At 47.5% G+C, this 42,451-nt stretch carries 31 protein-coding genes, 2 tRNA genes and 1 pseudogene; 16 read left to right on the forward strand and 18 right to left on the reverse strand.

What is annotated here, in order from left to right:
* Nucleotides 1-1,170: 1,170 nt before the first annotated feature.
* From GF401_03965 to GF401_04000, 8 genes are all read right to left on the reverse strand, one after another.
* The gene (locus tag GF401_03965; protein ID MBD3344202.1) at nt 1,171-2,970 is read right to left on the reverse strand and encodes a PAS domain S-box protein; all 1,800 of its coding nucleotides are present in this window, start codon (nt 2,968-2,970) and stop codon (nt 1,171-1,173) included.
* Nucleotides 2,963-4,636: a phosphoenolpyruvate--protein phosphotransferase gene (gene ptsP, locus GF401_03970; protein MBD3344203.1), complete on the reverse strand. Its 1,674-nt coding sequence runs from the start codon at nt 4,634-4,636 to the stop codon at nt 2,963-2,965. The genes GF401_03965 and ptsP overlap by 8 nt, the downstream gene beginning before the upstream one ends.
* Nucleotides 4,633-5,451 (reverse strand): TIGR02757 family protein, encoded by an 819-nt coding sequence (locus GF401_03975; GenBank protein MBD3344204.1) that lies wholly within the window; start codon nt 5,449-5,451, stop codon nt 4,633-4,635. The genes ptsP and GF401_03975 overlap by 4 nt, the downstream gene beginning before the upstream one ends.
* A gap of 32 nt (nt 5,452-5,483) precedes the next feature.
* Nucleotides 5,484-6,806 (reverse strand): glucose-6-phosphate dehydrogenase, encoded by a 1,323-nt coding sequence (locus tag GF401_03980; protein ID MBD3344205.1) that lies wholly within the window; start codon nt 6,804-6,806, stop codon nt 5,484-5,486.
* 229 nt (nt 6,807-7,035) lie between these two features.
* The gene (locus GF401_03985) at nt 7,036-7,197 is read right to left on the reverse strand and encodes a rubredoxin (GenBank protein ID MBD3344206.1); all 162 of its coding nucleotides are present in this window, start codon (nt 7,195-7,197) and stop codon (nt 7,036-7,038) included.
* A 46-nt stretch (nt 7,198-7,243) separates the two neighbouring features.
* Nucleotides 7,244-7,819 (reverse strand): rubrerythrin family protein, encoded by a 576-nt coding sequence (locus GF401_03990; protein MBD3344207.1) that lies wholly within the window; start codon nt 7,817-7,819, stop codon nt 7,244-7,246.
* Between the two features lie 87 nt (nt 7,820-7,906).
* The gene (gene mnmA, locus GF401_03995; protein ID MBD3344208.1) at nt 7,907-8,959 is read right to left on the reverse strand and encodes a tRNA 2-thiouridine(34) synthase MnmA; all 1,053 of its coding nucleotides are present in this window, start codon (nt 8,957-8,959) and stop codon (nt 7,907-7,909) included.
* Nucleotides 8,960-8,984: 25 nt separating this feature from the next.
* Nucleotides 8,985-10,280 (reverse strand): aminotransferase class I/II-fold pyridoxal phosphate-dependent enzyme, encoded by a 1,296-nt coding sequence (locus GF401_04000; GenBank protein ID MBD3344209.1) that lies wholly within the window; start codon nt 10,278-10,280, stop codon nt 8,985-8,987.
* Nucleotides 10,281-10,528: 248 nt separating this feature from the next.
* Here GF401_04000 and GF401_04005 point away from each other — a divergent pair, with 248 nt between their 5' ends.
* Both GF401_04005 and GF401_04010 read left to right on the forward strand, forming a co-directional pair.
* Complete coding sequence (locus GF401_04005) at nt 10,529-11,593, forward strand: NAD(P)H-binding protein (GenBank protein MBD3344210.1); 1,065 nt, start codon at nt 10,529-10,531, stop codon at nt 11,591-11,593.
* 260 nt (nt 11,594-11,853) lie between these two features.
* On the forward strand, nt 11,854-15,819 hold the full coding sequence (locus tag GF401_04010) for a PAS domain S-box protein (protein MBD3344211.1): 3,966 nt from the start codon (nt 11,854-11,856) through the stop codon (nt 15,817-15,819).
* Here GF401_04010 and GF401_04015 read toward each other — a convergent pair.
* From GF401_04015 to GF401_04030, 4 genes are all read right to left on the reverse strand, one after another.
* Nucleotides 15,814-16,005, reverse strand: coding sequence for a hypothetical protein (locus GF401_04015; protein MBD3344212.1), 192 nt, complete (start codon nt 16,003-16,005; stop codon nt 15,814-15,816). The two genes, GF401_04010 and GF401_04015, sit on opposite strands and share 6 nt — an antisense overlap.
* A gap of 75 nt (nt 16,006-16,080) precedes the next feature.
* Nucleotides 16,081-17,106 carry a hypothetical protein gene (locus GF401_04020; GenBank protein ID MBD3344213.1) on the reverse strand — a complete coding sequence of 342 codons (1,026 nt, stop codon included), beginning with the start codon at nt 17,104-17,106 and terminating at the stop codon, nt 16,081-16,083.
* Between the two features lie 22 nt (nt 17,107-17,128).
* Nucleotides 17,129-19,108: a response regulator gene (locus GF401_04025; protein MBD3344214.1), complete on the reverse strand. Its 1,980-nt coding sequence runs from the start codon at nt 19,106-19,108 to the stop codon at nt 17,129-17,131.
* 45 nt (nt 19,109-19,153) lie between these two features.
* A complete protein-coding gene (locus GF401_04030) occupies nt 19,154-20,209 on the reverse strand; it encodes a hypothetical protein (protein ID MBD3344215.1) in 1,056 nt (351 codons plus the stop codon).
* A 152-nt stretch (nt 20,210-20,361) separates the two neighbouring features.
* Between GF401_04030 and GF401_04035 the strand changes: the two genes are divergently transcribed.
* Nucleotides 20,362-20,435, forward strand: a tRNA-Val gene (locus GF401_04035).
* A gap of 60 nt (nt 20,436-20,495) precedes the next feature.
* Nucleotides 20,496-21,968 (forward strand): helix-turn-helix domain-containing protein, encoded by a 1,473-nt coding sequence (locus GF401_04040; protein ID MBD3344216.1) that lies wholly within the window; start codon nt 20,496-20,498, stop codon nt 21,966-21,968.
* A gap of 97 nt (nt 21,969-22,065) precedes the next feature.
* Here the strand turns inward: GF401_04040 and GF401_04045 are convergent, their stop codons facing one another.
* Entirely contained in the window at nt 22,066-24,144 is a 2,079-nt protein-coding gene (locus tag GF401_04045) for a response regulator (protein MBD3344217.1), read from the reverse strand.
* Nucleotides 24,145-24,417: 273 nt separating this feature from the next.
* On the opposite strand from GF401_04045, the gene GF401_04050 reads away from it, so the two are divergent.
* The 4 genes from GF401_04050 to GF401_04065 are packed head-to-tail and all read left to right on the forward strand — an operon-like array spanning nt 24,418 to nt 29,497.
* The gene (locus tag GF401_04050) at nt 24,418-25,755 is read left to right on the forward strand and encodes a chorismate synthase (protein MBD3344218.1); all 1,338 of its coding nucleotides are present in this window, start codon (nt 24,418-24,420) and stop codon (nt 25,753-25,755) included.
* On the forward strand, nt 25,755-27,257 hold the full coding sequence (locus GF401_04055; protein ID MBD3344219.1) for an insulinase family protein: 1,503 nt from the start codon (nt 25,755-25,757) through the stop codon (nt 27,255-27,257). The genes GF401_04050 and GF401_04055 overlap by 1 nt, the downstream gene beginning before the upstream one ends.
* Nucleotides 27,244-28,725, forward strand: a complete 1,482-nt coding sequence (locus GF401_04060) for a hypothetical protein (GenBank protein MBD3344220.1) — start codon at nt 27,244-27,246, stop codon at nt 28,723-28,725. The genes GF401_04055 and GF401_04060 overlap by 14 nt, the downstream gene beginning before the upstream one ends.
* A gap of 4 nt (nt 28,726-28,729) precedes the next feature.
* Entirely contained in the window at nt 28,730-29,497 is a 768-nt protein-coding gene (locus GF401_04065) for a hypothetical protein (protein MBD3344221.1), read from the forward strand.
* 57 nt (nt 29,498-29,554) lie between these two features.
* On the opposite strand, the gene GF401_04070 is transcribed toward GF401_04065, so the two are convergent.
* Both GF401_04070 and GF401_04075 read right to left on the reverse strand, forming a co-directional pair.
* Nucleotides 29,555-30,862 carry an AAA family ATPase gene (locus GF401_04070; protein MBD3344222.1) on the reverse strand — a complete coding sequence of 436 codons (1,308 nt, stop codon included), beginning with the start codon at nt 30,860-30,862 and terminating at the stop codon, nt 29,555-29,557.
* 107 nt (nt 30,863-30,969) lie between these two features.
* Entirely contained in the window at nt 30,970-31,548 is a 579-nt protein-coding gene (locus tag GF401_04075; GenBank protein MBD3344223.1) for a methylated-DNA--[protein]-cysteine S-methyltransferase, read from the reverse strand.
* Between the two features lie 121 nt (nt 31,549-31,669).
* Here GF401_04075 and uvrB point away from each other — a divergent pair, with 121 nt between their 5' ends.
* The 6 genes and pseudogenes from uvrB (at nt 31,670) to GF401_04105 (ending at nt 36,343) form a co-directional block, all read left to right on the forward strand.
* Entirely contained in the window at nt 31,670-33,655 is a 1,986-nt protein-coding gene (uvrB, locus tag GF401_04080; protein ID MBD3344224.1) for an excinuclease ABC subunit UvrB, read from the forward strand.
* Nucleotides 33,656-33,659: 4 nt separating this feature from the next.
* On the forward strand, nt 33,660-34,577 hold the full coding sequence (locus GF401_04085; GenBank protein ID MBD3344225.1) for a hypothetical protein: 918 nt from the start codon (nt 33,660-33,662) through the stop codon (nt 34,575-34,577).
* Between the two features lie 348 nt (nt 34,578-34,925).
* Nucleotides 34,926-35,246 carry a hypothetical protein gene (locus GF401_04090; protein ID MBD3344226.1) on the forward strand — a complete coding sequence of 107 codons (321 nt, stop codon included), beginning with the start codon at nt 34,926-34,928 and terminating at the stop codon, nt 35,244-35,246.
* A 221-nt stretch (nt 35,247-35,467) separates the two neighbouring features.
* A tRNA-Leu gene (locus GF401_04095) sits at nt 35,468-35,552 on the forward strand.
* A gap of 284 nt (nt 35,553-35,836) precedes the next feature.
* Complete coding sequence (locus GF401_04100) at nt 35,837-36,106, forward strand: hypothetical protein (protein MBD3344227.1); 270 nt, start codon at nt 35,837-35,839, stop codon at nt 36,104-36,106.
* Nucleotides 36,107-36,166: 60 nt separating this feature from the next.
* A pseudogene (locus tag GF401_04105) lies at nt 36,167-36,343 on the forward strand (helix-turn-helix domain-containing protein).
* 15 nt (nt 36,344-36,358) lie between these two features.
* Here the strand turns inward: GF401_04105 and GF401_04110 are convergent.
* Entirely contained in the window at nt 36,359-36,571 is a 213-nt protein-coding gene (locus tag GF401_04110; GenBank protein MBD3344228.1) for a hypothetical protein, read from the reverse strand.
* Between the two features lie 230 nt (nt 36,572-36,801).
* On the opposite strand from GF401_04110, the gene GF401_04115 reads away from it, so the two are divergent.
* A complete protein-coding gene (locus GF401_04115; GenBank protein ID MBD3344229.1) occupies nt 36,802-38,037 on the forward strand; it encodes a hypothetical protein in 1,236 nt (411 codons plus the stop codon).
* A 241-nt stretch (nt 38,038-38,278) separates the two neighbouring features.
* Here GF401_04115 and GF401_04120 read toward each other — a convergent pair whose 3' ends face one another.
* Together GF401_04120 and GF401_04125 are read right to left on the reverse strand one after the other, a co-directional pair.
* Nucleotides 38,279-39,559, reverse strand: a complete 1,281-nt coding sequence (locus GF401_04120) for a hypothetical protein (GenBank protein ID MBD3344230.1) — start codon at nt 39,557-39,559, stop codon at nt 38,279-38,281.
* A gap of 5 nt (nt 39,560-39,564) precedes the next feature.
* The gene (locus GF401_04125; protein ID MBD3344231.1) at nt 39,565-41,910 is read right to left on the reverse strand and encodes an AAA family ATPase; all 2,346 of its coding nucleotides are present in this window, start codon (nt 41,908-41,910) and stop codon (nt 39,565-39,567) included.
* Nucleotides 41,911-41,968: 58 nt separating this feature from the next.
* Between GF401_04125 and GF401_04130 the strand changes: the two genes are divergently transcribed.
* On the forward strand, nt 41,969-42,451 hold a 483-nt coding region (locus GF401_04130; GenBank protein MBD3344232.1), incomplete at its 3' end, for a hypothetical protein.

A 42,451-nucleotide genomic window follows, 5' to 3' on the forward strand; every position in this document is an offset into this window, starting at 1 on the left:
ACGGCAATTTTTGAGAAACCGAATGACTATTCAGATTGTCAACTCTTGATTTCCGCCAAAGGTCACCTTGATACAATAATACCTTTACCGCAAAAAAGCGTGGAAATAACTCTCAAGGCAGATAGCAGCTTTATCAATAAAGACGACCGTTTTGCTTACGGGCAGAGAACATTCACGCATTTCAGTGATACATATATCCCAAAGTCGGTGAAGAATATTACTGAATTACCCGATAGTATTCAAGACATCCTTAAGAAATATCTAGATGTTAGACTCGGTGCGTTTTCACAACGCTTGAAATTTGCTGGCGGTGAGATTGTAGATATTAAGCGCCTCTTCATCGTAGATCCTGGTACTAAATCATACAAATGGAAGCCTCAAACTTATAACCTCTGGTTTTCTATTCAAGACACGAGCAAAGGGATTAGTTTGTATGAGGCGCAGATTGTCCTCGATAGTAACGGGAGGGTCGTCGAGGATATCGCTCTGCCAAATACCTCAATGCACCCGCAAAAAGCAGAATTCATACACGTGCAAACCGCTATTCAAATAGCCAAAAATGCTTTAGAATTTCAAAATGATCAGTTCTGCATAACCATTGGATACGACAAGAAGATTGACTGCATCACATATGAGTTTGAATCGCACAAGCATTTAGACAATAATAGATTGGAAACGGTACGGTTAATCATTAATGCTAATAATGGCAAAATTCTGGATAGAATCAAAAGTCACGGAAGTTGGAGTGGAAAGCGCATGAACACCCCCGCAAAACATGCGCCATGAGGAAAAGAGCATAAGAGCGGCGGCAGAAAAAGTTTACAGACATGCCGGTTCTACGAACCTGTAAACCCCAAGGAAAATACCCTTTATGCACATAATGGTTTTTAAATTGTAAAGTCCATCTCAACTGCCAATAAAAAAACTCTCAGTGCTTCCCACTCAGCCCACGCATGCCAGCATTACCGGCATGAATATAATAAGCATTTTCCAAGTGGGTTTTTAAAGGGGATGGAATCACCTTTCCAAATGCATCTCATGCTCTCATCCCCATTCCTGATCATTCGGGTTGTAGTTTACAGGCATCCGGCTCTACGAGCCTACGAGACTGTAACCCCCCCAAGGAAAATACCGCTGTCCCCAAATTCAAAATTTGTCTGTACGCGACTTTTAACTCTCTTCCCCGATCTCTCCCAGATGAGGGTAGTCTTTGAGGAAATTATAGAGGGTAGCCCGTCCTACACCGAGCATCCGTGCGGCTTTGGCTTTATTGCCAGCCACTCGTTTCAGAACAGTTTCCACATTAGGGGGAGAAAGCTTGGGTTTCCTTCCTGCCTTGCCGGATCCCTGGGTGTCGGTATTGCGGCTGCTTTCCACATGGAATTCCATGCTCCGGTTGATTTCCGGGGGAAGGTGTTCGGGATCGATAATGGGGGTGTGGCATTTTATGAGAGAAAATTGGATGGCATTCTGGAGTTGACGAACATTGCCCGGCCAGGAATAGGACATCATGACCGACAGGGTGTCGTCGCTGAGTGCATAGTCGCTCTTTCCCAGTTTCCCGGCGCTTTCTTTAAGGAAATGGTGCGCCATGATCGGAATATCGTTGCGATGGTCTCTGAGTGGGGGCATTTCAACCGGCACCACGGCAAGCCGGTAGAAGAGGTCTTCCCGGAACTCCCCCTTTTTCACCATCTGTCTGATATCCCGGTTGGTGGCACTGATGATTCTGACATTGACCTTCAGGGTTTTCTCGCTTCCCACCGGTTCGAAGGTCCCTTCCTGGAGCACCCGAAGCAGTTTGACCTGCATTGCCTGTGACAACTCGGCGACTTCATCGAGAAACAGGGTGCCGCCGTCGGCAAGCTCAAACCGCCCCTTTTTGTCTCTGATCGCCCCGGTAAAGGCGCCTTTGACATGGCCGAAGAGTTCACTTTCGAGGGTCCCTTCCGGGAGGGCGCCGCAATTGACCGGCACAAAGTGCTTGTCCCGCCGCGGGCTCTCGGCATGGATCGCCCGGGCCACCAGCTCCTTGCCGGTCCCGCTTTCACCGGTAATCACCACCGGGAAATCGCACTGAGCAAGGTCCTGTATCAGGTCGAAAATCGCCAGGATCTTGTAATCCAGGCCGATAATGCCCCGAAACCCCGGGACCGTACCCGTCTGATGTTCGAGGGTCCGGAGTTTTGTCTGATCATTGAGCGCGGCAACCACACCGATCGGCATATCGCCGTCATTTTTCATTGGCGAAACAGTAACATCAAATTCCCGCCGCCTGCCGTCGATGGTGAGAAAAACCGTGGAGTACTCTTTATTCTTTACCGTTGAAGGATCATAGCCGTCACAGAAACTGCACTCTTCACCACACAGGCGGGGTGAAAAGACTTCATGGCAATCCTTACCGAGCACGTCGAGCTGGGAATACCCGGTGATTTTCTCGGCGCCCCGGCTGAAATAGAATATCTTCCGGTCCATATCATGGGCCATCACCCCCTCGTTCAGACTGTCGAGCATGGTATTCATCGAACTTCTCTGATGAATCAGCGAAGAAAAATAACCGTCATTAAAGAAATTTTTCACCCGTTGATGAATATGGGCAGCAACGACTCTGCATGCTTCACGGAGTTCATTGTTTCCAGGATTTGCCGTAAAAACATCATCTATTTTCCACTGGATTACCGCGGGGCAACCGGGAAGCACCATGCATTCCCGACCTGGATCGTCGCATAACAGTATCACGATATCGATCCGTTTACTTTTCAGCGATGAAATCGCCTTTGCCTCATGACCGGAGATATCGATACCCGTTTCGCTCATGACCTCGACAGCAATGGGATTGACCGGGAGCGGATCGAGTCCGGCACTGAGAACTTCAACACCGGAAGGCGCCATGGTGCGGGCAAATCCCTCGGCTATCTGACTTCGGAGAGAATTTCGATTCGACACAAACAAAAGGGCAGTATTAAGCATTGTAGGCGGCTTTCTTTGTTTCGGCACGTTCTGCATACTGGGCCATTTCGTTCCGTAACCGTGGAATCAGGCGGGGACTCACACTCAGGGAGGTCAACCCGGCATCCAGAAGCCGGGAGACAATGCCTTTACGGCCGGCCATCTCCCCACAGATAGTAATCGGTTTATTCGCGGCTTTTGCCTTTGCACTCAGCTCTTCAAGCACATTCCACAAAATCGGATGATCGGGATTATAATCGGCTGATACCAGTTCGTTATTTCTGTCGACTGCAAACATATACTGGATAAGGTCGTTGGACCCGATGCTTGCAAAGTCGGCCATCTGAAGGATTTTTTCGGCCTGATAGCAAGCGCTGGGGACTTCAAACATGACCCCGATTTCCACATTTTCAGCCCGGGCCCCCGTGGACGCGATAATCTCCCGTATGCCGTTCCGGAGCTGTTCGAACTGAACAGCATCAACCACCATGGGAAAAAGAATCTTTACGGGGCCTTCGCTGGTAAGCCGGAGCAGGGCCTTTACCTGAGTGGAAAAGATTTCGGGGCTGCCCACAAGAAACCGTGCGCCGCGCCATCCGAGATAGGGATTGGACTCCTTTTCGATAGTCAGGAAGGGAAGCTCCTTGTCGCCGCCTACATCGAGGAGACGAAAGGTTATCGGCTTGCCGGGAATGGCCTTTCGCACCCGGCTGTAAAATTCAAACTGCTCGTCTTCACTCAACAACCGCTCGGCCCGCATGAAAATGATCTCGGTACGAAACAACCCGATACCGTCGGCACGGAAAGCCGCCGCCTGCCGGACATCCTCGATAAGACTGGCATTGGCATAGGCATTCATACCTTCGGGGGTAGAGATAACACAGATATCATCGGTTTTAACCGGCTCTGCGGGAATATACCGTTGAATCACATCATCGGTAGGGTTGACAATGACGATACCTTCATCACCATCCACCAGGACTCTGGTCCGGCAATTGACATGCTCGAGAATGTTTTTAACACCGGTGACCGCGGGAATACCCACCGACCGGGCAATAATCGCGGCATGGGATGATATCCCGCCGTGTTCGGTGACAATCCCCAGGACCTTGGTCAAATCCATATGAATCATCATGTCGGCAGAGAGTTGTTCAGCAATGATAATGCTGTCTTTGCCCTCTCTGCAATGACGCTGGCCTTTGCAGGCAAAGCCCGGACGGGTGTTATTCAGATAGTCGAGCAGACGGCGGCGGATTTCTCCCATATCGGTTGAGCGCTCACGAAGATACTCGTTATCGAGGCCCGCAAACCGGTCTTCATGCTCATTATAAACCTGATTGATCGCATACTCTAGGTTGACCAGGTCGTTTTGTACCCGTTCCTTGATCACATCCACAATCGGGCTGTCATTCATGATATTTTTCTGGGTGGTAAAAACCTGCGCTTCGGCCCGCCCTACTTTCTCGGCAGCATCCGCAGCGATCCGGTCGAGTTGGGCATTGCAGTAAACCAGGGCTTCTTCAAACCGCTCGATCTCCCGGGCGGCTTCCTTTTCATCTGCCAGAGTATGGCGGGGAACGCTTCGGCTATGAACAACCGAATAGAGGCAAACCGGAGCAACGATCCTTCCGGAATTGATTGCAAGACCTTTAAATTCCTTATTCTGTTCACTACTTTTTTTAATCATACAACAGGTTTTTCTCCTCGATAAATCGCCATCCCATGCCTGCACAGGGAAAAATCATATTTCACCGGGTCTTCCGGAGCAACCGCTTTGAGTGCTTCAGTTACCTCCAGAGCTGTTTTCCATTCAGCCCGGCGTCGTTTTGTCAGCCCCAAACTCAGCGCTGCCCGTGTAACATGGGTATCCAATGGTATTACCAATTTTGAGGGTAAAAATTGCTTCCAGATACCAAAATCAATTTCATCATCAGGCCTGACCATCCACCTAAAATACATATTGAGCCTTTTACAGGCACTCCCGGATGCAGGAGAGGGCAATAAATAGTAAAATGACGGGCCTGCGTGGGGAGCTAGTTTTGCTGCGAGGGTATGAAAATAATCTACGAAACCGATCATTCGATCTGCCGGAGAATAACCCATGGCAGCCGAATGTTTAATCGCACTCTTCTCAAGAGAGCCGTGGTTATTCAGAGCATGCTTCACGACCTCCAGCAGAAGGGCGATATCGTTTCCTTTATTGAAACGGTGTTTGAATGAAGAAAAAACCTTTTGCTTCTGTGCCAGCGAAGTACCGGCGACAAAATCATAGAGATCGCTCCCTATAAGCGCAAGCAGCCGGTTCAGGGATGCGATGATCTGCTCCACTCTTCCATAGGCAAGGCAGGAACAGAGAAGCCCCGCTATTTCGATACGGACAGGGTCCGTAAACCGCCGTACGCATATCAGCGGGTCGACAGCAAGATATTTCTTTGAATGATATTCGTTATAAAGAGTGTCGAGTTTCTCTTTTAACCGTGTTTCAGGCAATTTTTTCACAATGTAGTATACTGATAGCGGATATTCTCAATAATCTATTCACAAACTGATATATATTTTTCGAAATCGATCCAATCATCTGTTAAGCCGGGCCCGGGGACTTCTCCCTTCCTGTAATATTTGAGTTTCCCCTTGCCGAGAGAGGGCTCGAATTTTTTCCAGGAGACTTCAGTCTCCTCGGCGCCCACAAAGAGCGTCCGGTCCCCCCGAATCGCATCCAGGAGAAGCCGTTGATAGGCCTCGGGTATTTCGGCCTTAAAAGAATTCCGATAACAGAATGCGAGATTGGCGTTGGATAATTGTATACCGCCGCCCGGAGTCTTGCTGATCGTGTCGATAACGATTCCCTCGGACGGCTGAATCTTGAAAACAATCTTGTTCGGTTCGAGGATATCGGCAGCATTAAAGAGCAGACGGGGTACTTTTTTAAATTTCAGCCCGATTTCCGTGCCTTTGCGATTAAGTGCCTTTCCGGTGCGGATATGGATCGGCGTTCCGGCCCATCGGAAATTATTGATCGACAGTTTCATTTCCGCGTAGGTCTCGGTTGTCGAATCGGGCGCCACTCCCTTTTCATCAAGATAGCCCAGATACTGATACCTGCAGCAATCCCGGACTTCTATGGATTTCAAAATATTGATTTTCTGATTCCGTACGTCCTCCGCATCGAGAGATACAGGGGCTTCCATGGTGAGTAGACAGAGAAGCTGGATCAGATGGTTCTGAATCATATCGCGGATAATACCCGAATTGTCGAAATAAGCACCCCTATTTTCAACGCCAAGTGTCTCAAATGCCTGAATCTGAATCGAATCGATATACTTGCTGTTCCATACCGGGTAAAAAAGAGAATTGGCAAATCTGAATACGAGAATATTCTGAACCGCTTCCTTGGCAAGGTAGTGGTCGATCCTGAAAATATGCGTTTCATCGAAATGCCGGGCCAGCCGGTGGTTGAGGGTATGCGCCGACTGATAATCGTATCCAAAGGGCTTTTCGATAATAAGGTATGAGTTCGGACCGAACCCCTCGGCGGCGAGTTCTTCAGCAGTCGAGGCATAGGCCACCGGAGGGATGGCCATGAAAAAGATTATCCGGGAAAAATTCCCCTTTTTTTCGATATACTCTTTCAGCCCCTTCATTCCCCGGTGATAACTGAGAAGCCGGGCAAACTCAGGGGAAATATCAAAGCGATTGCGAAAAGACGTATCATCAAATTCAGACCGCCCACTGCCAATGATTGCCGTGCAATTATCGATCTCATTTTTCTCGTAAAGCCGGGAAAGCGCGGGAATAAGCTTGCGTTTTGCAAGATCACCCGATGCACCAAGAACGACAATGGCGATATTTTTCGGCATAATAGAAAGTCGAAAGTTGAAAGTCGATACGCTGTTCTAAAACACTGATTACGCTATAGCGGGACGAAGTGTATTGGAGTGGTGGATTATCGGGCATAAATCCACGATCCGAAATTTATTTCTCCACCACTCCATTAGTCCGTTTTTTTCGGATACTGTCACGAATGGGTAATACAAAGTCAGCGGCGATCAGCTCATTGGCCTCATCAGCGTTCAATGTGCTTATCCCTTACTCCTGCGGCGAAAACTCACTCTTGTCAACACCACATTCCGGGCAGGTCCAGTCGTCCGGAAGATTTTCAAACGCGGTCCCGGCGTCAATACCATTGTCAGGATCGCCGATTTCAGGATCATACACATAACCACAGGCATTACAGACATACTTTTTCATTGGAAACCTCCATTTTTATTTGATAAAAAACATCCGTGCTTTTCAACTACCAGTTTTTATTGACTACTTCGAAATACCCCTGAGGATGTCTGCAGAGAGGACACTTTTTCGGAGCGTCAGGCCCTTCATGAATATGGCCGCACTTCTGACAGATCCATTGAGTTGGAGCGCTTTTTTTAAATATCGAACCGTTTTTCACATTTTCGAATAGTTCGAGATACCGCTTTTCATGCCACATCTCCACGTTGATAATAAGTTTGTAGACCGACGCGACATTATCGAAACCTTCCTGTTTTGCCGTTTCGGCAAAGGAGGGATAGAGCTGGGAATATTCTTCATTTTCTCCTGCCGCGGCTGCAGCAAGATTCTCTTCGGTGGTCCCGATTTTCCCGGCAGGATAGGCTGCGGTAATTTCAACCGGACCGCCTTCCAGAAACTTGAACATCTCCTTTGCATGGACCCGTTCATTTTCTGCTGTTTCCAGAAAAATATTACTGATCTGAGAATACCCTTCCTTGGCCGCAGCGCTTGCAAACAGCGTATACCGGTTTCGTGCCTGCGATTCGCCGGCAAATGATTTCAGAAGATTCTTTTCGGTCTTGGTTCCTTTAATCGATGCCATGACTTGCTCCTTCTTAGAAAGAATGAATAAACAATATAAATGATTCTAATATGGTTCTTTTGAAAGAACGGTTATTTCACTTGTTTTTCAGGGGATGACCTTATCGATAATACCCCCACCGAGCATACAATTTCCATCATAAAAAACGATCGACTGACCGGGAGTGATCGCCTCCTGCGGCATATCGAAAGTCACTGTCATATCTCCCTTGTGACCTGTCAGTTCACATGATGCAGCCTTATGAGCGTAGCGAATCTTTGCGGCAAGTTTGGGGGGAATCTTTTCGGTAAAGAGATTGAGGTCCCGTGCCACAAGTTTTCTTGCCCCAAGATCATCCTTTGATCCCACAATCACCGCATTTTTTTGCGGGTCGATTTTTACTACGTAAAGCGGCGTTCCGGTTGCGATACCAAGCCCCTTGCGCTGTCCTACCGTATAGTTGCCGATACCCCGGTGTTTTCCCAGAACGGTCCCCCGGCAATCGACAATATTCCCGGTAGTCTGCAGCATCCGGCCGGTTATTTCCCGGTAGCTTGTGCCGGTGACAAAACAGATATCCTGACTCTCTTCTTTGTCCGATACCGGAAGCCCCTCATCCCGGGCCAGTGACCGTACCGTCGCTTTATCCAGTGAGGCAAGGGGAAAGAGTAACCGTGGAAGCGCCTCTTTTTTAACGGCATAGAGAAAATAGGTCTGGTCTTTGGTTGTATCCTGAGGGCGTGAGAGAACCAGGTCGCCATTATAATCACTCACCCCGGCGTAGTGGCCGGTGGAAAAATAATCAAACCCCAAAGCCTGCGCCTTACGCAACAGTATGTCGAATTTCAAATACCGGTTACACCGCACACAGGGATTCGGAGTCCTCCCCGCAGCATACTCATCAATAAAATTCTGTATGACATGCTTTTCAAGGGCCTCCGAAAAGTCCATCACGTAATGGGGGATATCGAGCATATCGCAAACCCGGCGAGCATCACTGACCGCCTGGGGACCGCAGCATGACGGCGTCTCATCATCGCCCTGCTTAACTCCCAGACACATGGTAATGCCCGTAATGCTGTATCCCTCTTTTTTTAAAAGGGCCGCGGCAACCGACGAATCGACCCCGCCGCTCATGGCGACCATCACTTTTTTAGTCACTGATCCATCTCTCCACATCTTCCGTTTAACATGCTTTCGTCAACGCCTCATCCAGGGCTGCAATGATATCGTCGATATGCTCCAGCCCAATCGACAACCGTATCAGATCGGGAGCCAATCCGCTTGCCGCCTGCTGCTCTTCACTCAACTGTCCGTGAGAAGTACTTGCCGGGTGGAGTATCAGACTCTTTGCATCACCAACATTGGCAAGATGAGAAAAGAGTTCTATCGAATCGATACACCGTACCGCGGCGTCATATCCCCCCTTGATTCCAAATACAACCATACCGCCGCAACCCCGGGGAAGATATTTCCGTGCCATGGCGTACGATGGATCATCAGGCAGTCCGGGATACCGCACCCACCCCACATTCGGGTGTCCTTTCAGGAACTCCGCAACGGTGAGGGCATTTTCACAGTGACGTTCCATCCTGAGTGGAAGCGTTTCGATCCCCTGAAGAAACATCCATGCATTATCCGGGGAAATGCACGCGCCAAGATTGCGCAACGGGACCAGCCGCATCCTGAGGATAAAGGCAAGTGGATTCAACTCTTCCCCAAGATCATGGGCATACCGGATCCCGTGATAACCGGGATCAGGTTCATTGTAAAGAGAATATTTCGGATCGGTCCAGTCAAAATTGCCGGCATCAACGACAATGCCGCCGATTCCCGCACCATGCCCGCCAAGCCATTTGGTCAGCGAATGGACCACGATATTTGCACCGTAATCGATCGGTTTGAGAAGCGCGGGTGTGGAAAAGGTCGAATCCACGATCAGGGGCAGGTGATGTTTCTGTGCGATTTTCGCTATCATCTCGATGTCCGCAACACCGAGTACCGGATTACCGATAGTCTCGAAATAGAGTGCCCTGGTCTTGTCGGTAATCGCCTTCTCGAATTCTTCCGGCTTGTCATGGGGTACAAATTTTGTGGTGATATCAAACTGCGGAAGAATCGTATCGAACATGGTGTAGGTTCCACCATACAGGTTATTCGCCGAGACGATTTCATCACCCGCCTTACAGAGATTTATGATGGAATAAAATATCGCCGACGTTCCCGAAGCAAGGGCCAGACCGGCCACACCCCCCTCGAGGGCCGCAACACGCAACTCCAGAATATTCTGCGTGGGATTCATCAGACGGGTATAGATATTGCCCAACTCTTTCAGGGCAAACAGATTTGCGGCATGTTCGGTATTCCTGAAAAGATAGGAGCTGGTCCGATAGATCGGCACTCCCCGGGAGAGAGTGGTCTGGTCGGGTTCCTGCCCGGCATGAAGTGCCAGGGTTTCCAAATGATACTTTTTCTCTGTCATATATTACTTCCCTTTTCGAGTGATTGATAAATATAAATCGTCACCACCTGCGGTGCTTTTACCCACCTGGCTTTGAAAGCCATAGCGCATTGTTCACATAATTTATAAACATTGTAAATAATATAAGTCTTATAACATTCCGAGTCAAGGACCCGATTGCATACCTCCAAAGTCATTCCCCTCTCCAGGTCTCCACCTTTTATATTACTCTTTCACCGTCACCCACCTGCCTGAAGGGAGCGCAGAATATGAGCAAGAACTGGTTACTTTACGGAGCAAACGGCTATTCGGGCAAACTTATTATCAATGAAGCACTTGAGCGGGGGCATCAGCCGATTCTTGCCGGACGATCCCAAGAGCGCATCGCATCCCTTGCGCAGCAATACAAACTCGAGCAGCGTATATTCGATACCGCTTCCGGCCCTGAAGCAATTGAGCCGGCCCTGGAGAATGTCTCTTTGGTCTGTAATGCCGCAGGCCCCTTTGTTCATACGGCCTTTCCCATTGTATCGGCCTGCCTGAAAACAAAGACCCATTATGTTGATATCACCGGTGAAATCCCGGTTTTTGAGCGGGTCCACTCCTACCACCACCGGGCAAAAAAGAGAGGTATCGCTTTTGTTTCAGGGGTCGGTTTTGATGTGGTTCCCACCGACTGTCTGGCAAAGTATACAGCCGACAAGCTTCCCGACGCCACCGAGCTGGAAATTGACTTTGAAGGCCTGGGCGGCGGTTTCAGCCGGGGAACACTCCTCACCATGCTCGAGCATATATCCCGTGGTATTCTGGTGCGCAAAAACCGCCATCTCATCAATAAAGGACTTGCGGCCAGGGGTAAAACGGTCGAGTTTCCCGGCCATTCAGCCACGGTTTTTCCTATCACCTGGGGCGATCTCTCGACCGCCTATCACTCCACAGGAATCCCGAATATCGAGATCTATGCAGCCCTGAAAGGCAAGCTCTTTTCGATGAACGCCTTTGTTCGCAAACTTGTTTTCATCTCGCTGAAAAACCGGTTTATCCGTTCCCGGGTTATGAATTATGTTAAAAATCATGTCACCGGCCCCGGCGAGCGCGAGCGCAGGGAAGGACACTCCCATATTCGGGTGTGGGTCCGAAACGAAAAGGGCGATTCGGAGGAAGCATGGTTGATCACCGTTGAAGGCTACCGGTTTACGGCCCTGGCCTCGGTCAGGTCGGTGGAGAAAGTGCTGGAAGGATCCATTACCGGCGCACTCACCCCTTCCCAGGCCTTCGGCGCCGATTTTGTTCTGGAAATCCCCAACACCAAACGGTTTGATTCTCCAGGCTGATCATATACCCTGGTCGATCCGACGACTCCGGGCCCCATACCTCGTCGATCATGAGAATGATTGACTTCTTCCCAATTTTTCGAAAAATTGCTTTGTTAGCCCCCGTGCGATTAATTAGATTTGTATTAGGCAAAAGGAGATACATTTGTATGTCAACCAGTAAAATGGGCTGAGACATTTCGCCCTCCGGCATAGCGCTCTTTAATATCTAAACATCGGCTGGAAGCGATTTTTCATGCTTTTTAGATGGGAACAAACCTGTGGCACAAAAAAAACGAAAAAACGGGCCGGCCGAAAACAAGAAAAATGGAATTCACCCTCCTGATCCCGAAGAAACGGATCAGACCACCACTATACCGGAGCTTCATTCGGAAAGAGAAAAAAAAGCGCTGGATGATATCCTGGTTCTTCTTCACAAAACGTACCGTGTCGATTTTTCTCACTACCGTCATACGACAGTCCTCCGCCGCTTATCCCGGCGCATGTCGTTAGGAAAACAAGACACTGTTGCGGAATATTGCCAATTTCTTAAAAGCAATCATCGTGAAATCGAACTGCTCTACGAAGACCTCCTTCTCTCCTTTACCGAATTTTTCCGCGATTCCGGGGTTTTTGAGATCCTGAAGCAAAAAGTGTGTAAAGCTCTGGTAAAGGACCGTCCGGCCAAGTCGCCGATCAGGGTCTGGGTCCCCGGCTGCTCTACCGGTGAAGAGGTCTATTCCATCGCCATTTGTCTGTACGAATTTTTTGAAAAAAGCATAACCAGGCTCCCGGTACAGCTCTTCGGCACCGATCTTGTGGAACGGCATATCAACAAAGCGCGGCAGGGCCTGTATCCGAAAAAAATAGCCGATCAGGTCTCACCCGAGCGGCTCGAGCGTTTCTTTGAAAAAACCGATCAGGGATACAAAGTAGCCGGCTATATCCGGGAGATGTGCGTTTTTGCCGTCCAGGATATCACCAAAGATCCACCGTTCCCCCGAATCGATTTTATCAGTTGCCGTAATGTGCTTATCTATTTCGACGCCGCGTTACAGGAAAAGGTCATACCACTCTTTCATTTTGCCCTGAATCCCGGCGGATTTCTGCTTTTGGGCTCATCCGAAACAATGGAAAAACATTCCAACCTCTTTGGCCGGATAGACCATTCAATCAACCTCTATGTTAAACGCACCGCTGCCGCGCGGCCGGCGTACCGCTTCCATTTTCAGAGCACATCCGTCAAGTCCGGACCTACAGGTGAAATAATACCGTCTGCCCCCTTCGGGAATCCGAAAAATTCCGATATCGGAGAGCAGGTCGACCGAATCCTTCTGGACGCCTACGGCCCCGCCGGTGTCCTGGTCGACAGCGCCTTTAATATACGCCAGTTTCGCGGGCATACCTCAAAATACCTGGAGCCAGCCCACGGTGAAGCAAGCTTGAAACTCTCCAGAATGGCCCGTGAAGGACTGATGCCCGATATTTCCGTGGCAATTGAAGAAGCAAAAAAGAAAAAAAACCGGGTACGCAAAGACGAGGTGCGTTTCAAATATAACGATAAATACTTCTATGTTGCCCTGTCGGTCCTGCCCCTGAACGACTCTTCAACCGGTGAACCGTGCTTTTTGGTCCTCTTTGAAGATCCCAAAACACCGCCTGAACCGGAGATCACTCTCCGGAACGGTACGGATGAACAGCGCGATGTAAACGATACCAAACGCCTGCATCATGAACTCCGGAAAACAAAACATCATCTCCATTCGATCATCCAAGAAAAAGATGAGGTCAATCAGGAGCTGTGGGCGGCAAATGAAGAAGTGCTTTCAACCAACGAAGAACTCCAGAGTGTTAATGAAGAGATGGAAGCCGCCAAGGAAGAACTCGAATCGAGCAATGAAGAACTCATGGCACTCAACGAAGAACTCCAGATCAAAAACAGAGAACTTTTTGAGGGCGAAACCTTCCTTTCCAATGTCTTTGAGGCGATACAGAACGGTATCAGTATCCTCGACACCGAGCTGAACATTATCCGGGTTAACGAATGGATGGAAAAGAACTATGCCCATGGGACTCCCCTTGCCGGGAAAAAGTGTTATGCGGTTTATCAGCAGCGAAGCACCCCCTGCCCCGACTGCCCTACGCTTGCCGCCATAGAATCGGGCAAACCCCGGAACGCAGAAGTCCCCTATCCATCGAAGAAAAACCCCGTGGGGTGGATGGGCCTGAGCGCCTTTCCTCTGAAAAATGCCGAGGGAACAGTAACCGGCGTCATCGAATATGTACGAGACATTACCGAACGGAAAAAAGCACAAACCGCCCTGTTTGAAAGCGAACGGCGGTATCGCGAACTCTTTGACAGCAGCAGAGACGGCTTTGTGGTAGTCGATCCCCGGGGGCGGTTTATCGACGCAAACCCGGCATTCTGCCGTATGCTGGGCTATACACTCGAAGAACTTGTGCGAAAAAATGATTTTTATGACATCACACCGGAAAAATGGCGCGCCTGGGAACAGCATGAGATATGGGAAAAACAGCTGCTCAAAGAAGGATACTCCGGGCTCTACGAAAAAGAATATATACGCAAAGACGGTACCACATTCCCGGTCGAACTTCAGGCTTATGCTTTTTTTGACAACCAGGGCAACCCCCGGTACATGTGGGGTATCGCAAGGGATATTACCGACCGGGAAAAGGGCCGGATTGCCATTCTGGAAAGTGAAGAAAAGCTGAGAAGTATCCTGGAATCATCACCCGACGCCATAACCGTAATGGACCTGAACCCCACAATTATCGATTGCAATCATGCGGCCCTCGACCTGCTCGGTTACGAAAAGAAGGAAGGAATCATTGGAAAAGACGCCATCTCGATCGTTGATGAAAATGATCTTGCCGCGGTCCGCAGCATGATGAATGAAATTTTGGAAAAAGGCCTGGTAAAAAACAGATACTACTCCGTACGCAGAAAAGACGGCGAAGTCTTTCCGGCAGAAGTTTCTGCAAGTGTTTTCAGGGACAGTACGGGAAAGGAGATCGGTTTTGTAATAATAGCAAAAGACACTACCGAGCGGAAAGCCATGGAAACACAACTCCGTCAATCAGAAAAAATGCAGGCGGTCGGCCAACTGGCAGGTGGTATTGCTCACGATTTTAACAATCAACTCTCAGGCATTCTCGGGTATGCCGAAATGCTTCGTGAAGAAGCGGCCAATAATTATCACTGCGCTCGGTATGCCGACAATATCATCTTAAGTGTAAAACGGGCCGCCGATCTCACCTCCCAGCTCCTGGCCTTCTCTCGCAAGGGGAAGTATATTAATACCGCGGTCGACATGCACCGGATAATATTCGAAGTTGTCAACCTTCTCAAACACAGTATCCATAAAAAAATCGAGGTTCATCAGGAGTTGAATGCAACCTCTCCAATAGTCATGGGCGATCCCACCCAGCTCCAGAACGCCGTACTCAATCTCGGTCTCAATGCCCGGGACGCCATGCCTGAAGGCGGTATCCTCACCTTTGCTACCGATACCGTTACTCTGGATGAAACCTATTGTGATGCTCAGCCCTATGAGATCAAACCCGGAATATATATAACGATACGGGTTGTCGATACCGGAACCGGAATGGATGAAAAGGTAAAAAACAGGATCTTCGAACCCTTTTATACAACAAAAGAACGGGGCAAAGGTACCGGGATGGGCCTTGCCGCGGTATTCGGAACGGTTAAAAGTCATAATGGTGCCATTACCGTGGAAAGTGAACCGAATCAGGGAAGTACCTTTTCAGTCTATTTACCTCCGGCCCCGGAAAAGAACGAAAAAATATCTCAAAGCAGCATGGAAAATATCGCCACTTCCGGAAATGCTCATATTCTTCTTGTTGAAGACGAGGAATTAATCCGGGAGGTCACCGCAAAGATGCTGGAAAAATTAGGATACACCGTATCGGTGTGTACCAATGGTCTGGAGGCCGTTGAGTGGTACCGGAATAACCCGCAAAGCATCGACCTCGTTATCCTCGATGTCATAATGCCGAAAATGGAGGGGCACGAAACCTTTGTAAAACTTCGTGAGATGAATCCCGATCTGCAGGTCCTTGTTTCATCCGGGTACAGCATGGAATCCGAAGCCCGGAAGATAATCGAACAAGGGGCAAAAGGATTTATTCAAAAGCCCTTTCGAAAAGGCGAACTTGCCGCAATAATTTCCGAAATACTCGAGAACACCGGCGAAGGCAAACTATAATTTTTCCACCTTTGCAGTCTCGGCTTTGACTACGTGGGTACTATGGTCCGGGGTATTGAACCAAAAAACCAGTGAATCGCCTCTTGAGGTAAAACACTCCTCAAACCCTTTCTTCTCAGCGCAGGGAAATATCTTTTTGTATTTCTTTACTGCATGGCAAATCAGTTTTTTTCGATGCTTATCCATTGATATCTCCCCCCTTTCGCCTCTCTATAAAGAGTACGACCGGGAAGGGAATAAAACCGGCAACCGGAGTTCCGATTATTGATTTGGAATCTGTGCGGGAAGTGAACCGAATTGTGCATCCGGAGGAAATGAATAGGCCGAATCGGTAAAATGGATATCCGCCGATTGCATCAGGCCGTCAACATATTCCATAAGAAATTCATTTTTCTTTTTCACCTCAAGGAGCATGACAATCTGCTTTTTCACCTGATCGAGCGATTCGGGTGCAAGCGCCTTTTCATCGATCTTTTTCAGAATATGATACCCCATACCGGTTTCAACAACCGGACTGATCTGTCCCGGCTTAAGGGAAGCAAGGGCCTCTTCGAATTCTTTTCTCAAATCACCGGTCTCAAACCAGCCCATATCTCCGCCGTCCCGGGCCGCAGGCCCCTGAGAATATTTCCGCGCACACGCGGCAAAGTCTTCACCCGCTTTCAGTTTGGTCACAATCTCCTGAGCTTTCGATTTAAGCGCCGTCTCTGCCGATTCGGTGGTATCCTTGCCGGAAAGTATAACGATTTGAGAAACCTTCGTCTTTTTCCTTCCCTTAAACTTATCTTTATTTTCTTCATAGAACTGCCTGCACTCTTCATCGGAAACCGGATCAATATTCTGAAACAGCTCACGCATCAGAGAATCGAGCATAATGCCGTAGGACACCTGGTCGTACAGATCTTTTTCGGTTTGTCCCCATTTGGCAAGTTCTTCTTCAAAAGTCTTTTGATCGTCAAACCCGCCTTTTATTGCCGCAACATTCTTCCTGAGTTCTGCAGTATCGATCGGGTAATTTTTCTTTTTTGCTTCGGCAAGCAGGAGTTTCTGCGATGCGATATGATGAGCCGCCTGCTTTTTCATATTATCAGACGCCCCTTCGAAAATGCGGCCGGGAAAAAGGCGGTTCATATCATTCCGTAAAAATTCGCCCACCTGGTGGATCTCCTCTTTTTTAATCCATTCCCCGTTGATCGAGAAAACACCTCTTTTAAGTTCGGAAGAATCCTTTTTCGAACATCCCACAATAAAAAGTAGAATACAAACAACCACTGCAGATTTTTTCATAACTGTTCCTTATCGATTAATATTACTCGTTATCCTCAAGCCACCCTTTTCTGAGTGCAATACGAAAGAAAGCGTCAACGATCAAAGGATCGAACTGTTTTCCCCGCTCCTTTTTCAATCGGCGAAAAGCCTCTTTTCTTCCGAGACTGTTACGGTAGGGGCGATTCGAGGTCATCGCTTCAAAAGCATCGGCAACATGCAGAATTCGGGCTCCAACAGGAATGGCCTCACCTTTCAGGCCGTCGGGATAACCGCTTCCATCAAAGTTTTCATGATGATATAAAATTAATTTGTAGAGATCACGGAGAAAAGGGACATCCTTGACGATATTTGCTCCCAGGGAGGCATGGGTCTTCATAACACCGTTGAATTCATCGTAGGTAAGCGAGCCCGGCTTATTGAGAATATAGCCGGGAACACCGATCTTCCCGATATCATGCAACAGTCCGCCGTCTCTGATAATTCCGATTATAGTAGCATCAAGAGCCAGTTCGAGGGCAATTTCCTCCGCGATATTCATGACGTTTTCGGAATGGCCGTGCGTGTAGGTATCCTTTGCATCGACCGCTATGGCCAAGGCTTTTATGGTCCGGATATAATTCTCTTTCATATCACCGTAAAGCTTTGCATTTGTCAAAGCAATCCGCGTCTGATTAACTAAACTGCACAGCAGCGAAAGCTTCTCGACTTCGCTCTCCAACTGGTTTTTTGCCGCAAAATAGAGAATTCCGTAATCGATTTTTTCTATCGCAATCGGCGCAATATGGGTAAAAGCGAAAGAAAGCGGCAGCGGCGAATCCGGGGTTCCGGATAAATTCAAGGGGACCATTCCTACCCGTTTGCTTACCACCAAGGCATTACTGACGGCATTGTATTCGGAAACCACCCGCTCGCACATTTCATTCACCTGACTGTCAGATGCAAGCCCGCGAGACCAGTACATCAGGCGATAGGTCCGTTTGTACGTGGTGAGATATCCGATAATATCAATTTGAAAATTTTCTTTGATTGTCTCAAAAAGGCAGGTGATAATCCTGTCCTTTTCAACAAGTCCCATCAACCGCTCGGAATAATTGCTGATCAGCGAAAGTTCATCGAGTTTCTGGTGGACCGATGTATACAGATTGGCGTTGTTGATAGCAATCCCGGCCTGAGCAGCCAGCACCTCGATCGTATTCAAATGAAGCATGGTAAAGGATTCTTCCCCCACCGGACGGTTCAGATTCACGACACCGATTGTTTCATCTTCAACCTTAAGGGGAACCGATATGGATGAACCGATTTCTTTCCGGGAGAGAGGAATATTTACTTCGGGATATGTTTCCTTATCAGTTATCAGCAGCGCCTTTCCATTGGAAACCACCCACTTCGAAACCGGCCATTCTCCTGCATCACCAAGTGATGATCTCTTCAAGGGAGCCCGCACCCCCTTCTGCCGGGCAATAAACAGCTCCCGGTTCGATTTATCGATCAGCTGGATCGAGCCACTTCGGGCCTTCGAAACATCAAGACAACACTCGAGCGTATCCTCTAAAAGGCGGGGAAGATCGTGAGTATTTGATAATTTGCTGGTGATATCGTGAAGATTTGCGAGTTCGTTGAGCAGAGCATTTTCCTGAGAGAGTTCTGTGGTTGCAAAGGCCTGCTCGATTTTCTGCTCCAGCAGTTCCATTTGAAGCGGCTTAACGATATAGTCGAAAGCACCGTTTCTGAGCGTCTTGATAGCGCTTTCCACCTCCGGATAGCCGGTGGTAATAATAACCGGTATCGTCGATGAATTCTTACGGATTTCTCCCAGGAACTGGACACCGTCCATCTCGGGCATTCGAATATCGATAATCGCCAGATGCGGTTTCAATTCAAAATACAACTCCAGCGCCTGACGGCCGTCATAGGCAACCGCAGTAGTATAGCCGCATGTCGATAAATAATCGGATACAACAGTACATAAAGACTTGTCGTCGTCGGCAATGAGAATTAAATGTTCGTCTGCTTTACCCATCCGTCGCCAAATGCTGTTTGCCCGAAAAACAGGCGGAAGCTCTTTCTACCAACGAAACCGTCCACCTACCTGGTAGGTGCCGGCAAGCTCATGAAAGAGATATGCAAAATCCAGGGCGAGTCTCTCTTCTATTATATATACTCCCCCGCCAAAGGTGAAGCGGGAGGTTTCTAAAATATTTATCGCTTCCGAACCGAATCGGATTGCGACCCTGTTTCTGATCAGATATTCCACGCCCAGGTTACCATGAAATATAAATGACGGTATTTCATCTGGGTTGGAAAGTCTTATTTTATCGGGCACCTTAACCGAATCATCCCGCGCGAGCGAATTGACTCCTTCATTCCCGAGAAAATCGGGGGTATAGTAATTAACCTGAAGGCGACCGTAAATATAGGGTATCTCTTTTTCCCATCCAATGCCTACCCTCACCTGAGGCAGGGCCAGATCATAGTAATCTTCGTTCCAGTAGATATAATTCGTGGAAATATTGTGTGCTACCAGGGCAGCCCGCAGGCCGACGGATGTCAATTCAAATGTCGCTGCAGCATCCACCCCTATGCCGTAACCCGTATAACCGAGCAAGTTTCTTCTCAGTGCATTGAGCGTGGCGCCTACGCCAAGGAGCATATTTTTTTTCACCTGAAACGAATGACCGTATCCGGCACGAAACATTATTTCCGATGATGATGAGTAATCGATTTTGTCGGGATCATAGATTGGATCGTCGAAACTGTTCAGCTCAAGATTGTCGTATATAGGGATACCCGGCACATAGAGGTAATTCAATGAAACGCCGAATCCCGAGTGGTCGTTCAGCCTGCCGGTATAGGAAAGAAAAAAGGTATTGAACACATCGGAATAGAAATCAGCAAAGGCGAATGAAACTTCATTAATGGGATAAAGCCCCAAATTGGCGGGGTTGCCTTCGGGAGCAGCATCCTGATTGAATGTTTGATCGGCCCCGGCGAGAGCTGCCGATTTCGGACTGGTGAAAACGGCCCGGTTGCTGTTGGAGTAGTAATTATCGCCTGAACCGGCAGTAACCGAAGAAAAAATGAGCGCAGATATTATAAAACCAGTGAATGCGAGTTTTTTCATGGTTATATAATATAACCTCTTGAGAAAATAAAATAAACATCAATTTATAGAAATTTCCACAATAAATCCTTAAAAAATACGATTTACTCTGTAACAAATTGTATTTTATATTAAAAGAGCCTTTGTGATCCGGTTCAACAAAAATAACGTACGGGCGCATGGCTCAGTTGGTTAGAGCGCCGCGTTCACATCGCGGAGACCGCTGGTTCGAGTCCAGCTGCGCCCATTATATCCTCCATATCTTCAGGTACGTCTTTTGTATCAAAGGCGCTGCCGGAATGTGATTATGGCCTCGAAGCACCTGTATTTTTTATTTATCAGCCTCCTCGTAATTATTACCCGGATACCGGCTCAGAATGTCTCTGATCAACCGGCACTCGATACCGGGTGTATCGATTTTATCAGCCCTAAAGCGGGACGTATCATTGCCGGAACCTCCTGCACCCTTTCCATTGAAACCTGTGATTATGTGAAATCCCTGACCATAAAAGCCCGATATGCTTCTCATAAGCCTCCCCGAAAAATTGTTACCGATATCGGACACCTTACCCGACCGCCTTACAAGCTGATCTGGCAAACCGATTCAGTCCCCAATCAGTTAGTCGACGGCCTGAGCTTTTACTGTGAAGCCCTGCTGAGAAACGGTACAAAAATCTATTCTTTTCATGAAGGCATTTTTCTCATCCACAACAGATTCTCTACAGATACCATGGAGATCCCCTTTCATCCTGCAGGCAAAACCGGCCTGCTGAAAAAAGGAATCAATATCACCGGAAAGGATAACCAGCTGATATCGGCCAAAACCTTTCTCAGCTGGAACAAAGAAAATCTGAATTTTGACATTCGGGTTGTCAACCCGGCCTTTCATTCCTCTATGTCCCCTGAAAAAATGAAAAAGGCAGGGGTAGAAATCCTGATCGATCACACCCTGCGACGTCTCCCTTACCCTTCATCGGATGACTATGTGCTTACCATCCCCCTTGAAGGAAAAGCATTGCGCACCATGTACATGCCCGAAATCAATGTCAAAGATCAGTTTACCCTGAAAAAACGGCAGGAGCCCCATACCGGTACCTATACCCTGAAAAAAATCGATTTCAAAGGATTTACCGTCAACGCCTCCATTCCACTCCATGCGCTCGGCACAAGTATTCCGGAGTCTCTCGGCTGCAATCTTATAATTAAGGGATTTGATAATACCGACAGTCTGATAACCCTCTCCTGGGCCGATGCTCAGGGACTCGACCGGTATGCCCCGATTCTCTGGAACACGCTGCAGTTGAAACCGCTTCCCCTCTACCATCACTGGGCGGTAAGGCTGATCGTTCCCTTTCTGCTCGGTCTTGGCCTGACATTCGCCCTGGCCTGGATAAGCAGATCATTCAAAAGTAAGCAGAATACGGTTACAAAATTTGAAGCCGGTGAAGAAGAAAAAACTCAACTGGACAAGATTCAGACTGTTATCAACGAAACGATAACCGATAAAAATCTCACTCCAGCCCTTGTTGCATCTTCTGTTGAGCTTTCCACGTCAAAAGTTAAACAGATTGTTAAAAAATATTCCGGCATGCCATTTCATGATTATATCATGCACCTGCGGACCGAAATCGCCCGTGAACGACTGAGATCCTCCCACTCAAGTGAAGCCTTCATTGCCAACTCAAGCGGTTTTGCCGGCGTTCATGAAATGGAGAAATATTTCCAGAAATTCCACCATACAACACCCTATAAATATCGTAAAGAATTTCATGTTGCCTGAACGAAGGAGTGGGTGAAAGTCAGAAGTCACTGCCGTTGCTTAACCCCAACCTCTCAAATCGTTGTCTCAAATCGCTTTTCATCTCCTCCCCCGATCCCTACTGTCTCGATTTCCCCATTTTATAGAGCGCTTTCTGAATCTCAAGATCCAGCATGTTTTTGTCGTAGGGTTTGGTAAACCATTTGCGGATACCGAGGGCATTGAGGGTCTTTTGCTTGGGAGGAGGATAACCGGAAACGACAATTACCGCAAGGTCGGGTTTGATCTTTCGCATATTTCCGATCAGTTTATGAGGGTCATCGGTACCGAGCTTCCAATCCATAATAACAACATCACAGTCATCTTTATGCCGCTTTAATGCTGCAAGCGTCTCTTCCTGATTCGAAGCTTCGCAATAGGGATAGCCGAGTCCTTTGATGAAAATTTTCAGGATATCACGGATCTTGGCGTCATCTTCAAGGAGAAGAATACGAGATGAGAGACGGTTTACCATAATATGCTTGGTATCAAGATCGGTGTCTTCTTTTTCACTTTCAGGAAACTCCATCCGAAATGTCGTGCCTTGACTATCGGTTTTTTCAATAGTGACAACACCTTTATGCAACGAAACGATTCGTTTCACCAGCGCCAGACCAAGACCGGTCCCCTTTCCGGCTTTTTTTGTGGTAAAGAATGGATCGAATATATTCTCCAAAATCTCAGGAGGAATACCACAACCGGTATCGGAGAAGCGAATTACAACGGTATCGGCGGCGCCTTCAACCCGGGTGGCGAAACATTCAATAAAAATCTGACCTCCACCCGGCATGGCATCACGAGAGTTGCCGATAAGATTCTGGAATATCCGCCGAAGATAATTTTCATCACCTTGGATCCAGAGCTGCTCGTCGGTCATCTCAACAATTACTTCGTAATTATCACCAAGCTGCTTGCGGAACAATGGAAGGCATTTTTCGAAAAAGCTCCGGACATTGATCGAATCATAATCCAGGGGTCGCTTTCTTCCCAATGCAAGGAGTTCGGAGGTTAAAAAACGAGCATCTTCCAGAGTATCCAGGACAAGGTTCATCTGCTGCCGGGTATCTGCTTCACCGGTCTTATCTTTTACCCGTCCGATCAGATCATTAACTGTCTGGAGAATATTATTGAAATCATGGGCCATTCCGCTTGCAAGCGTTCCAAGGGACTCCATTTTCTGGTACTGAAAAAGACGGTTCGCCATCTCTTCACGTTGCGACATGGCCAATTCCTTGTCGGTGATATCGGTCATCAGCCCTTCCCACTGCTGTTTGTCTCCGGTAAGCTGAAGGGGCCTGATAGTGCAATCCACGAATTTCCTTCCCCCTTCAAAATCTCTGATTTCGAAGGTGCCGCGCAATCCTTCGCTGCGAAGCCTCAAACTCTCTTTGTCAACAAGAAAGTCGCGAATATTCCGGCCTTCGAGTACTTTTTCCGGAATTCCGAGCAGAGTAAAGGATGCCTTGTTTGCCCAGAGAAAATTCCCGTTCACATCCAGTGTAAAAAGCATCTCCGGCAGCCGGTGAACCAGATTCTGATAGCGTGTCTCCGAGGAGATCATTTTCTCGATCGCCTTGAAATTATTCCGGGATATAATTCCTCCTAAAATAGCGACGATAAGAAGAAGGCAAATGCGAATCGAGTAATCATAGGTCCAGTCGGGAGAGGTGCTGATAGCCGGGTATAAATAGAGAAAATAGAGAAGGCTGTATTCGGCCGCGGCCAGACTGCCGGCAAAGATGGAAAGCCGCATCTGATGGTGAAGCGCGGCAAAGGCGATAGGAATGAAATAGGCCCCGAAAAGCGCACTCTGAATCAGCATCCTCGATGATGTGCCGACAGAATAGGACCAGAGGACATAGGTGACAATCGTTACATCAAAAAGCACCGAAATGAAAGCGGGGCTTTTGGGTAATGCTCTGCGGCTGTAATAAAAAAGGTAATAGAAACTATAGAGAATCAGCGCCAGAGCAGTCAACATTTGAACACCGTATACAGCAGTACCGGTATTCCGTAAAAAATATCCCATCGTGAACATCATGGAAGCAAAGAGTCCGAGAATAAGACGGATCCATGCGACCCAATGCTCGCTTTTGGCGGCGGCGCTGCGAATAGTGCGCGTGCGTCCTAGAAAATCGGCGTGTGACTCATTTGACATCGTGGCAAAGGCTTGCAATTACTGTTTTTTCACCCTGTTACTGAAGACTTTTCCTGAAACGAATTCAAGTAATTATTTGTAATAAAATAAGTTAATACCATCTTTAATCCAATTTATAATATTATAAATATGTTTTTTCATTCTATGCCATAATTTCCAATCACTTATCGAAATCTGCATGGACAACTTCCATTTAATATTTTTATACCTCACCATATAATTACTCCAGCATTTTTTGCATATTGAATCGTACTCTTCAAAAAAGGAGAAAAAATGATCGGATGTCATTTCGGCAGATTTTTGCAGGTTACTGTTGCAGGTGGTTCTTATCAAGAAGGGCTTACTGCGGTAATTCAGGGAATTCCCCCGGGAATACTTGTGGCCGAAAAAGAGATCTATGGCGATCTCCTCTTACGCAAGCCCGGCGCAGATGAGCTCTCATCCCCGCGAAAAGAACCTGATCTTCCGGTCATATACTCAGGATTTAATGCTGCGGATACCATTGAAAATGCCGGTAATAAAAATCATACCAACGGTACCCCGCTCTGCATCCTGATACCCAATCTCGACCGTCATTTCATTCATATCAAGCAATATCAGGACACCAATCGCACTCCCCGTCCGGGGCACGCATCCTATGCCACGTTCATGAAATACGGTGCCGATGACGACGCTATCGGTGCAGGAATTTTCAGCGGCCGGTATACTTCCACCATTGTCGCTGCCGGCGCAATTGCAAAAAAAATCCTGGCACTCTATGGTATATCGGTCTTCTCCTACGTGAAAGAGATGGGCGGTGTTCCCTGTCCTGAAATCGACGAAACCGCGATCAGGGAAAAAGCCGAATCCTACAAAAAAATGCGCTGCGATTATGATCCCTTTTATCAGGAAGTCTATGAAAAGGGACGAATCACCATGGAAATGCGATTTCTGGAAAAAATGAAGATCCTCGCAGAGATCGAGAATGAAATCGATGATATCCGCTCAAAAGCGCCCGCCTTCGACCCTGACGCGATAAAAGAGAAATATAACGTTCATCCGATACTCAATTGTCCCGATCTGAAAGCAGCACAGGAGATGGTCGATGCGGTTAATAGGATTTCCGCAACCGGCGATTCGGCCGGCGGCCTGGTCGAAGTCATGGTGACCGGTGTTCCGGCAGGACTCGGTGAGCCGGTATTCGATAAACTTGATGCCGAACTCGGAAAAATGGTCGGTATCGGCGCAGTAAAAAGCGTTGAAATCGGCGCTGGGATAAAAGTTAAAGATATGACCGGCTATGAATGCAACGACCGGATGCATTCCGAAAAGGACAAGGTCGTATTCGAATCCAACAATGCTGGCGGTATTACCGGCGGTGTTTCCACCGGACAGACAATCATCGCCCGCCTCGGGGTCAAACCGACTCCTACAATCGATAAAAAACAGAATACTATTGATAAATATACCCTGGAAAACAAAGAACTGGCCGCCATAACCCGACGGGACCCGACCATCGTCGCCCGGATCTGGCCGGTGGCTGAAAACTACACCGCTCTGGTCATGCTCGATAACCTTATGGCACATCTCGGTTATCAGAATGTGATCAAGACAATTTCAGAAAAGGCATAATGAGAACAGTAATTAAAATCATCGCTTTTCTCACATTCTGCACTGCTGTTTCCGGTGCAGCGAACATATCTGTCCCAGTCCACTACGACTCACTGGCCAACGGCCTGAAAATCATGGTTGTCCCCGACACCCAGGTAGCGGTTGTCTCCTGCAGGCTCTACTATTTCGTCGGGTCCATGTATGAAGGTCCCGGCACCTCCGGACTCTCTCATATGTACGAACATATGATGTTCAAAGGCACCAGAACACTGGGAACCAAATCCTACAAAAAAGAGGTGCCGATCATGAATACAATCGATTCTCTGGATGCCAAAATCCAGCGATTGAGAGAGCAAGGTGCCAGTGAATCGGATGAAAAAATCATTGCACTGCGGAAACAGATTTTCGAACTCCTCGAAAAACAGCGTAAATACATGAAAAAGGATGAAATCTGGGAACTCTACAAGAATAATGGAGGTACCCACCTGAACGCCTGGACCGGCGATGACATGACCGGTTACATTGTAACGCTCCCTGAAAATAAAGTCGACCTTTTCTACTGGATCGAATCCGACCGCATGAATAATCCGGTGCTCAGAGAGTTTTACAGCGAGCGTGATGTTGTTACTGAAGAGCGGCGAATGCGGTATGAAAACCGTCCTGCGGGAAAATATTATGAGCGTCTCTTTGCACTCTTTTACAAAGCCCACCCGTACCGAATTCCCACTATCGGCTGGATGTCTGATATTCGTTCCTATACCCGCGAAAAACTCAGAGAGCATGTGGCCAGATATTATACCCCGGACAATGCGCTCATCGTGCTGGTCGGCAAAATCGAGCCCGAAAAGGCAGTCAAGGATATCAAACGGTATTTTGGACATATCCCCCCGGCGGCGGAGCCTAAAGAAGATGTGGTTACCCGTGAACCGGACCCCGTGGGCCAGACACGATTTACCCTTCATGATAACGCATCCCCACAAATGGATATGTTCTTTCATACACCGGGATATCCCAATCAGGACCTCTATGTTCTCGATGTTGTCGAAGGTATTTTATCCGGAAGAAGCGGACGGCTGTATGAACGGCTGGTTGATAAAGAAAAGCTCTGCACAAATGCAGGGGCTTCCAACCGGACCAAGCTTCATAACGGATATTTTCATGTATGGGCCACGCTGAAAGATACCACCGATCCTGCCGAGGTGGAGAAAATTATCATCGAAGAAATTGAGCGCCTTACAGAGAAACCGCCCATCCCGAAAGAGATGGAACGGAACAAAAACAATATCCGAATGTCCTTTGTCAAGCAAATCAACAGCCTCGAAGGCTTATCGGACCTGCTGGCTGCCTTTGAACGAATTGGTAGCTGGGAAGACCTGATAGAATATCCCGACAAAATCGCCGAAATCTCACCGGATCAGGTCGCGCCGGTTGTTACTCGTTACCTTAAACCCGACCTGTCGACCATCGGCATGCTTTTAAAACCTCAAAAAAGTGAAAAAACAGCTGATAATGAGCAGAAATAACAAAAAGATTTTTCTTCTTCCTCTCCTGGCAGGTATAGGCATACTCGCCGGAGCAAGCGGCGTTGGTGCGCGTAAAGCATCGCTTCCTCAGCATCCATCAAAAATCTCCTATGTTCCGCTGGATTGGGATCTTCCCCTGGGTGCCCCTTACCGTGAAACGCTCGACAATGGTCTTCGCCTGTATATTGCCGAAGATCCTACCGTCCCCATGGTACAGATGACTGGCTTTATCACCTGCGGCTCGCTGGATGATCCTGCCGGTAAGGAAGGTATGGGCGATCTGGCGGTGCGCCTGTTGCGAACCGGTGGAACCGGACGTTTTCCGGCTGATACACTCGATCAACTTATCGAACTGTATGCGATCGATATCAATTTCTCTCTCCATGAAACACAACTTGAGTTCAAATGCTCCTTTTTATCTGAACACACCGATACAGCCTTGACTATTCTGGAAGAAATTCTCTTCAATCCGGCGTTCGAACAGGAAAAGGTGGATAAAGAAAAAGCACTCTTCCGGCAAATGATCCGGCACCGGTTCAATAATCCCGAACCCGTTGTTGCAGCAGCCTACGATAAGCTCCTCTATCCCGGTGAAGAAAACAGCAGGCTCGCTACCGAAGAGAGTGTCGTTTCTGTTACCCGTAAGGACCTGGTCGATTTTCATAAGAAATATTTCCGCACTCAGAATTTCATCCTTGCTACTGCAGGCAAGTTTAAAAAACAGCAGATGAAAAACAGATTGAACACACTCTTTCCCAAAGCTGGAGAATCCAAACCGCTCTCCTTTGAAAAGGATATTACGCCGGCTCCCGAACAGAAAACACTTATCGTAAACAAAAAACTCAATCAGTCCTATGTCCGTATCGGTATACCGCTGATCAAGCGTCCTCATCCCGATTATTACCCTCTGTCGGTCCTCAATCTGATCCTGGGCGGAGGAGGATTTACTTCCCGGCTGGGGAAAAAGATCCGTTCCGATGAAGGACTGACCTATTCAATACGCTCCACTGTTGAAGCAAACTACGCATATCCTTCGACTTTCTACATTTCATTCTTTACAAAGACACCCTCCACCGCCCGGGCGACAGCCCTTTCGCTCGCTGAAGTCGAGAAGATACGTAAGGAAGGGGTTACCCCGGAAGAACTCGAAAATGCAAAAAAGGTGCTTATCGACGGCTTCCCCTCCATGTTCAGAACCCCCTACGACATCGTTGAAACCTATGCCTGGAGTGAATATTACGGCCGGGAAGCGGATCATTTTAAAGTTTATCCCGATAAAATTAAAAGCATTACGCTGGATGATGTCACACGGGTGGCGCAAAAATATCTTGATCCGGCCAAATTCCGGTATGTCTTTGTTGCCGATACCGCGGATCTGTTTGCAGTGGATACGTTCAAAGAATTTTCCACAGAGGAACTCGAGCCGGTGAAAACAACCGTTCCCGACTCACTCCCCTCTCTGCCTTGAAGCCATGAGACGTTTTTTTTACCTTGCAGGAACAGTAACCATTGTGCTGCAGCTTCTCGGCTGCGCCGGTTCATCACAACGGGTTACCAGCGGTCTGGCCCAGGAATATAAGCTGAAAAACGTACAGCCACTGGACTCTGCAGGATGCCTACGCTATCTCGAACAGATCATGCATGCATTTAACGACACCATTTCGCAAGCCGATCTTCACAATGATTACTCCCGGGCCCGGGAACGGCTTTGTGACGACTCATGTCCGCGCACTCCTCATATCGATAATCTCATCGCCGCCTTTACCGTCCTCAGGTATCACGGACTTACTGTCCTGGAACTAACGCCCGATACCTATGAAGCGATCAGGGCCCTGTCACCTCAGCGGATTGTCACCGGCATTCTTGTCCTCCGGACTGAGGGCAAAGAGGTCACCTCCCTGGAGCGAAATGAGCTGCTGGATCGTAACCGCTCCCTCTTCGCAGCCCATGCCGAAGATCTTCATTGTGATATTATCAAAAATATCAAAGCCGGTGAAAACAGCTATACGCTGATTACCGGCGCCGGAGACATACTTTCCGGAGCCGCCCACGACAGGATCGTCGGTCAGGTGTATTCATCTACCGTACCCGACGGCAAAGACAGCTACAGCCGGATCGCTTCACTCTTTGTGGTCACCGGAATGGAGCAGTTCAACCTCAGCGCCTATCTTGACGAATGGTACTCCCGCCTCCCCCACCGGCTGGTACAACCCAAAGTAGACGAATTTGAATGGAAATGATGAGAAAATGGCGGGGTGAAGAAATGGAGTAACAGGGTCGTGGATTCCTCTCCCCCCTCACAACAAATTCGCCGCCAGCTCCGAAAGTTTCGACCGCTCTCCCTTTGTCAGGGTGACATGAGCGGCGATATCCTGTTTCTTGAACTTTTCCACAATATAGCTCAGACCGTTGCTCGATGAATCGATATAGGGATTGTCGATCTGATAGGGATCGCCGGTCACGACGATTTTGGTCCCGTCACCGACACGGGTGACGATAGTTTTCAGTTCATGGGGGGTGAGATTCTGGGCTTCATCCACAATCAGGTATTGATTATGGATCGACCGTCCGCGGATATAGGTCAGAGGTTCGATAATCAGAATTCCCATCTCAGTCAGTTCCTTGAATCCTCTGAGATGGCGTTTTGATTTGCCCTCACTTCGAGTCAGAAACTCCACGTTGTCGGCAATAGGATACATCCATGGAAACAGCTTTTCTTCGATCGTACCCGGGAGATACCCGATGTCCTTTCCCATGGGCTGGGTGGGACGCGAAACGAGGACCCGGTTGAAGCTGTTTTCATCCACGGTCTTATAGAGACTGGAGGCGATAGCCAACAGTGTTTTACCGGTGCCGGCCTTGCCGATCAGGGTCACCAATTGGATGCTGTCGTTGAGCAATGCATCCATGGCAAATACCTGCTCCCGGTTGCGGGGTTCGATTCTCCAGACATGTCCCTGACTTCGGGCATCAATCCGTACGACTTTTTTCTGAGCCCCATCATACCGGCCGAGGGTCTTCAGCGACATGTTTTCGTTATGCAAGGCGATATACTCATTGGGAAAATACTCCTCATCGAGCTCCACCGCACCTTCACGGGTCAATGTTTCAATCTTTTCCGAATCCACGACACTGCTGCAGTAACCGGGATAGAGTTCTTCGACATCCACCTTCTCCGATTCGTAATCTTCAACCTTGAGCCCGAGGGTATCGCCTTTGATCCGCAGGTTAATATCTTTACTGACTATAATGGTGGGAATACCGGGTTGCTCTTCCTTTATTGCAAGAGCAATGGCCAGGATATTGTTCCGCGTATGCCGCAGGTCCAGAGGAAGGCGGTTGATTATCTCTTCGGTACCGATTTTAACCGATACCATGCCGCCGTTCCTCATCCGCACCCCGGTGGCAAGGGAACCTTCCCGGCGGAACTCATCGAGATACCGTGAGGTCTGACGGGCATTGGTCCCTGTTTCGGTGAGTTCTTTTTTGAACCGATCGATATCTTCGATAACATTGATCGGAACGATTACATTATTATCGTCAAAGGCAAAAAGCGCCTGTGAATCATAGAGTAATACTGTTGTGTCGAGTATATAATTTTTCATATTCTTTCCGTCCTTTGGATTAAAATAATAAAATCCATTTACGATTCGTTCTCCGGCCGGTTTCAAGGCCCGCGGTCCAGGAGATTTTCAGTTGCTCACGCCATCAATTAAATAATTACGCCTTCGCGACAAAGTAATTTTCTTTTTTTAGTGATACACCCGCCGGCCTTTTTTCCCATAAAACCGCCGATTGTTCCATCGCTGCGAATTACCCGGTGACAGGGAATAATCAAGGGGCAGGTATTATTTCTCATCACCGAAGCCGCCGCACGGACCGCCCGCGGATGTCCGGCCATTCGTGCCAACTCACTGTACGACACGACCTCTCCCCAGGGTATTCTCCGCGCCGCACCGAGAACGTCCTTCGCAAATCCGCTCAGCCCCGACACATCGACCGCAATCGCCCCCAGGTCTTCCTCTGCACCGGCAAGAAACCTCCTCAGCATACCCCCAACCCGCACAATCGCTCCCTTCGTAACTTCCTTAACCGCACGACCATGCAACCGCTGCGTAACCGCAAGATCAACCCGGATCACCACCACCGAATCCCCACGGCGGTATCCATACACGGTACAATGTGTAACTGGATGCCGTATAGTGTATCTGACAAGCCTTTGTTCCATTGGTATCGTTTCCTTTTCGATGCCGGTCACCGGCTCCACTCCCAATCTATTATCTTCGTCCATTATCCTCTTTTCTTATCTTCGATCTTCGACTTTCACCCACCGCCAGGCCCCAAGATAAATCATGTCCTCATCCGTAATATATCTGGATTTCACCGCTCAATCGATGTATCTTTAAAATACTATGAAATTAAAACTCGTTTCTGAATATAGCCCCAGAGGTGATCAGCCCGACGCGATTGCTCAGATCTCCGATAGCATGATCAAGGATGTCAAGCATCAGACCCTCCTCGGCGTTACCGGATCGGGCAAGACATTTACCATGGCAAATATCATCGAAAAAGTCCAGTTGCCTACGCTGATCATTTCCCATAACAAAACACTTGCAGCCCAGCTCTACCAGGAATTCAAAGACTTTTTTCCGGAAAATGCAGTTGAATACTTTGTCTCCTTCTACGATTACTATCAGCCGGAAGCCTACATCCCTTCCACCGACACCTATATCGAGAAGAGCTCCGAGATCAACGATGAAATCGACCGCCTGCGGCTCAAGGCGACCAGTTCCCTGCTTTCCCGGAAAGATGTCATTATCGTTGCGAGTGTCTCCTGCATCTACAATATCGGTTCTCCGGAATCTTACCGTGAAGCGAGTGTCGACATCTCCTGTGGTGATGTCATAAGCCGGAAGGCCTTTCTCAAACGACTCGTCGATATGCGTTATGTCCGGAATGATATGTCCTTTGAGCGCGGCACGTTCCGGATCAGGGGAGATTCCATCGATATCTACCCTGCCTACGAAGAGACCGGGATCAGGATCGAAACCTTCGGAGATGAAATAGAAACCATCAAACGATTCAGACCCATCGACGGAAAGATCATCAATACTCAGGAGAGCATCGTCATTTTCCCGGCAAAGCATTTTGTCTCCACGGGGTTGTCCCTTGAAGGGGCCATCAAACAGATCCATCAGGAATTGCAGCTGCAGCTTGAAAAATTCAGATCTGAAAACAAGCTCGTTGAAGCTCAACGGCTTGAACAGCGCACCCTGTACGACATCGAAATGCTTCGTGAGATGGGCTATGTCAACGGCATCGAAAACTACTCCCGCATACTCGAGGGCCGCAAACCAGGAAGCCGTCCGCACAGTCTCCTGGAATTTTTCTCCACGCCCTTTCTCACCATTATCGATGAGTCTCATGCAACCATACCGCAAATCAACGGCATGTACAACGGCGACCGGGCACGAAAACAGACCCTGGTCGACCACGGTTTCCGTATCCCCTGTGCCCTCGACAACCGGCCACTGAAATTCACTGAATTCGAGGAGATTACCGATTTCGTGCTCTACTCATCGGCCACCCCTGCGGATTACGAACTTAAAAAATCCGGCGGCGTCATTGTCGAACAGATCATCAGGCCTACCGGACTGATTGATCCACCGATCGAAATCAAACCCGCAGGTAATCAGGTTGACGATCTGATCGAAGAACTCAGGACGACCATCTCCCGCGGAGGACGGGCCCTGGTCACGACCCTTACGAAACGGATGTCTGAAGATCTCACCGAGTATCTCGATGCTCTGGAATTCAAAGTGCAATACCTTCACTCTGAAGTGGAAACCCTTGAACGGTCGGAAATACTCCGCAACCTCCGGGAAGGGAAATTCGATATCATCGTCGGTATCAACCTGCTCAGGGAAGGTCTCGATCTTCCGGAAGTATCGCTGGTGGCCATTCTCGATGCAGATAAAGAGGGATTCCTCCGCTCCACGCGCTCGCTGATTCAGATAGCCGGCCGGGCAGCCCGTAATACCGAGGGAAGAATCATCCTTTACGCGGATATCATGACCAATTCCATCAAAGCAACCGTACAGGAGTGCGGTCGACGTCGGGAAAAACAGATAGAATACAACCAGCTCCACAACATTACCCCGCAAAGCATTCGACGGATTATCAAAGGCCCGCTCTCCTTTTACAGTGCTGCCGAAGATGAACAGGAAGTGAGCATGGCCGCAGAACCCTCACCCGGATATGGAAAAGAAATACCCGATGATACTGATTCTCTTATAAAGGAACTCGAAAAAGAGATGCAGCAGGCAGCGAAAAATCTCGAATTTGAAAAGGCGGCCCGGCTACGCGACCGGATCGCCGCTTTAACCGGGGAACGGTAATACCATGAATCTCGAAACAGCACGTGAGTGCCTGACATCGTCAATTCCCGAGAAAATCCTCGCCAGCCTCAAAGTTGTCGGAATGGAAGGGACCCTGGGAGATCTCCAGACAATACTGACACTTGTAAAAAACGACAACCAGACCATAAAAAACACCGCCATTCAATCCAGTTGCCTGATCATTCGCGAGAATCTTATCTCCCATTACAACGATCTTGACAGTGCGGTCAGAGAAAAACTCGGCCTTATTATGAACACCCTTTCGTCAACCGTGGTAGATGAAATCGGCAAAGACCTCTACAGCGATGATGATGAACGGCGGCTCAGGGCAGTGCAAATCCTCGGCCTGCTCAAGAAAAATCCCCGAGTACATCATGTACTGGCCGATCTGGTGAAAGACCGGGATGTCAAAATCAGGGCCACCGCGGTCAATCTTCTGGGAAAAATCGTGGGCCCGGATACCGAAAATATCATCATGTCCCTGCTCAACGACAAGGACAAACGGGTCCGGGCAAACACTATCGAAGCACTTGAGAGTCTGGGCAATAAACGGCTTATCCCCATACTGATGCGGTTTCGGAAAGATCCCAACAACCGGATCCGGGGGAATGTGCTGAAAGCGCTCTACACCCTCGGCCACAGGGATATCACCGATGACCTCCTCGAAATGATCAAAAGCAAAAACAATTTTATGAAAGCATCCGCCCTCTGGGTAGTCTCACAAATCGCCCATTACAATGATGAAATCCTGGAAACGACCGGGTATCTCCTTATCTCGGATAATGAAATGGTCGTCAACAATGCCCGCAAAGCACTGCAGGCCATGGATAATCCCCGTGCCCGGGGGTATGTGAAATATTTAGGGGCAACCGACGATGATGGCGATAGGGATGCTGCAATTAAGCAGGAAGCTGCAGTCTGAGCGTCCTTTTAGATAAACGATCCTTCGACACTTCGGCCCCCACTTCGATATGCTCAGAGTGTCACTCAGTGCGGCGCATACTCAGGTCAATGTACCGAGAACGATTACGATGAAAAAAATGCCTTAAATATCTCTCCTTCCATCTCATTAAATATCAAACACTTACAAATGCACCTCATTTCATTCACGCCAAAGGTTAAAGTTTCCCTGTCCATGCGCCGATATTTAATAATGAAGGCAATCCCTCCTCCACGGACGGAGCGCTCAACGGGGACTTCCAGGGATGGAGTGGCTTCCAGGGACGGAAGAGCACCCCATAAAAAAGGACTTTAGAACGAGTATGTTATTATGTCCGAACTACTACCAATCAACAACGCTTTTGCCGCAGGCAAATATGAGTCGATACGGCGCAAGTCGAAGCCGGATCAGCAGGATAAGGCTAGCCGGGTAAACAACGACGCATCGAATAAAGAATCTGTTCACATCTCCGAGTCTTCACTCAACCTGCAGAAAATCTGGGATAAAATCAAAGTGCTTCCCGAAGTCAGGATCGAAAAGGTGGAAGAAATTAAAAAGGAGATTAGGAACAACAATTACCCTATCGAAAACCATCTCTACAAAGCCATGGAGAAAATGATCAAGGGGTATATTATCGATGTCGAAGAATAAATTTCCTCACAATATCAGATAAAAAGCCTTTTTTGAAACTGCAGAGAAGGCTTTTTTATTGCCTTTTTCCCCCGCAATGAAGCATTTTTAGGGTGGATGCTGAACGAACCACAAGCATGCGATATCTTTCTCGATATCCATTTCCGGATCAGCGGAGATCGGCATGATTAGCGTTATCGGCGTCCTGTTCTCTTTCACATTTCGAGTTTCGAATTTAACCAGCTCGGGTGGTGGAATTGGTAGACACTAGGGACTTAAAATCCCTCGCAGCATAGCTGTGTACGAGTTCAAGTCTCGTCCCGAGCACTACAATACAAAATGGACTTAGATGGGATTACCGTTTAGGTCCATTTCCTTTTTATCACCTCCCCCGCCTCATTGCATATTTTTTTTCAGCCCGTTTACCTCTAATCGATTATCAATCTGTCTGAAATAATTTTTTCTTTTTGCGGCATTTACTATTTGTTGATATCATGAAAGGGATTCCATCCCTTTAAATCCCTTCTAAGGAAAATGCTTTTTTAAAATCTATGCCGATAAATCGGCATAGGAAATATCCCTTCCCGTAAAGTACCCACTTGTTAAGCAACATGGCGATCATACTTCTATTGAACCTTGAGACTTGCGCATTATCGAGCGGCTGGTTCTGCTGGTCCGTTACCGTGCCCGACAGGGTGATCTGGGAATACGCGGAAATAGTCGCCGATATAACTCAAAACCTGCTGTATAAAGGAGAACAAAAAATGAACATCCCTGAAAAAGATATCGAAGTACAATATGCCTGGAAAATCTTTAAAGATACAAGACAATTACAACACATGCTCCTCTCGTTCGGGAGTCTTTCCTATAGTAAAAGATAATCCTTATGCAATTCGGATTTATTACGAAAATATCTTTCGTGTTTTGGGTGAGAGTCTACAATCCGAAAAAACCGCAAAAAATGCGAGTTATCGCAAAAAGACCTGGCGTTGGAGACCGGGCTGGACCGGACATATGTCGGCGGAATCAAGCGGGGAGAGCGGAATGTAGCAGTGTTAAATCTATACAAAATAGCTAATGTGCTCAATGTTTCAGCATCAAAGCTTCTCCAGGGGGTTAGATCAACAAATAGCTCACTTCAAAAAGCTCAGACTGTATCCTATCAGAAATCTGCCGAATCCTCGAATTTCAATATTATTGCCGCTCCGGAGCGATTTGCCGACAGCATCAAAAAATGCTTCAACAATGATTGCCGTGTCGACTTGAGTGAGGCCGGTTTTATCGGAGATCAGTGCAACCAGATCGCGGTTTGTAACGTTAGACATTTTTTTGATAGTGCGGGACATGGAAACCTCCTGTAATGATGTGGATATAGATATGGAATTCTGATTAATCTTCAGCACATGCTGTTAATTTCGGTATCAGCTTGAGCCACAGCAGCATGCAGAGTGAGTTCTGAGCATTATAGCGGCTGCAATATCTTCAAAGCAAACCGGAATAATATGGAATCGATATAGATGCGTCATTATTTGTCGCATGCTTTTCATATATTAAATTGAATATTGAAGGATAATTTATGGTGGAAAAAGCGAAAACCAGGAAAAGTACCGGTAATCAAGCCCGGGCATTGCTTCCGGAGGCATCTCTCTACGCAGATCAATGCACTGATTTGTACGGGCGTATCAATGCACTTATATTTATTTCAAATATCTGCCAGGAGACGGGGCAAACAAAGGAGGCCAAAAGGCTCTTATGGAAATGCTACCATCAAATTCCATTGCTGAAAGATATACCTTCCCGTAAATACAAAAGCATGGAAATAGCCTCACGATTCATGGACCTTGATATCTGCAGACCATCACTTACCCTTATTAAAAAGTTAAGCAGAAGCCAAATCACCTCATATCAGCTCTTTGAACTAATTGAAAAACTCCGAAAAGCGGGCAAAGCTGCGGTTGCCGATGATTGTATTTGCCGGATTGAGAAGAATTCGAAAGCATTTTTTCTGGAATCAGATAAATCGTTTATCTACTGCAGAATAGCAGAATATTATATAAATGCCGGAAATACATCAAAAGGGCTGAAATATCTTGCCCGAGCCGAGTCGTGGGCCGGCAGAGGTAAGTATGCCCACATTCGGTGTTATGCATATTCGGATGTCGCTGATTCTTATAGAAAAGCCGGAAAAACAGAAAAATGCAGGGTGAATCTCGGGAAAAGCCTTGCATGTGCGCGGAAAAGAAGAAACCTGCGTTCAATGCAGGATATCCTGCTTGTGATCCGGAAATACCATGCAAGCGGTGAAAGCAGGCGATCAAGAGAATTGTTGTCCAGGCAGATCAGGAAAGTATTCATTTCGAAATCAGACAATCTTTCCTGTGACTATATGCTTGAACTTTCTGATAGCTGCTGCATGATCGGAATGAGAGCAAAAGCGCTTGAATTGCTTGAGCTTTTATTGAGACAGGCAAGAAAAAAGAGATACTATTCTGAATTGATCCGAATCTGCCGGGGTTTTATGGATGCCGGGGATTTAGCCGGAGCAGAGCGGATTGTCAACAGCCCATCATTTAAAAAGGCCGATCCTTTTTTTGCATTCTTTCAAATCGGGTCGCTTGCAAAAAGATTTCTCATGGAAGGCGATTCCCACAAAGCAGAGAAATATCTAAGGCAATCGCTGGACGGTGCATATTCGATCGGGCAGTATGACATGAAAGCACTGTTGATAGCAACGATTGCAGGATGGTTCAATGATTCCAATATTTTTGACAATACGCTTGTGGAAGAATGCAAGGCGCAAACGAATAAATGACCGCCACCATAATAATTCCCAAAACAGCCGGGAGAATCAACAGAAAAACTATTGAGCAATCCTGTATTGTCATTGAATTATTTCTCACTGCATTATTTTTGAAACCGAAATCTATTCACCTTGCTGTTTTATCAGATAAATTGATCTATAAAGCGGAAATAATTTGACGATTTGCATGATTAATGAAATCTATATAATAAACTGCCTGGTAAGGGCATCAAATTCGACATCCCTCAAAAAATCATTTTTCCGTTCCTGCAATCCATTCTTGAACACTCTTCCAGGTCTCTTCATCAGCTTCCCCATTAGCTACAGTCCGTAATTCCAATGGAACAATTTTATTTCCCTCATAAGCTACTGCCAGCGTAGCCCGTTGCGGCTCGAGTACTCGATAGATATAACAGGACCGTTCCATAATCATGCGGGAGCATGCATGCAGGCAGTTATGCATTGTAATGCTTTCATCGATCAGCTCTTCAATAGTTTCTACCGGCATAATAGTTGAAGTGCCTGCCAGCGGAGGTGAGGGGAGCTTGTTGGTGCCATAGATCTTTTTCAGAGACTTCGCACTTTGCTTTACAAATAATCTATCAAATTTTTCGCTATCGATCCATTTATTGTAGAGGGTCCTGAGTTCAGCCGCAGAATGGCAGGAAAACATTTTCTGTTCATAATTGCTAATTTCCAAATCCCGCGCGCAATCTCTCATATCCGACCATAATCTGGATAATGAAGCTCTCTTATCTCTATCAACAGTATGCCGGACCAATTTCCCTGATTCATCGACAGGCGAAAGCAACCAGTTAGTGAATTCGAAATTATGGATAAGGTTACAAATTTCATCGGCAGGGATTTCCTTTAATTTTCTGATACTACTCATATGATCCAGCAACGATACCAGCTCCCTGATTTTATAGCAGAGATCCCGGTAGTATTGTCTGCATTTAATTCTCGCCAGTATCCTTACATACGATTCGGTGGCATTAATACCGATGAGCCGCAGTATCGCTCTTCTTTTACACAGCGCCCACCTTGCTCCTTCATCGACAGGTATTTTCTGCCCGGCGATTTCATCGGCAAGCAACCAGGCAAGAACCGGGTTCGATTCGAGCAGGTCCATTGTTTGCGGACATTGACGGATCATTTTCAAAAGCATTATCTGACGCCAGGCGAAATGCTTGACATTTTCAACTACTCCCGGAGGAAATGTTTCAGCATATTCATCAAGCGCGGCTTTGAAATGCCTATTCGACGTATCGAACGGTAGCGTTATTCCCGGATCCCAATCATCACACTCCCATATCTCAAGCACAGGATGCCATTGTGATACCTGCAATCCCCGCTCCCAGGTACTGATTCGTATGCAGGTTCTCTGTGATCTCCGGAAATCGATATACAGGAAGCCATGATAATCATCATACCAGACATTATCGTCGAGCCCTGCTGAATCGGGTCGCCATGAATGCAAGCGCAACACGCCGGTGCATGAAGCTTTGTGGTCTTCTGTTTTGCATGCAGGCATGGCAATTACTCTTTTCTGAATCCGATCTTTTTGCCGACATTTCCGTTTTTTTCGGCGATTTCATTTCTCAATGAATCGATCAGCATATCATGTGAAATGCTGATGTTCTGCAGGAAAAAATATTTCTGATAGACCGCCTTGAAATCACCGGGTGTGGCATATTCAATGGAACGGATTTTCATTTGCTGAATTGCCGTGCATCGGGTTGTTACCATTTTTTTGAAGAACAGATCATAGAAGACCAGATTGCCTTCGGAGCTGAGATAATCGAATCGCAGCTTAATGGGAAACCGTCGTATAGCCGCTGAATCCATGATTTTCTTGAAATTGGTTGCACAGATGAGTATCCCCCTGAAATTCTCCATATTTGTCAGCCATTCATTCACAAAAGATATTTCCCACGAATGCTCAGCTCCTTCCCTGCCAGCCAGAAAACTATCTGCTTCATCAATAAACAGAATAGCCTTATCCCGCCGGGCTTCATTGAAAACCTCCCGGGTATTCTTTTCGCTCTCCCCTACCCAGCAGCTCATCAGGTCGCTCGCTCGTTTTATAATCAATCGCCTGTGGAGGAGACGCGCCGTGTATTTTGCAAATTCTGTTTTACCGCTTCCGGGAGGACCATAAAGGAGCATGTTCATGTTATGTACAGATGATTCAGAATCCATACTGTTCCAGTATTTGTTGAATTGGCACAGGGCACTAAAACATCGATCCAAATCCTCATGAATATTCAATCCCTGTATGCTGTAATCGGGAGCATTGACTCTGGAATTTTTTTCAGCAGGTCCTTGCTGATCGATGATTTTCAAATGAGCATCGAGGATACCCTCGATAAGCGTAATAATCTCTTTCCGACTTTTCTGTTTTCTGAATATTCTTGCTGCATTTCGCAATGCGATATCGATTCCCCCCGCACTGATTTCATACTTTTCAGCAAGCGCGGTGATATCATGAACCGACAAGCATTTTGCCGGCATGTGTTTTTTAATGCTGTGCTCCCAGATTCTTTTCCGCTGCAGGAACGTCAGCTTGTCAAACCGGATCGAATAATCAAACCGCCGTCTGGTGGATTCATCGATACCGTCAAAGCGGTTAGTGATCCATACTGTAAATGCAGTAGACTCATCGAGCAGTTTATTGATCTGCCCCTTTTCCGCAAGCGGAGCCAGGGAGAAGAATGACGGGGATGAATTCAACACCGCATCGGCTTCATCAACAACGATGATCGCCTCATTGGAATTGATCATCTTTCGGCAGGCCAGGAATGCCCGGTACCTGAACATTGCATGAGCGGTTTCATCTTTCTGTTTTTCATCATCGATATTCTTTATTTCATAAACATTCAGGTTAATGCTTTTGCCGAGCGCACGGGCAAATTCGGTTTTACCGGTACCCGGCGCACCATACAGCAGGATATTCACTCCCTGGTCCGGGGTTTTATGCCGGCGAAGGGCTTTCACTATTTCTATCTGCTTTTTATGCACGGTATGATACTCGAGCGGGATCGAAGGACCGCTGTATTCGGTGAAATACTTTTTAGATATTGCCTGACTGGCGGTGCCGTCCAGAAAATCGATCACTTCAACTGCGGGATTGCGTTCCTCGTTTAGCAATGCCGAATTGAGCAGTGCCGACCTTCCCGATAACGCTCTGCTTATTTCATTGCCTGGAATGCCTGATAATGTACTGAGGATTTTATTATTGATCGAATCCCTGTGAGTACGCTTTACGTCAATTAACGGACTCAAATCTTCGATCATCTTGTCCACCACCGAATCGGTAACCGACAAGTAAGCAATCAGAAGGACCTCTTTTTCGATTTCACCTAACCCAAAAAGCTTTGCAATTTCATTGAGTTTCTTTTGCAGGGAGCACGTACGTTTGCCGGCTTTTTCAGCACAAAAATCGTTCAGTGATTCATAAATATATCGAAAGATATCCCTTTTCAGATATTCATTGCGGTGCATATCCTTAATCATTTCTTCGATATTATCTCTCCCTGCTTTATACCCGTCATCAAAGGTATCTTCAAGTTTAATGCGTTTCGCTTTTGCCAGGCAGAAGGTGACGATCCGACGTTTATCGGGCTGCGTAAGATAGCGGAGCGCAATTTCGAGAATATCATCACTGATGATTCTTCCCGTATGCTCGAGTATGTTCAGCAAGTACCCGAGTTTCCGCCTGTCGGCAATACCGTTGATCCTTCTCAGTGATATGTTCCTGAACCGCTTGTTTCTCTGCAGCGAACGTTTGCGATTCAATTTCCGCAAAAATATCTCATCCATATTCATGGGCTCTCCTTTGTTTTTTAATAAAATATCAGCAGTATGCGACAAATGTTGTCGCATTTGAATTATATTTTAAAAGGAATATTCTGCTGGAATAATCATCGAAAGGAATAGATTAATGGTCCATACCACCGATGTCCGGAAAAGCGAACGGATGATCAGGATTCTGGCTTTTCTAATACGCCGAAAACCCAGGAAATTTTCGATCAGTGACATTCACAATATGCTGTGTGAGTTTGACATGGTATCCCTCCGGAATGTCCAACGGGACCTTAAAGAACTTTCCGAGATATCAGAAAGTTGCGTCTGCTGCGAAATGGTACAGGGGAAACTTCACTATTTTATCGAGCCTGACATCAGAAATAAAATGACGCTTCCGATAAGGCATAACGGCCTTTTAGCACTGTTTTTACTCAAACGATTACAGCCTTTTTTTGCATCCAAAGCACAAAGCCTGGAGGAGGCCCGTGATGCGCTTAAAGAGTTGAGCTCAGATCAATACTATGACCTTTTCGAAGACCTCGATGAGCAGCTTGAAAAGAGCACGTTTATCTTTGGAGAGCAGTCGGTGCTCAGCCTCGACAACAACCTTCTTGCCGAT

The sequence above is a fragment of the Chitinivibrionales bacterium genome (assembly GCA_014728215.1).
Taxonomy (GTDB): Bacteria; Fibrobacterota; Chitinivibrionia; order Chitinivibrionales; family WJKA01; genus WJKA01.

Bases quoted from the DNA above. Each gene is read 5' to 3' on its own strand.
- GF401_04000 (MBD3344209.1), bottom strand. From the start codon at position 10,280: ATGACAGAGAAAAAGTATCATTTGGAAACCCTGGCACTTCATGCCGGG.
- GF401_04065 (MBD3344221.1), top strand. From the start codon at position 28,730: ATGAGACGTTTTTTTTACCTTGCAGGAACAGTAACCATTGTGCTGCAG.
- GF401_04100 (MBD3344227.1), top strand. From the start codon at position 35,837: ATGGCGATCATACTTCTATTGAACCTTGAGACTTGCGCATTATCGAGC.
- GF401_04110 (MBD3344228.1), bottom strand. From the start codon at position 36,571: ATGTCCCGCACTATCAAAAAAATGTCTAACGTTACAAACCGCGATCTG.
- GF401_04025 (MBD3344214.1), bottom strand. From the start codon at position 19,108: ATGGGTAAAGCAGACGAACATTTAATTCTCATTGCCGACGACGACAAG.
- GF401_03985 (MBD3344206.1), bottom strand. From the start codon at position 7,197: ATGAAAAAGTATGTCTGTAATGCCTGTGGTTATGTGTATGATCCTGAA.
- GF401_04005 (MBD3344210.1), top strand. From the start codon at position 10,529: ATGAGCAAGAACTGGTTACTTTACGGAGCAAACGGCTATTCGGGCAAA.
- GF401_04045 (MBD3344217.1), bottom strand. From the start codon at position 24,144: ATGTCAAATGAGTCACACGCCGATTTTCTAGGACGCACGCGCACTATT.
- GF401_04020 (MBD3344213.1), bottom strand. From the start codon at position 17,106: ATGAAAAAATCTGCAGTGGTTGTTTGTATTCTACTTTTTATTGTGGGA.
- GF401_04090 (MBD3344226.1), top strand. From the start codon at position 34,926: ATGTCCGAACTACTACCAATCAACAACGCTTTTGCCGCAGGCAAATAT.
- GF401_03980 (MBD3344205.1), bottom strand. From the start codon at position 6,806: ATGCCGAAAAATATCGCCATTGTCGTTCTTGGTGCATCGGGTGATCTT.
- GF401_04040 (MBD3344216.1), top strand. From the start codon at position 20,496: ATGGCCTCGAAGCACCTGTATTTTTTATTTATCAGCCTCCTCGTAATT.
- GF401_03965 (MBD3344202.1), bottom strand. From the start codon at position 2,970: ATGCTTAATACTGCCCTTTTGTTTGTGTCGAATCGAAATTCTCTCCGA.
- GF401_04070 (MBD3344222.1), bottom strand. From the start codon at position 30,862: ATGAAAAATTATATACTCGACACAACAGTATTACTCTATGATTCACAG.
- uvrB (MBD3344224.1), top strand. From the start codon at position 31,670: ATGAAATTAAAACTCGTTTCTGAATATAGCCCCAGAGGTGATCAGCCC.
- GF401_04115 (MBD3344229.1), top strand. From the start codon at position 36,802: ATGGTGGAAAAAGCGAAAACCAGGAAAAGTACCGGTAATCAAGCCCGG.
- GF401_03990 (MBD3344207.1), bottom strand. From the start codon at position 7,819: ATGGCATCGATTAAAGGAACCAAGACCGAAAAGAATCTTCTGAAATCA.
- GF401_04050 (MBD3344218.1), top strand. From the start codon at position 24,418: ATGATCGGATGTCATTTCGGCAGATTTTTGCAGGTTACTGTTGCAGGT.
- GF401_04030 (MBD3344215.1), bottom strand. From the start codon at position 20,209: ATGAAAAAACTCGCATTCACTGGTTTTATAATATCTGCGCTCATTTTT.
- GF401_04085 (MBD3344225.1), top strand. From the start codon at position 33,660: ATGAATCTCGAAACAGCACGTGAGTGCCTGACATCGTCAATTCCCGAG.
- ptsP (MBD3344203.1), bottom strand. From the start codon at position 4,636: ATGATTAAAAAAAGTAGTGAACAGAATAAGGAATTTAAAGGTCTTGCA.
- GF401_04075 (MBD3344223.1), bottom strand. From the start codon at position 31,548: ATGGACGAAGATAATAGATTGGGAGTGGAGCCGGTGACCGGCATCGAA.
- GF401_04015 (MBD3344212.1), bottom strand. From the start codon at position 16,005: ATGGATAAGCATCGAAAAAAACTGATTTGCCATGCAGTAAAGAAATAC.
- GF401_04120 (MBD3344230.1), bottom strand. From the start codon at position 39,559: ATGCCTGCATGCAAAACAGAAGACCACAAAGCTTCATGCACCGGCGTG.
- GF401_04055 (MBD3344219.1), top strand. From the start codon at position 25,755: ATGAGAACAGTAATTAAAATCATCGCTTTTCTCACATTCTGCACTGCT.
- GF401_04060 (MBD3344220.1), top strand. From the start codon at position 27,244: ATGAGCAGAAATAACAAAAAGATTTTTCTTCTTCCTCTCCTGGCAGGT.
- GF401_04125 (MBD3344231.1), bottom strand. From the start codon at position 41,910: ATGCGACAACATTTGTCGCATACTGCTGATATTTTATTAAAAAACAAA.